The sequence below is a fragment of the Streptomyces sp. NBC_00846 genome (assembly GCF_045207325.1).
In the GTDB taxonomy this organism is placed as follows: Bacteria; Actinomycetota; Actinomycetes; order Streptomycetales; family Streptomycetaceae; genus Streptomyces.
In genome coordinates, this window is the sequence record NZ_CP108847.1 from 115,344 (window position 1) to 173,014 (window position 57,671).

Consider the following 57,671-nt stretch of genomic DNA (forward strand, 5'->3'; position numbering starts at 1 on the left):
CACCCGTGCCACCGCCTCGGGGCCGGTCCGCTCCAGCGTCCCGGGGTCGTCGATCCCGGCCGCGTGGACGACACCGCAGAGGGGCCACTGCCCGGGAATGCCGGCGATGACCTCGCCGAGGGCGTCCCGGTCGGCGACATCGCACGCGGCCACGGTGACCCGGGTGCCGAGCGCGGCCAGCTCCTCCACCAGACCGTCGGGCGCCACGCCGCGGCGGCTGGTCAGCACCAGGTGCGGGGCGCCGCGCCCGGCCAGCCAGCGGGCCACCGTCACGCCCAGCCCGCCGGTCCCGCCGGTGATCAGGACCGTGCCGCCGGGGCTCCACTCGGGAGCGGTCCGGCGTGCCGGAGTGGCCCGCACCAGCCGGCGCCCGTGGACGCCCTGCCCGCGCACCGCGACCTGGTCCTCGCCGTCCCGGCCGGCCAGGACACCGGTGAGCAGGGCGCCCGTCCGGTCGCCCCACTCGGCGGGCAGATCGACGAGACCGCCCCACCGGTCCGGAAGTTCCAGGGCGGCGACACGCCCCATTCCCCATACGGTCGCCTGCGAGGGGTCCGCGGGCCGGTCCGACGCGTCGACGCGGACCGCGCCCCGGGTCAGCACCCACAGCGGCGCGGCGAGATCACGCGACGCGTGCACCGAGGCCAGGACGTCCGCCCAGCCGTCGGCGACCAGCACGACTCCGGCGACGTCCGGCACGGAGGCCGCCTCGTCGACGGGCGCGTTCACCACTGTCGCGCCGGCGGCGCCCAGGGCGGCGGCGACGTTGTCGTCCGCGCGCCCGCACACCACCCAGGTGCCCGGAAGCGGGGCCGGAGCCGGTCTCGCGAGCCGCTTCCACACGATCTGGTAGCGCCACGAGTCCACGGCCGCCTGCTCCCGCCGCTGCCGCCGCCACGAGGTCAGCGCCGGCAGCGCGGACTCGAGGCCCGCCAGCTCCCGCAGGTCCCCCCGCTCCACCGCGTCCCAGAACGCCGAGTCCTCGTCATCGGCGCGGCCGAGCCCGGCGACCCCCGGCTCGGGCCAGTACCGGTCCCGCTGGAACGCGTAGGCCGGCAGGTCGACGACGCGTGCGCCCCAGCCCGCGAAGACCCCGGCCCAGTCGACCTCGACGCCGACCGTCCAGAGCCGTCCGACGGCGCCGATCGCGCAGGCGGTCTCGTCCCGGCCCTTGCGCAGCATCGGCACGAGCACGGCTTCCCCAGCGGTCTCGCGCGCCAGCCCGGACAGCACACCGTCCGGGCCCAGCTCCAGGCACCGTGTCACGCCCAGGGACTCCAGCGCCGCGACACCGTCGCCGAAGCGCACGGTCCGCCGCACCTGCTCCAGCCAGTACTCCGGACGCTGCATCAGCCCGGGTTCCGCCACGGCGCCGGTCAGGTTGGAGACCACCGGGATCCGGGCCGGGTTGAAGGAAAGCCCGTCCAGGACGGCCGCGAACGTGTCCAGCATCGGTTCCATCAGCGCGGAGTGGAACGCGTGCGACACCGACAGGACGGTGAACCGGCGTCCCTGCTCGGCGCATCGGGCGGCGTACCGCTCGATCGCCTCCACGTCGCCGGACAGGACCACGGAGGTGGGGCCGTTCACGGCGGCGACGTCGAGGCCGGAGTCGGCGACCTCGGCCTCGGTGGCCTGGACGGCGAGCATGCCGCCGCCCGCGGGCAGGGCCTGCATCAGCCGGCCGCGCTCGGCCACCAGCGTGCAGGCGTCGTCCAGGGACAGGACGCCGCCCACATGCGCGGCGGTGATCTCGCCCAGGGAATGGCCCAGCAGGACGTCCGGAACCACACCCCAGGACTCGGCCAGCCGGAACAGTGCGACCTCGACGGCGAACAGCCCCGCCTGCGCCCACACGGTGTGGTCGAGGTCGGCGCCGTCGCTCAGGACCTCGCGCAGCGGACGCTCCAGACGCGCGTCGAGCCGCGCGCACACCGCGTCGAACGCACCCGCGAACACCGGGAAGGCCGCGTACAGTTCGAGTCCCATGCCGGCACGCTGGGAGCCCTGGCCGGTGAACAGCATCGCCAGCCGGCCGGCGCTGACGACACCGGAGGCCGTCTGCTCGGCGCCGGGGCCCGTGAGCACCGCGCGGTGCTCCAGCGCGGCCCTCGTCGTCGCCGTGGACCAGCCGACGTCCACCGCGTCGAGGCCGGGGCGTCCGGCGGTGAACGCGCGCAGGTTCTGGACCTGTTCCCCGAGGCCTTCCGAGGTCTTCGCCGAGACCAGCCACGGCACCGTTCCCGGCCGCACCGCTCGCGCCGGTTCCGTGTCCTCGGCACCCTCGGGAGCCTGCTCCAGGATGACGTGCGCGTTGGTGCCGCTGATGCCGAACGAGGACACCGCCGCGCGGCGCGGACGATCCGACTCGGGCCAGGGACGCGCCTCCGTCAGCAGCTCCACCGCACCGGCCGACCAGTCCACCTGCGGCGACGGCTCGTCGACGTGCAGCGTGGCCGGCATCAGACCGTGCCGCAGCGCCATGACCATCTTGATCACACCCGCCGCGCCCGCGGCGGCCTGGGTGTGACCGACGTTCGACTTCACCGACCCCAGCCACAGCGGCTCATCGGCCTCGCCGCGCTCCTGGCCGTACGTCGACAGCAGCGCCTGCGCCTCGATCGGGTCCCCGAGCCGGGTCCCGGTGCCGTGCGCCTCCACCACGTCGACATCCGCGCCCGTCAGCCGGGCGTTGGCCAGCGCCTGCTCGATCACCCGCCGCTGGGAGGGACCGTTCGGGGCGGTCAGACCGTTCGACGCACCGTCCTGGTTGACCGCGGTACCCCGCACCAAGGCGAGCACACGGTGCCCGTTGCGCCGCGCGTCGGAGAGCCGTTCCACGACCAGGACCGCCGCGCCCTCGGACCAGCCCGTGCCGTCCGCCGCCGCGGCGAACGACTTGCAGCGCCCGTCCGACGCCAGCCCGCCCTGCTGCGCGAAGTCCACGAAGACCGCCGGCGTGGACAGCACCGTCACACCGCCGGCCACCGCCAGATCACACTCACGCGACCGCAGCGCCTGCGCCGCCAGATGAAGCGCGACCAGCGAGGACGAGCATGCCGTGTCCAGCGTCACCGCCGGACCCTCGAGCCCGAAGGTGTAGGCCACCCGGCCCGACAGCACGCTTCCCGCGTTGCCGGTGCCCAGGAAGGCTTCCACACCCTCCGGCACCACGCTCATGCTCGACGCGTAGTCGTGATACATCTGCCCCGCGTACACGCCGGTCGACGAACCGCGCAGCGACATCGGGTCCAGCCCCGCGGACTCGAACGCCTCCCACGCCGCCTCCAGCAGCAGCCGCTGCTGCGGATCCATCGCCAGCGCCTCACGCGGGGAGATGCCGAAGAGCCCCGCATCGAAATCACCGGCACCGGCGACGAAGCCGCCGGTCCCGGACACCCCGTCCCAGCTCACGTCCCAGCCGCGGTCGTCGGGGAAGTCCGTCACCCCGTCCCCGCCGGCCGTGACCAGATCCCACAGCCCCTCGGGGGACACCACACCGCCCGGCAGCCGGCACGACATGCCCACGATCGCGATCGGCTCGTGATCCGCCGACTCGATGCTCCGGAGCCGCTGCTTCGTGCTGTGCAGATCGGCCGTGACCCGCTTGAGATAGTCGCGCAGCTTCATCTCGTCTGACATCAGGGCCTCGTTGTGTGTCGTGGGCGGATCCGGAAACGCCGGCTAGTCATCGCCGAGCTCCCTGTCGATGAACGCGAACATCTCGTCGTCCGTCGCCTGGTCGAGCGCGTCGACCACCGAAGGGGCGGCGACCTGCCGCATACCGTCGTCGCCGTACTTGGAGATCATGGATTCCAGGCGCCGGACGAGCTTCGTGACAGCCGCCGCGTCCGCGGTCTGCGCGAGACCGGCCTCGATCTCCTGGAGCTTGTCGAAGAGCAGGGCCGTGGCGGCCATCTCCTGCCGGGGAAGCAGCTCCGCGGCGAGGAAATCGACAAGCTTCGCCGAGGTCGGGTAGTCGAACACCAGTGTCGCGGGCAGTCGGAGTCCGGTGGCGGCGTTGAGCCGGTTGCGGAGCTCCACCGCGGTGAGCGAGTCGAAGCCCAGGTCCTTGAAGGCCTGGCGTTCCCCGACGGCGTCCGCGGAGGCGTGCCCGAGGACATGGGCCACCTCCGTGAGCACCGTGTCCTGGAGCAGGCGGCTCTGATCGGCGGGCGACAGCGAGGCCAGCCTCTTCGGGAGCTGCGGCTCCCGCACGGCCGCCTGGCCGGCCCGCCGGACGGCGGCCGGGACGAGGCCGCGCAGCAGCGCGGGCACCGGGGTGGCGCCGTTCCAGGATCGGAGGGCGACGGTGTCGAGCAGCATCGCCACGATGTCGGCGCGGTCCGCGCCGAGGGCGGCGTCGAAGAGGGCCAGGCCCTGTTCGTCGGTCAGGCCGGGGCCGAGACGTCCGGTCCGGTCCTGGAGGTGTCCGGTCATTCCGCTCGCCTGTTCCCACAGGCCCCAGGCCAGGGACAGTCCGGGCAGTCCCTCCGCACGGCGGCGGATCGCGAGGGCGTCGAGGTAGGCGTTGGCGGCCGAGTAGTTGGCCTGGCCCGGGGTGCCGAAGGTCGCCGACGCCGAGGAGTAGAGGACGAACATGGCGAGGTCGGTGTCGCGGGTCAGCTTGTCGAGGTTGCTGGCGGCGGTGGCCTTGGCGCGCAGGACGGTGTCCAGGCGTTCCTGGGTCAGCGCGGTGATGACGCCGTCGTCGAGGATGCCGGCGGCGTGGACGACGCCGGTGAGCGGGGTCTCGGTGGGGATGGCGTCGAGGACGGTGGCGAGGGCGTCGCGGTCGGCGGCGTCGCAGGCCACGATGCGGGCGTGGGCGCCGAGTTCGGCGAGTTTCTCGATGAGGTCGGCTGCGCCGGGGGCGTCGGGGCCCTTGCGGGACAGCAGGAGCAGGTTGCGGACGCCGTGTTCGGTGGCGAGGTGGCGGGCGAGGAGGCCGCCGAGGGTTCCGGTGCCACCGGTGATCAGCACGGTGCCGTCACCGTCCAGCGGCACAGCGGTCGAGCCGGCGGCGGTACGGGCGAGACGGGGCACCAGCAGCGCACCGTCGCGGACCGCTACCTGCGGCTCGTCCACCCCGGCGAGCAGCGCCGGATCGAACGGATCGCCGGATGCCGGGTCGGTGTCGACGAGCACGATCCGGTCCGGATGCTCCGACTGCGCCGAGCGCACCAGACCCCACACCGCCGCACCCACCGGGTCCACACCGACGACAGACCCCGCGGGCACGGCACCCCGCGTCACCACCGACAGCCGTGCGTCATCGTTCTGTTCCGCGTCCAGCCACTCCTGGATACGGCGCATCGCGTCACCGGTGACCGCTTCCACCGGCCCGTCTCCCACGGAGAACACCGTCCACGCGGAGCCGTCCGCCCCGTCCTCGGCAGCCCCATCCGTCACCGCGGCCGGTGACGCGGGCACCCAGTCGACCGCGAAGAGGGCGTCGCCGCGGGCGGCGGCGACCGGCAACTGCTCACGGGAGACCAGGGAACGGACGATCGCCACGGGGGCACCCGTGCCGTCGGCCGCCTTGACGCACACTCCGTCACCCGCGGGGACGATCGCCACCCGGAGAGCCGTCGCCCCGACCGCGAACAGTTCCACACCCGACCAGGCGAACGGCAACCGCGGCCCGGAGGCCTCGGTGTCGCCCGCGACGAGACCGGAGGCATGCAACGCCGCGTCGAGCAGCGCCGGATGGATGCCGAACCCGTCGACCTGGCTCACGGCCTGCTCCGGCAGCACCACCTCGGCGTAGACCGCCGACTCGTCCCGCCACACCGCCTGCACGCCCTGGAACACCGGGCCGTACCCGAAGCCCGCGCCGGCCAGGACGTCGTAGAAGCCCTCGGCCTCGACGGATGTCGCGTCCTTCGGCGGCCAGACCGCCAGATCGAACCCCGGCGCCTCGGCACCCGATGCGGCGACCACACCGGAGGCGTGCAGGGTCCACGTCTCCGTGCCGTCGGGGCGCGCGTGCACCTGTACGGACCGCTCGTCGGACACGTCCGGCGCGTCCGGGGCCATGACCCGGACCTGGACCTGGACGCCGCCTGTGGCCGGGAGGACCAGCGGTGCCTGAAGGACCAGCTCGCGGATCAGTCCACAGCCCACCTCCCGGCCCGCCCGCAGCACCATCTCGACGAGCGCGGCCCCGGGAACCACGACCCGGTCCAGCACGGCGTGGTCGGCCAGCCACGGCTGCGAACCGACCGCCAGCCGGCCGGTCAGCACCATCCCGTCGCCCTCGGCGAGCGACACCGCCGCACCCAGCAGCGAGTGTCCGGCGCCCGCCAGACCGACGGCGCCCAGATCGCCGGGGGCCGTCTTCGGCTGCGGCCAGTACCGCTCGTGCTGGAACGCGTAGGTGGGCAGGTCGACCGTCCGGCCGCCGTACCCTGCGAACACGGCCGTCCAGTCGACGTCGGCACCGGAAGCCCACAGCCGGCTGACCGCGGTGAGCGCGGTGTCGGTCTCGTCGCGGTCCTTGCGCAGGACGGAGACGAACGCGGCGTCGCTGACGGTCTCCTGGGCCATGGCCGACAGGACGCCGTCCGGGCCGAGTTCCACGTACCGCGTCACGCCCATCGCTTCGAGCGCGGTGACACCGTCGGCGAACCGCACCGGCCGCCGGACCTGGTCCAGCCAGTACGCGGGCTCCTGCAGGGCACCCGGCTCGGCGACGGCTCCGGTGAGGTCGGAGACGACCGGGATCCGGGGCGGGCGGAACGTCAACCCGTCCAGGACGACGGCGAATTCCTTCAGCATCGGCTCCATCAGCGCGGAGTGGAAGGCGTGCGACACCGACAGGACGGTGCACCGCACGCCGCGCTCGGCGCATCGGGCGGCGTACCGCTCGATCGCGTCCGAGTCTCCGGACAGCACCACGGAGTTCGGGCCGTTGACGGCGGCGACGTCCAGGCCGGAGTCGGCGACGTCGGCCTCGGTGGCCTGGACGGCGAGCATGCCGCCGCCCGCGGGCAGCGCCTGCATCAGGCGGCCGCGTTCGGCGACCAGGGTGCAGGCGTCGTCGAGGTCGAGGATGCCCGCGACGTGCGCGGCGACGATCTCGCCCAGCGAGTGACCGAGCAGCACATCCGGGCTCACCCCCCACGACTCGACCAGCTGGAAGAGAGCGACTTCGAGAGCGAAGAGGCCCGCCTGCGCCCACGCCGTCCGGTCGAGGTCGGTGCCGTCGGCGAGGACCTCGCGCAGCGGGCGCTCCAGGCGCGCGTCGAGCCGCGCGCACACCGCGTCGAAGGCCTCCGCGAAGACGGGGAACGCCTCGTACAGCCCCAGGCCCATGCCCGCGCGCTGCGAGCCCTGCCCCGTGAACAGGAACGCGGTCTTGCCGTCGCCCGCGACACCCGTGGCGAGCGTCGTGTCCCCGGCGAGCACCGCGCGGTGCTCCAGCGTGGCCCTCGTCGTCGCCAGCGACCAGCCGACGTCCACCGGGTCCAACGCGGGACGCCCGGCCACGAAGGACCGCAGGCGTTCGATCTGGGGCAGCAAGGCATCCGCCGACTTCGCCGACACCGGCCACGGCACCGGAGCAGGGAGCCCGGAACGCGTCGGTACCGGGGCCGCCTCGACGGCCGGTGCGGCGGGCGGCGCCTCCAGGATGACGTGGGCGTTGGTGCCGCTGATGCCGAACGAGGACACCGCCGCGCGGCGCGGGCGGTCCGACTCGGGCCAGGCACGGGATTCCGTCAGCAGCTCCACCGCACCGGCCGACCAGTCCACCTGCGGGGACGGCTCGTCGACATGGAGCGTGGCCGGCATCAGACCGTGCCGCAGCGCCATGACCATCTTGATCACACCCGCCGCGCCCGCGGCGGCCTGGGTGTGCCCGATGTTCGACTTCACCGAGCCCAGCCAGAGCGGCTCGTCGCTCTCGCCGCGCTCCTGGCCGTACGTGGCCAGCAGGGCCCCTGCCTCGATCGGGTCACCCAGGCGGGTGCCCGTCCCGTGGGCCTCGACGACATCGACATCCGCCGCCGCCACCCGGGCGTTGGCGAGCGCCTGGCGAATCACCCGCTGCTGCGAGGGACCGTTCGGCGCGGTCAGACCGTTCGACGCGCCGTCCTGGTTCACCGCACTGCCCCGCACCACCGCCAGCACCTGGTGGCCGTTGCGCTGTGCGTCGGACAGCCGCTCCAGCACCAGGACCGCCGTGCCCTCGGACCAGCCCGTGCCGTCGGCCGCGGCGGCGAAGGACTTGCACCGGCCGTCGAAGGACAGTCCGCCCTGCCGGGCGAAGTCGACGAACACGGCGGGCGTGGACAGCACGGTCACACCGCCGGCCACCGCCAGCCCGCACTCGCCCGACCGCAGCGCCTGCGAAGCCAGGTGCAGTGCGACCAGCGAGGACGAACACGCCGTGTCGACGGTGACGGCCGGGCCCTCGAGCCCGAAGGTGTAGGCCACCCGGCCCGACAGCACGCTTCCCGCGTTGCCGGTGCCCAGGAAGGCTTCCACACCCTCCGGGACTACGCCCAGGCTCTGGGCGTAGTCGTGGTACATGATTCCGGCGTACACGCCGGTCGACGATCCGCGCAGCGACATCGGGTCCAGCCCCGCGGACTCGAACGCCTCCCAGACCCCTTCCAGCAGCAGGCGCTGCTGCGGGTCCATGGCCAGCGCCTCACGCGGCGAGATGCCGAAGAGGCCCGCGTCGAAGTCACCGGCACCGGCGAGGAAGCCACCGGATCCGGAGACCCCGCTCCAGGTCACGTCCCAGCCGCGGTCGTCGGGGAAGTCCGTCACCCCGTCCCCGCCGGCCGTGACCAGATCCCACAGCCCCTCGGGGGACACCACACCGCCCGGCAGCCGGCACGACATGCCCACGATCGCGATGGGTTCGTCCGCAGCCACCGGCCGTGTGGGCGCCACGGCGGCCGGTACGTCGGATCCCGACAGAAGACCGGCCAGGTGATCCGCGAGGACGTGGACACTCGGGTAGTCGAACGCCAGCGTTGCGGGCAGTCGGAGTCCGGTGGCGGCGTTGAGCCGGTTGCGGAGCTCCACCGCGGTGAGCGAGTCGAAGCCCAGGTCCTTGAAGGCCTGACGTTCCCCGACGGCGTCCGCGGAGGCGTGCCCGAGGACATGGGCCACCTCCGTGAGCACCGTGTCCTGGAGCAGCCTGCGCCGCTCGGCCGACGACAGACCGGCAAGCTGCCGCAGCAACGGCGACTCGCCGACCGCGGCCCGGGCCTGGCCCGCCCTGCGGACGACGGCGGCCGGGACGAGGCCGCGCAGCAGCGCGGGCACCGGGGTGGCGCCGTTCCAGGATCGGAGGGCGACGGTGTCGAGCAGCATCGCCACGATGTCGGCGCGGTCCGCGCCGAGGGCGGCGTCGAAGAGGGCCAGGCCCTGTTCGTCGGTCAGGCCGGGGCCGAGACGTCCGGTCCGGTCCTGGAGGTGTCCGGTCATTCCGCTCGCCTGTTCCCACAGGCCCCAGGCCAGGGACAGTCCGGGCAGTCCCTCTGCACGGCGGCGGATCGCGAGGGCGTCGAGGTAGGCGTTGGCGGCCGAGTAGTTGGCCTGTCCGGGGGTGCCGAAGGTCGCCGACGCCGAGGAGTAGAGCACGAACATGGCGAGATCGCTGCCACGGGTCAGCTTGTCGAGGTTGGTGGCGGCGGTGGCCTTGGCGCGCAGGACGGTGTCCAGGCGTTCCTGGGTCAGCGCGGTGACGATGCCGTCGTCGAGGATGCCGGCGGCGTGGACGACGCCGGTGAGCGGGGTCTCGGTGGGGATGGCGTCGAGGACGGTGGCGAGGGCGTCGCGGTCGGCGGCGTCGCAGGCCACGATGCGGGCGTGGGCGCCGAGTTCGGCGAGTTTCTCGATGAGGTCGGCTGCGCCGGGGGCGTCGGGGCCCTTGCGGGACAGCAGGAGCAGGTTGCGGACGCCGTGTTCGGTGGCGAGGTGGCGGGCGAGGAGGCCGCCGAGGGTTCCGGTGCCACCGGTGATCAGCACGGTGCCGTCACCGTCCAGCGGCACAGCGGTCGAGCCGGCGGCGGTACGGGCGAGACGGGGCACCAGCAGCGCACCGTCGCGGACCGCTACCTGCGGCTCGTCCACCCCGGCGAGCAGCGCCGGATCGAACGGATCGCCGGATGCCGGGTCGGTGTCGACGAGCACGATCCGGTCCGGATGCTCCGACTGCGCCGAGCGCACCAGACCCCACACCGCCGCACCCACCGGGTCCAAGCCCGCACCGGAGTGGGCCGGAACCGCGCCACGGGTCACGACGGCCAGTCGCGAATCCGCGGAATCGGCGTCGTCCAGCCACTCCTGGATCCGGCGCAGTACGTCGCCGACCACGTCGCCCACCGGCCCGGTCCGACTGGCCGTCAGCGTCGTCCACATCGAGGCATCCGTCGCTTCCTCCGCGGCAGCGGTGGTCGCGGACGGGGCAGGGACCCAGTCGACGGCGAACAACGGATCGCCACCGGGCGCGGTGGCAGGCAACTGCTCGGGCGAGACCGCGCGCGCCATCAGGGAACGCACCCGTACCACCGGCTGACCGGTTCCGTCGGCCGCCTGCACGGTGATGCCGTCGCCCTCGGGACGGATCGCCACCCGCAGGGTGGTCGCCCCGACCGCGAACAGCTCCACACCCGACCACGCGAACGGCAGCCGCGGCCCGGAGGCGTCGGCGTCACCGGGGAGCAGGCCCCACGGGTGCAACGCCGCATCGAGCAGCGCGGGGTGGATTCCCAGTCCCTCGGCGGACGTTGCGTTCGTGCCCGTGTCCGGCAGCACCACGTCGGCGTAGACACCCGACTCGTCGCGCCAGGCCGCCCGCACCCCCTGGAACACCGGGCCGTACTCGAATCCCGCTGCGACCAGGGCCTCGTAGAACCCGGCCAGGTCCACCGCGGTGGCATGCAGCGGCGGCCACACTTCATGACCGAATCCGGGCGGCGTCCCCGGTCCCTCGGCACTCAGGACGCCGGTGGCGTGCAGAGTCCAGCCGTCCGTGTCCTCGGCACGGGCGTACACCTGCACCGGATGCTCACCCGTCGCGTCCGGATCGTCGACCCGGACCTGGACCTGGACGCCTCCCGCCGCAGGCAGGACCAGCGGTGCCTGGAGGACCAGTTCCCTGACCACTCCGCAGCCGGCCTCGTGCCCGGCGTGCAGCGCCATCTCCAGCAGCGCGGTGCCGGGGACCACGATCCTGCCCAGCACCACGTGGTCGGCGAGCCAGGGCTGCGCGTCGACGGACAGAACACCGTGGTGCACCATGCCGTCCCCGCCGGCCAGGGACACCGCCGCACCCAGCAGCGCGTGCCCGGTGCCGGCAGAGCCGACTCCGCCCGGCGTCGACTGCGGCCAGAAGCGCTGCCGCTGGAAGGCGTAGGTGGGCAGGTCGACCACCTGACCGTGCCGGCCTTCGAGCACGGCCGCCCAGTCGATGTCGGTGCCAGAGGTCCACAGACGGCTGATCGCGGTGAGCGTGGTGTCGGTCTCGTCGCGGTCCTTGCGCAGGACGGGGACGAACTGGGCTTCGCTGACCGATTCCTGGGCCATGCCCGACAGTACGCCGTCCGGGCCGAGTTCGAGGTAGCGGGTGATGCCCATCGCTTCGAGGGCCGTGACGCCGTCGGCGAAACGCACCGGCCGGCGCACCTGGTTCAGCCAGTACTCCGGCTGCTGCATGGCACCGGGCTCGGCGACGGCTCCCGTGAGGTTCGAGACCACCGGGATGTGCGCGGGACGGAACGTGAGGCCGGCCAGGACGGTCGCGAACTCGTCCAGCATCGGTTCCATCAGCGCGGAGTGGAAGGCGTGCGACACCGACAGGACGGTGCACCGCACGCCGCGCTCGGCGCATCGGGCGGCGTAGCGCTCGATGGCCTCGGCGGTGCCGGACAGGACGACGGAGTTCGGGCCGTTGACGGCGGCGATGTCGAGGCCGGATTCGGCGACGTCGTCTTCGGTGGCCTGGACGGCGAGCATGCCGCCGCCCGGGGGCAGGGCCTGCATCAGGCGGCCGCGTTCGGCGACCAGGGTGCAGGCGTCGTCGAGGTCGAGGATGCCCGCGACGTGCGCGGCGCTGATCTCGCCCAGCGAGTGACCGAGGAGCACGTCCGGGCTCACCCCCCACGACTCGACGAGGCGGTACAGGGCGACTTCGAGGGCGAAGAGGCCGGCCTGTGCCCACATCGTGTGGTCGAGGTCGGTGCCGTCGGTCAGGACCTCCCGGAGCGGGCGCTCCAGCCGGACATCGAGCCGTGCGCACACCGCGTCGAACGCTTCCGCGAAGTCGGGGAACGCCTCGTACAGCCCCAGGCCCATACCGGCACGCTGCGAGCCCTGGCCGGTGAACAGGAACGCCAGTCGGCCGTCGCCGGCGACCCCGGCCGCGAGCACGTCCCCGTCGGACAGGACCACGCGGTGTTCCAGCGCGGCCCGGGTGGTCGCCAGCGACCAGCCGACGTCCAACGGGTCCAGCTCCGGCCGCCCCGCCACGAACGATGTCAGCCGCTCCACCTGCGCCCGCAACGCGGTCTCGGACTTCGCCGACACCGGCCACGGCACCGGCCACGGCACCGGCCCCGTTCCGCGAGCGGCCCCGGCACCGGCCCCGCGGGCCGGCTCCGGGTCCGGCGCCTGCTCAAGGACGACGTGCGCGTTGGTGCCACTGATGCCGAACGAGGACACCGCCGCGCGGCGCGGACGATGGGACTCCGGCCAGGGACGCGCCTCGGTCAGCAGTTCCACCGCGCCTGTCGACCAGTCCACCTGCGGGGACGGCTCGTCGACGTGCAGTGTGGCCGGGAGCACGCCGTGCCGCATGGCCATGATCATTTTGATGATGCCCGCGATACCGGCGGCGGCCTGGGTGTGGCCGATGTTGGACTTGATCGAGCCGAGCCAGAGCGGCTCGCCGGCCTCGCCGCGGTCTTGGCCGTAGGTGGCGAGCAGGGCCCCTGCTTCGATCGGGTCGCCGAGCCGGGTGCCGGTGCCGTGTGCCTCGACGACATCGACATCGGCACCGGTGAGCTGGGCGTTGGCGAGGGCCTGGCGGATCACGCGTTGTTGGGAGGGGCCGTTGGGGGCGGTGAGGCCGTTGGAGGCGCCGTCCTGGTTGACGGCGCTGCCGCGCACCACGGCGAGGATCTTGTGCCCGTTGCGCTCGGCATCGGACAGCCGCTCCACGAGCAGCAGACCCACACCCTCGGCCCAGCCGGTGCCGTCCGCCGCTCCCGCGAAGGACTTGCAGCGGCCGTCGGCGGCCAGACCGTCCTGCCGGTCGAACTCGGCGAACGCCGCGGGGCTCACCATCACCGTCACACCACCGGCAAGAGCCAGACCGCACTCGCCCGACCGCAGCGCCTGCGCGGCCAGATGCAGAGCCACCAGCGACGACGAACACGCCGTGTCCACCGTCAGCGCCGGGCCCTCCAGGCCGAACGCGTACGCCACCCGGCCGGAGATCACACTGTTCGCCGTGCCCGAGAGCAGATGCCCCTCGGACCCCGCGACACCGCTGTTGCCGTACCCCGACGACGAGGCTCCCGCGAACACTCCGACGCTGCGGCCCTTCAACGAGCGGGGGTTGACACCGGCCGACTCGAACGTCTCCCAGGCCGCCTCCAGCAGCAGCCGCTGCTGCGGATCCATCGCCAGCGCCTCACGCGGCGAGATCCCGAACAACGCGGCGTCGAACTCGTCCGCGTCATGGACGAACCCGCCCAGTCCGGCCACACCGTCCAGGCCGTCCACGGGCCAGCCACGGTCGGCCGGGAACGGAGTGATGCCGTCGGCCGCGGACTCGACCAGATCCCACAACTGCTCCGGAGAGTTCACTCCGCCCGGATACCGGCACGCCATGCCCACGATCGCGAGCGGCTCGTCCGGCGCAGAACCCGCGGAACGCGCCGGCAGTGCGGAATCCGGCTCCTCGTCCCCGACGAGCTGCGCCAGGAGGTGATCACCCAGAACCGTCGGACTCGGATAGTCGAACACCAGCGTCGCCGGCAGCGACAGCCCGGTGTGCTCGGCCAGCAGGTTCCGCAGTTCGACCGCCATCAGCGAGTCGAAGCCCAGATCGCGGAACGCCCGGCCCGCGTCCACCGCCTCCTCACCCGCATGACCCAGCACCTGAGCGGCCTGCGCCCGCACCAGATCCAGCACCATCCGGCGACGGTGCTCCACCGCGGCCCCCGTGAATCGCCGGGCCCACGGCGATCCGGACTCCCCGGAGCGCACCGGATCCGGAGCGCCTGCCGCCTCCGGAAGATCCGCCAGCAGCGCGCTGGCCCGCAGCGAGGTGAACGCCGGGGCGAACCGCGGCCAGTCCACATCGGCGACCGTCACACACGACTCACGGCCGTCCACCGCCGTGGCCAGGGCCTGAGTCGCCAGGCCCGGATCCATCGGCAGCAAGCCGCGTCGGCGCAGTGCCTGCTCCGCCTCGCCCTGGACCGCCATACCGGCTCCGGCCCAGGGGCCCCAGGCCACGGATGTGCCGGGAAGTCCGCGGTCATGGCGGTGCTGGACCCAGGCGTCGAGGAAGGCGTTGCCCGCCGCGTAGGCGGCCTGGCCACCACTGCCCCAGGTCGCGGCGATCGACGAGAAGACGACGAAGAGGTCGAGCGGCAGATCCGCGGTCAGTTCGTCCAGCAGGACCGTGCCTTCGGCCTTCGCCCGCACCACGTCCGCGAACGCCGCGGCGGTGGTCTGTTCCAGCCCTCCCGTGTCCCCGACGCCGGCCGCGTGGACGACGCCTGTCAGCGGCATATCGGTGGGGACACCGGCGATCACCGCGGCAAGGGCGTCCCGGTCGGTGACGTCGCAGGCGGCGACGGTGACCCGGGTGCCGAGCCGGGTGAGTTCCTCGGTCAGGCCGTCGGGGGCGATGCCGCCGCGGCTGGTCAGCACCAGATGCGGCACACCCCGGTCGGCGAGCCAGCGGGCGACCTCGGCGCCCAGCGCGCCGGTGCCACCGGTGACCAGCACGGTCCCCGACGGCTGCCAGCCCTCGCCGACCACGCCTGCCGGCAGCGCACGCGCCAGGCGGCGGCCGTACGTACCGGACCCACGGATCGCGATCTGGTCCTCGCCGCCACCGGCGGCCAGGACACCCGCGAGGCGGGCACCCGCCCGCGCGTCCAGGACCTCGGGCAGGTCGACGAGACCGCCCCAACGGTGCGGCAGCTCCAGGGCCGCGACCCGGCCCATGCCCCAGACCGCGGCAAGGCCGGGGCTCACCAGACGGTCCGAGCGGCCCACGGACACCGCGCCACGGGTCAGCACCCACAAGGGCGCATCCACCCCGGCCAGTGACTGCACCACGGCCAGCGCACCCACGACGTCGTCCGCGAGCAGTACCACCCCGGCCACGTCAGCCGGCAGCGACACCTCTTCGGCTTCCACCCCGACCACGGTCGCGCCCGCGGCGGAGAGCGCCGCGGACACGTCGGCGTCCTCGGAACCGATGATCGCCCAGGTGCCGGACAGCGTCGGCGGAACCGGATCGGCCAGCGGCTTCCACGTGACCCGGTAACGCCACGAATCGAGCGTCGAGCGTTCCCGGTGACGCCGCCGCCAGGCGGCGAGTGCCGGCAGGGCCGACTCCAGACCCGCCAGCTCGGACAGGTCCTCGCGTTCGACCGCGTCCCAGAACGCGGCATCGACCAGCTCACCGCCGGTGGGTGCGGCGACGGGCTCGGGCCAGTATCGCTGTCGCTGGAAGGGGTAGGTGGGCAGGTCGACCGTCCGGCCGCCCCAGCCGGCGAACACCGCCGTCCAGTCGATGTCGGTGCCGGTCGTCCACAGGCGGCTGATCGCGGTGAGGGTGGTGTCGGTGTCGTCGCGGTCCTTGCGCAGGACGGGGACGAACACGGCACCGGTGGCGGTGGCGGTGTCCTGGGCCATGCCCGACAGGACACCGTCGGGGCCGAGTTCGAGGTAGCGGGTCACGCCCATGGTCTGGAGGGTGGTGACGCCGTCGGCGAAGCGGACCGGCTGGCGCACCTGGTGCAGCCAGTACGTGGGCTGCTGCATGGCACCGGGTTCGGCCACGGCGCCGGTGAGGTTCGAGACGACCGGGGTATGTGCGGGGTGGAAGGTCAGCCCCTCCAGGACGGCCGCGAACTCGTCCAGCATCGGTTCCATCAGCGCCGAGTGGAAGGCGTGCGACACCGACAGGACGTTGAACAGCAGGCCACGGTCCGCGCACTCGGCGGCATACCGCTCGACAGCCTCGACCGCGCCCGACAGGACGACGGAGTTCGGGCCGTTGACGGCCGCGACGTCGAGACCGGAGTCTGCGACATCCGCCTCCGTCGCCTGGACAGCGAGCATGCCGCCACCCGCGGGCAGCGCCTGCATCAGCCGGCCCCGCTCGGCCACCAGCACGCACGCGTCGTCCAGGTCGAGGATCCCCGCAACGTGCGCGGCGCTGATCTCACCCAGCGAGTGCCCCAGCAGCACATCCGGGGTGACACCCCAGGACTCCACCAGCCGGAACAGCGCCACCTCAAGGGCGAACAGCCCCGCCTGCGCCCACACCGTCCGGTCGAGGTCGACGCCGTCGGTCAGAACCTCCCGCAGCGGGCGCTCCAGCCGGACGTCCATCCGCGCGCACACCGCGTCGAAGGCTTCGGCGAAGACGGGGAACGCCTCGTAGAGCCCCAGCCCCATGCCCGCCCGCTGCGAACCCTGCCCCGTGAACAGGAACGCGGTCTTTCCTGCGGTCACGACACTGGTGGCGAGTGTCGTGTCGCCGTGGAGCACCGCACGGTGCTCCAGTGCGGTCCGCGTGGTGGCGAGCGACCAGGCCACGTCGACCGGGTCCAGTTCGGGCTGTTCGGCGACGAAGGCTCGCAGGCTGTCGATCTGTGCGCGTAGGGCGGTGTCGGACTTGGCCGAGACGAGCCACGGCACCGGTCCGGGGCGCGTTGCCGACGGTTCGGCGACTGCCACCGGCTCGGGCGCGGGTGCCTGTTCGAGGATGATGTGGGCGTTGGTGCCGCTGATGCCGAACGAGGAGACCGCAGCGCGGCGCGGACGGTCCACCGCAGGCCACGCGCGCTGCTCGGTGAGCAGCTCCACCGCACCGGCGGTCCAGTCGACCTGGGTCGACGGTTCGTCGATGTGGAGGGTTGCGGGCATCAGGCCGTGGCGCAGGGCCATGACCATCTTGATGACGCCGGCGACGCCGGCGGCGGCCTGGGTGTGGGCGATGTTGGACTTGACCGAGCCGATCCACAAAGGCTCGTGACCGGCGCGGTCTTGGCCGTAGGTCGCCAGCAGCGCCTGGGCCTCGATCGGGTCGCCGAGCCGCGTGCCGGTGCCGTGGGCCTCGACCACGTCGATGTCCGCACCGGTCAGGTCGGCGTTGGCCAGCGCCTGGCTGATGACCCGCTGCTGCGAGGGCCCGTTCGGCGCCGACAGGCCGTTGCTGGCGCCGTCCTGGTTGACGGCGCTGCCCCGCACGACAGCGAGGATCTTGTGTCCCTTGCGTTGGGCGTCCGAGAGCCGCTCCACCAGCAGCAGGCCGACGCCTTCGCCCCAGCCCATGCCGTCGGAGGAATCGGCGAACGACTTGCACCGGCCGTCGGAGGCCAGCCCGCCCTGGCGGTCGAACTCGCCGAACACACTTGCGTCGGCCATGACGGTCACGCCGCCGGCGAGCGCCATGTCGCATTCACCGGTCCGCAGCGCCTGCGCCGCCAGGTGCAGGGCCACCAGGGACGACGAACACGCGGTGTCCACCGTCACCGCCGGGCCTTCGAGGCCGAAGGCGTAGGACACCCGGCCGGACATGACGCTGGTGGCGTTGCCGGTGAGCAGGTGTCCTTCGGCGCCTTGGGGGATCTGGGTTCCGGTGCCGTAGCCGGAGGTGGTGCCGCCGACGAACACGCCGGTCGCCGAGCCGCGCAGTCCGGCCGGGTCGAGGGCGGCGGACTCGAACGCTTCCCACGTGGTTTCCAGCAGCAGTCGTTGCTGGGGGTCCATGGCGAGGGCTTCGCGGGGGCTGATGCCGAACAGGTCGGCGTCGAACTCGTCGGCGTGGTCGAGGAACGCGCCCCGGCCGGCGATGCCCGCGGGCCAGCCACGGTCGGTGGGGAACGGCCCCACCGCGTCGCCCGCGTCGGCGACCAGGTCCCACAGGGACTGGGCCGAGGTCACCGAGCCGGGGAACCGGCAGGCCATGCCGACGATCGCAACCGGCTCATCCACGGCCACCGACACCGCCCGGGCCTGCGACGCTGTGCCGGGGGCGATGTCGGAGAGTTCGGTGAGCAGGAAGTCGGTCAGGACGAGGGGTGTGGGGTGGTCGAAGACGAGGGTGGCCGGCAGCCTGAGTCCGGTGACCGACTGGAGACGGTTGCGGACCTCGACTGCCATCAGGGAGTCGAATCCGAGGTCGCGGAAGGCCCGGCCGGCTTCCACGGACTCCCCGTCCGCGTGCCCGAGGACGGCCGCGGCGTGGGTGCGCACGACGTCCAGCACCACCTGCCGGCGCTGCGCGGCCGCTGTCCCTGCGAGTTGCCGGCGCAGACCGGCCGCACCGGCATTCTCGTCCGAGGCCTCCGGTGCGCTGACTGCTTCCGGCAGGTTGGCGAGGAGTCGGCTGGGGCGGATGGCGGTGAACGAGGCCCTAAAGGTGGGCCAGTCGATGTCGGCGACGGTCAGTCCCGACTCCCCAACGTCGACGGCTGCCGCGAGGGTGCGCATGGCGAGTTCGGGGTTCATCGGGGCCATGCCGCGTCGGCGCAGGAGCTGCTGGGTCTCACCCTGGACGGCCATACCGGCACCGTCCCAGGGACCCCAGGCCACGGACATGGCGGACAGGCCGCGTTCACGGCGCTCGGCCGCCCAGGCGTCGAGGAACGCGTTCGCCGCGGCGTAGGCGCCCTGACCCGCACCACCCCACACTGCGGCGCCGGAAGAGAAAACGACGAACAGGTCGAGCGGAAGATCCGCGGTCAGGGCCTCCAGGTGTGCGACCCCGTCGATCTTCGCGCCGATCACCGCCGCGGTCGTGTCCCGGTCGGCGGCCTCCAGAAGCTGCGCATCCCCGACACCGGCCGCATGCACCACACCCGTGAGCGGAACATCTGACGGAACACCGGCGATGACCTCGGCCAGCGTATCCCGGTCGGTCATGTCACAGGATGCGACCGTCACCCGTGCACCCAGTGCGGCGAGTTCCTCGACCAGACCGTCCGGGGCTACACCGCGACGGCTGGTCAGCACCAGATGCGGCACACCCCGACCCGCCAGCCACCGCGCAACCTCAGCGCCCAGCGCCCCGGTACCACCCGTGACCAGCACGGTTCCTGAGGGCTGCCATCCCTCGCCCGCCGCATCAGTCGCCGCTGCCCGGACCAAACGCCGGGCGTAGACACCGGAGCCACGCACAGCCGCCTGATCCTCACCAGCACCAGCACCGTCGGCGAGAATCGTGGCCAGGCGGCCGGACGCCTTCGCGTCCAGGGTCTCGGGCAGGTCGATCATGCCGCCCCAGCGCTGCGGGAACTCCAGCGCCGCGACCCGGCCCAGACCCCACACCGCGGCCTGCACCGGATCCAGCACCCGGTCCGACGCACCGACAGCGACCGCACCCCGCGTGAGCACCCACAACGGCGCGTCCACCCCGGCATCACCCAGCGCCTGCAACAGCACCGTCACCCGGGTGAGTTCATCCGCCACCACATCAGCAGTGCGGTCGGCCGAAGCCGCGCCAGCCGCCAGCACCACACCGCACACATCCGGCACGGCAGCGACCGCCCCGGCCAAGCCCGCACGGTCCACGACCTCATCCACCGACAGGCCCGCCACTACGGCACCCGCGCCGGTCAACGCCCCGGCCAAGTCCGCAGCACTGTCGCCCACCACCAGCCAGGTACCCGACAGCGCGGCGGTCGTCGGGAGACCGGTGAGCGGCCTCCAGGCGACCTGGTAGCGCCAGGTGTCGATCACGGACCGCTGCCGGCGCTCCCGGCGCCACGAGGCCAGCGCCGGAACCACCGACCCCAGCAACTGCGGGGCCTCCGACAGCTGGAGCGTGCCCGCGAGTTCATCGAGGTCACCACGCTCCACGGCATCCCAGAACCGCGACTCGACCGGGTCCACCACCCCGCCCGCAGCCTGAACCGGCAGCGACGGGACATCCAGCCAGTACCGCTCATGCTGGAACGCGTAGGTCGGCAAAGCGACATGGCGGCCGGTGAGCACCGCCCGCCAGTTGACGTCGACACCCGCCTTCCACGCCTCGCCGAGGCTGGTCAGCAGGCGGCGCATGCCGCCCTCACCGCGTCGCAGGGTGCCGAGTGCCGTGGCGTCGGCCCCGGTCGCGTCGATCGTCTCCTCGATGCCCACCGTGAGTACGGGGTGGGTGCTGATCTCGATGAACGTCCGCTGTCCCTGACCGAGAAGGGACCGGACGGCGCCTTCGAACTCGACCGTGGAGCAGAGGTTGTCGAACCAGTACCGGGCGTCCAGTCCGCCGTCGACCGTCTCGCCGGTCAGGGTGGAGATCATCGGAACCGTGCCGGCGACCGGAGTCAGCCCCGCCAGGTCGGTCAGGATCCGCTCCCGCAGTTCCTTCATCCGCGGCGAGTGGGACGCGTAGTTCACGGACACGCGCCGGGCGCGGATGTCCCGCCGTTCGCATACGGCGATGAGCTCGTCGAGGGCCTCGGCGTCGCCGGAGACGACGGTGGAGGAGGGGCCGTTCACCGCGGCCACCGACAGCCGGTCCGCCCAGGCCGACGACAGCAGGTCTTCCACCGTGTCCCGCCCGGCGGCCAGGGAGACCATGCCGTCCTTGCCGGCCACGCTCACCAGCACCCGCGCCCGCAGGGCCACCGCACGGGCGGCGTCGTCGAGCGACAACCGGCCCGTCACGCACGCCGCGGCGATCTCACCCTGCGAGTGACCCACGACCGCGGACGGAACGACTCCTGCCGCCCTCCATACCTCGGTCAGGGCGACCATCACCGCCCAGAGCGCAGGCTGGACCACGTCCACCCGGTCCAGGTCCTCTTCTCGCAGCAGAACGTCGGTCAGTGACCAGTCGACGTACGGGGCGAGCGCCGTCTCGCACTCGGCCATCCGCTCCCGGAAGACCGGCGAGGTGTCCCACAACTCCCGTGCCATGCCCACCCACTGGGAGCCCTGGCCCGGGTACACGAACACCACTCCGCCGCCGGAGCCCGCAACGGCGGACGTGACTCCGGCGGTCCCGACGACCGCAGCGGCTGTGGGCAGGGCGGCGAGCAGTTCGTCCAGGCTCTCGCCCACGACCACCGCGCGGTGTTCCAGCGCGGCCCGGGTCGTCGCCAGCGACCAGCCGACATCCGCCGGGTCCAGCTCCGGCCGCTCCTCGACGAACGACCCCAGCCGCTCCACCTGAGCCCGCAGCGCGGCCTCGGACTTCGCCGACACCACCCACGCCGACACACCCGAAACAGGCGCAACCGAAGCAGGCTCTGACTCGGACTGCTGCTCCGGCGCCTGCTCCAGGACCACATGGGCGTTGGTGCCGCTGATACCGAACGAGGACACCGCCGCACGCCGCGGACGCTCCACCTCGGGCCAGGCCCGGGACTCGGTCAGCAACTCCACCGCGCCGGCCGACCAGTCCACATGCTGCGACGGCTCGTCGACGTGCAGCGTCGCGGGCAGCACACCCTGCCGCAGTGCCATCACCATCTTGATCACACCCGCGACACCCGCGGCCGCCTGGGCGTGGCCGATGTTGGACTTGACCGAGCCCAGCCACAGCGGCTCGTCGGTCCCGCCCCGCTCCTGGCCGTACGTGGCCAGGAGCGCCTGCGCCTCGATCGGGTCACCCAGACGGGTGCCCGTCCCGTGCGCCTCCACGACATCCACGTCCGCACCCGTCAGCCGGGCATTCGCCAGCGCCTGACGGATCACCCGCTGCTGCGAGGGACCGTTCGGCGCCGACAGGCCGTTGGACGCACCGTCCTGGTTCACCGCGCTGCCCCGCACGACCGCCAGCACCTGGTGCCCGTTGCGGACGGCGTCCGACAGCCGCTCCACGAGCAGCAGACCCACGCCCTCGGACCAGCCCGTACCGTCGGCCGCCGAGGAGAACGCCTTGCAGCGACCGTCCGACGCGAGGCCGTCCTGCCGGTCGAACTCGGCGAACATACCCGGGGTGGCCATCACGGTCACGCCACCGGCCAGCGCCATGTCGCACTCGCCGGTGCGCAGCGCCTGAGCAGCCCAGTGCAGAGCCACCAGCGACGAGGAGCACGCCGTGTCCACCGTCACCGCGGGCCCTTCGAGACCGAAGGAGTAGGCGACACGACCCGAGATGACGCTCGGCGCATTGCCGGTCAGCAGGTGGCCGTCCGCCCCCTCCGGCATCTGCATGCCCACCCCGTAGGTGGAGGACGAAGACCCGACGAACACGCCGGTCGAGGTTCCCCGGACCCGCGCAGGCGCGATTCCGGCCGACTCGAGCGTCTCCCAGGCCGCCTCCAGCAGCAGCCGCTGCTGCGGGTCCATCGCCAGCGCCTCACGCGGCGAGATCCCGAACATCGCCGCGTCGAACTCGTCCGCGTCATGGACGAACCCGCCCACACCCCCGGCTGCCTCGGACGCACTCATCGGCCAGCCGCGATTGACCGGGAAGGGCGACATCCCGTCGGTCGCGCCGGCCACCAGCTCCCACAACTGCTCCGGCGAGGTCACACCGCCGGGATAGCGGCAGGCCATCCCCACGATCGCGATCGGCTCGTCGTTCCCGGTGGTGAGCGCGGGCCGCGTGACGTCCGGCTGTGTCTCCCACGCCCCGAAGAACTGCGACAGCAGATGATCGGTGAGAGCAATCGGCGTGGGGTAGTCGAACACCAGCGTCGCGGGCAGCCGAAGTCCGGTGGACGAGGTCAGCAGATTGCGCAGTTCCACCGCGGTCAGCGAGTCGAAGCCCAGGTCCTTGAACGCCTGACGCTCACCGACCGCGTCGGTCGAACCGTGGCCGAGGACCGTCGCGGCGCTGCCACGCACCAACTCCAGCAGGAGCTGGTGCCGTTGTCCCTCGGGGACGGACCGCAGCCGCTGGGCGAGTGCCAGACCGGCGACGGACTCCTGTGCGACCGCACGCCGCACCCGGCCCGACACCAGGCCGCGCAGCAGCGCGGGCACCTCACCGGCCGCACGCACGGCAGCAAGGTCCAGGTTGATCGGTATCAGGTGTGCTGTGGGGCGGTTGAGGGCGGTGTCGAAGAGGGCGAGTCCTTGTGCGGTGGACAGGGTGGTGCCTGCGGTGGTGGCGCGGGTCCGGTCGGTGTGGGCGAGTGCGCCGGTCATGGTGCTGGCTTGTTCCCACATGCCCCAGGCGAGGGAGAGGCCGGGCAGGCCGTGTGCGCGGCGGCGGGTGGCGAGGGCGTCGAGGTAGGCGTTGGCGGCGGCGTAGTTGGCCTGTCCGGGGGTGCCGAACGTTGCCGATGCGGAGGAGTAGAGGACGAACATGGCGAGGTCGGTGTCGCGGGTGAGTTCGTCGAGGTTGGTTGCGGCGGTGGCCTTGGCGCGCAGGACGGTGTCCAGGCGTTCCTGGGTCAGCGCGGTGACGATGCCGTCGTCGAGGATGCCGGCGGCGTGGACGACGCCGGTGAGCGGGGTCTCGGTGGGGATGGCGTCGAGGACGGTGGCGAGGGCGTCGCGGTCGGCGGCGTCGCACGCCACGATGCTTGCCTGCGCGCCGAGTTCGGCCAGTTCCTCGATGAGAGCGGCTGCGCCGGGGGCGTCGGGGCCCTGGCGGGACAGCAGGAGCAGGTTGCGGACGCCGTGTTCGGTGGCGAGGTGGCGGGCGAGGAGTCCGCCGAGGGTTCCGGTGCCGCCGGTGATCAGTACGGTGCCGTCGGGGTTGGGGCGGACGGGGAGGGAGAGGACGTTCTTGCCGGTGTGCTTGGCCTGGGCCATGTGCCGCCAGGCGGTGACCGCTTCACGCACGTCCCACACGGTCAACGGCAGCGGTGCGAGCACACCCGCCTCGAACAGGGCGACGACCTCGGTCAGGATGCGGCCCATACCCTCGGGACCCGCATCCGACAGGTCGAACGGGTAGTACGGGACGTCGAGGCCGGCCCGGATGTCGGTCTTGCCCATCTCGACGAACCGGCCGCCGGGGGCCAGCAGCCTCAGTGACGCGTCGACGTACTCGCCCGCAAGCGAGTTCAGCACGACGTCGACACCCCTGCCGCCGGTCGCGGTCCGGATCCGGTCTTCGAAGTCGAGGTCGCGGGAGGAGGCGATGCGTGAGGGGTCGACTCCGCCTGCGATGACGGTGGGCCACTTGGCGGGGCTGGCGGTGGCGTACACCTCCAGGCCCCAGTGACGGGCCAGTTGGACGGCGGCCATGCCGACACCACCGGCGGCCGCGTGGATCAGCACGGATTCACCGGCCTTGACCTGGGCCAGGTCTCGCAGTCCGTACCAGGCCGTCGCGAACACCAGCGGCACCGCTGCCGCCTGCGCCCACGTCCAGCCCGACGGAACCTTCACGAGCAGTTCCCGGCCCGCCACCGCCTCGTCGGCGAACCCACCGTCGAAGAACCCGAACACCCGGTCACCGACAGCAAGGTCGCCGACACCGGGACCGGTCTCCACGACGACACCGGCCGCCTCGGAGCCCATGACGCCAGGTTCCGGATACATGCCCAGTCCCAGGAGCACGTCCCGGAAGTTCACACCCGCCGCACGGATCTCGACCCGCACCTGGCCGGATTCCAGAGGCAGCGAGCCGGCTCCCTCAAGGTGGAGGGACTCCAGGGTCCCGTCGGTGCCGGGCAGAAGGCGCCAGTTGTGGTCCGGCAGTACCAGTCCGCTGCGTCCGGCGCGCATCAGGCGGGGCGCCAGCAGCGCACCCTGACGGATGGCGACCTGCGGCTCGTCGAGACCGGTGAGCAGGGCGAGGTCGAGCTGGTCGTCGGTGGCCGGGTCGGTGTCGACGAGCACGATGCGGTCCGGGTGCTCGGACTGCGCGGAGCGCACCAGACCCCATACCGCCGCACCCACCGGGTCCACGGCACGGCCAGGACCCGCGGGCATGGCTCCCCGGGTCACGACCGCCAGACGCGAACCGAACGTGCTCTCGTCCGCCAGCCACTCCTGCACACCACGCAGCACCTCGCCGAGGACCTGCTCCACCGGGCCGTCGCCGGCCGGCAGCACCGTCCACGCCGTCTCACCGGAAGCACCGCCGGGCGGGAGCGCGACCCACTCGACCGCGAAGAGCGCGTCGTCCGCCGCGTTCCCGGACGCCGACAACTGCTCCGCCGACACCGCACGCGACACCAGCGAACGGACCACCGCGACCGGCGCACCGGTCCCGTCCGCCGCCTGAACCGTGAAGCCTTCGCCCTCGGGACGGATCGCCACCCGCAGCGCGGTCGCCCCGACCGCGAACAACTCCACACCCGACCACGCGAACGGCAACCGCGGCCCACTCGCTTCAGCGTCGGCGCTCGGGACCAGCCCGGAGGGGTGCAGTGCCGCGTCGAAGAGGGCGGGGTGGATACCGAACCCGTCCACCGACTCCGCGATCGCCACCTCGGCGTAGACACCGGAAGCGTCCCGCCAGGCCGCCTGGACGCCCTGGAACGCCGGACCGTAACCGAAGCCCGCACCCGCCAGCGCCTCGTAGAACCCGTCGACGTCCACCGCCTCCGCACCCTGCGGAGGCCACACACTCAGCTCGAAACCCGCCCCCGAAGCAGCCTGCTCCGCCAGCGAACCGGACGCGTGCAGCGTCCATTCGTCCACGCCCTCGGCACGGGCATGGACATGCAGCGGCCGGTCGCCCGAAGCATCCGGGCCCTCGACCCGCACCTGAACCTGCACACCACCGGACTCCGGCAGCACCAGCGGAGCCCGCAGCACCAGCTCCCGCAACAGACCGCAGTCGACCTCCTGCCCCGCCCGCAGCACCATCTCCACCAACGCGGTCCCAGGCACCACCACATGCCCCGACACCACATGATCGGCCAGCCACGGCTGAGTATCCATGGAGAGACGGCCGGTGAGGAGCACGCTGTCCGCGTCGGCGAGGGCCACCACGGAGCCGAGCAGCGCGTGCTCGGCGCCCTGGATGCCCAGTGCGCCCGCGTCCGCGCCGAGTATGCCCGGCTGCGGCCAGTAGCGTTCGCGCTGGAAGGGGTAGGTGGGCAGGTCGACCGTCCGGCCGCCCCAGTCGGCGAACACGGCGCGCCAGTCGATGTCGGTGCCGGAGGCCCACAGGCGGCTGATCGCGGTGAGGGCGGTGTCGGTCTCGTCGCGGTCCTTGCGCAGGACGGGGACGAACTCGGCCTCGGTGACGGTGTCCTGGGCCATGCCGGACAGGACGCCGTCGGGGCCGAGTTCGAGGTAGCGGGTGACGCCCATGGTGTGGAGGGTGGCGACGCCGTCGGCGAAGCGGACGGGCTGGCGGACCTGGTTCAGCCAGTACTCCGGCTGCTGCATGGCACCCGGTTCGGCAACGGCTCCGGTCAGGTTCGAGACCACCGGGATGCGGGCGGCACGGTACGTCAGGCCGTTCAGGACGGTCGCGAACTCGTCCAGCATTGGTTGCATCAGGGCCGAGTGGAAGGCGTGCGACACCGACAGGACGTTGAACCGCAGGCCACGGACCGCGCAGTAGGCGGCGTAGCGCTCGATGGTCTCGGCGGTGCCGGACAGGACGACGGAGTTCGGGCCGTTGACGGCGGCGATGTCGAGGCCGGAGTCGGCGACGTCGTCTTCGGTGGCCTGGACGGCGAGCATGCCGCCGCCCGTGGGCAGGGCCTGCATCAGGCGGCCGCGTTCGGCGACCAGGGTGCAGGCGTCGTCGAGGTCGAGGATGCCCGCGACGTGGGCGGCGCTGATCTCACCGAGCGAGTGACCGAGCAGCACATCCGGGCTCACCCCCCACGACTCGACGAGCCGGTACAGGGCGACTTCGAGGGCGAAGAGGCCGGCCTGTGCCCACATCGTGTGGTCGAGGTCGGTGCCGTCGGTCAGGACCTCCCGGAGCGGGCGCTCCAGCCGGACGTCGAGCCGGGCGCAGACAGCATCAAAGGCTTCGGCGAAGACGGGGAACGCCTTGTAGAGCCCCAGGCCCATACCGGCACGCTGCGAGCCCTGGCCGGTGAACAGGAACGCGGTTCGGCCCTCGGTAGCGAGCCCGGAGGCCAGCAACGTGTCGCCGTGGAGCACCGCGCGGTGCTCCAGCGGAGCCCGAGTGGTGGCCAGTGACCAGCCGACGTCCACCGGATCCAGGGTGGGGCGCTGCGACGCAAAGGACCGCAGTCGTTCGGTCTGGGCACGCAGGGCGGTCTCGGACTTCGCCGACACCGCCCAGGGAATGAGTCTGGGTGGCGTCGCACGGACCGCCGTTACCTTGACGGTCTCCGCGGCGGAAGGCTGTTCGAGGATGACGTGGGCGTTGGTGCCGCTGATGCCGAACGAGGAGATGGCGGCACGGCGCGGCCGGTCCGACTCGGGCCACTGACGCTGTTCGGTGAGGAGTTCGACCGCGCCGGTGGTCCAGTCGACCTGGGGTGTGGGCTCGTCGACGTGGAGGGTGGCGGGCATCACGCCGTGGCGCATGGCCATGATCATTTTGATGATGCCGGCGACACCGGCGGCGGCCTGGGTGTGGCCGATGTTGGACTTGATGGATCCGAGCCAGAGCGGCTCGCCGGCCTCGCCGCGGTCTTGGCCGTAGGTGGCGAGCAGGGCCCCTGCTTCGATCGGGTCGCCGAGCCGGGTGCCGGTGCCGTGTGCCTCGACGACGTCGACATCGGCACCGGTGAGCTGGGCGTTGGCGAGGGCCTGGCGGATCACGCGTTGTTGGGAGGGGCCGTTGGGGGCGGTGAGGCCGTTGGAGGCGCCGTCCTGGTTGATGGCGCTGCCCTGGACGACTGCCAGAACGTGGTGGCCGTTGCGGCGGGCGTCGGACAGCCGTTCGACGAGGAGGAGGCCGACGCCTTCGGCCCAGCCGGTGCCGTCGGCGGCGGCGGCGAAGGACTTGCAGCGGCCGTCGGAGGCGAGGCCGTCCTGGCGGTCGAACTCGGCGAATGCGCCGGGGGTGACCATGACGGTGACGCCGCCGGCGAGGGCCATGTCGCATTCGCCGGTTCGCAGGGCCTGGGCGGCGAGGTGGAGGGCGACGAGGGAGGAGGAGCAGGCGGTGTCGATGGTGAGGGCCGGGCCTTCGAGGCCGAAGACGTAGGCGAGTCGGCCGGAGATGACGCTGCTGGCGGTTCCGGTGAGCAGGTGTCCCTCGGCGCCGGTGACTTGGGTGCCGTAGCCGGAGGGGGAGGCGCCGGCGAACACGCCGACGTTGTGGCCCTTCAGGGAGCGGGGGTTGATGCCTGCGGTTTCGAGGGTTTCCCACGCGGTTTCCAGCAGGAGGCGCTGCTGGGGGTCCATGGCGAGGGCTTCACGCGGTGAGATGCCGAACAGGGCGGCGTCGAACTCGTCGGCGTCGTGGACGAAACCGCCCACCGAAGCGCTTGAATCGAGCAGGGCGGTGGGCCAGCCGCGGTCGTCGGGGAACGGGGTGACGCCGTCCGCCCCGCCCGCTACCAGGTTCCACAGCTCCTCCGGGGAGGTGACGCCTCCGGGGTAGCGGCAGGCCATGCCCACGATCGCGACCGGTTCGTCGAGGATGGCACCCGCGACTGCGGGGGTGTTCTGTGCGGTGTCGCCTGCCAGGTGGGACAGGAGGTGGTCGGTGAGGGCGGTCGGGTTGGGGTGGTCGAAGACGAGGGTGGCGGGGAGCGTCAGGCCGGTCTCGGTGGTCAGCAGGTTGCGCAGTTCGACCGCCATCAGCGAGTCGAAGCCCAGATCGCGGAACGCCCGCCCGGGCTCGACCGCGTCCGCACCCGTGTGCCCGAGCACCGCGGCGGCCCGCTCACGCACCAGATCCAGCACGAATCGGGCCCGTTCCCCGGCAGGGACGTCCAGGAGTCGCTGCCGCAGTCCCTGCGCGGCACCACCGTCCGGCGTGCCTGCGAGCGCCTCCGCAGCTTCCGGAAGCTCGGAGAACAAGGCGCTGGGACGGGACGAGGTGAACGCCGGGGAGAACACCGACCAGTCAGTGTCGGTGACGGTCACGCAGGTTTCCTGGCCGTCCACCGCCGCTGCCAGGGCCCGGATCGAGAGGGCCGGGTCCATCGGCAGCAACCCGCGTCGGCGCAGTGCCTGTTCGGTCTCGTCCTGGACCGCCATGCCGGCTCCGGCCCAGGGGCCCCAGGCCACGGATGTGCCGGGGAGTCCGCGGTCGTGGCGGTGTTGGATCCAGGCGTCGAGGAAGGCGTTGCCGGCCGCGTAGGCGGCCTGGCCGCCGCTGCCCCAGGTCGCGGCGATCGAGGAAAACACCACGAACAGGTCGAGCGGCAGATCTGCGGTCAGCTCGTCGAGGTATCTCGTGCCGTCGACCTTGGCCCGCAGTACGGCGTCGAACGCTTCCGGGGTGGCTGCCTCAAGCCATTGCGGGACGTCGACCCCGGCCGCGTGGACGATGCCGGTCAGCGGCAGGTCGGCGGGCACGTCGGCGAGGACGGTGGCGAGGGCGTCGCGGTCGGCGACGTCGCAGGCCGTGACCGTGACCTGCGCCCCCAGCCCGGACAGCTCCTCGACCAGACCCTCGGGCGCGGCACCGCCGCGGCTGGTCAGCAGCAGATGCGGCACACCCCGGCCCGCGAGCCAGCGCGCGACCTCGGCACCCAGACCACCGGTGCCACCGGTGACGAGCACGGTCCCCGACGGCCGCCAGCCCTCACCGACCACCACGGCCGGCACCGCACGCGCCACACGACGGCCGTACACACCCGCCCCGCGGATCGCGACCTGATCCTCACCACCACCGGCCAGGATGCCGGCGAGGCGGGCACCCGCCCGCTCGTCCAGGACCTCGGGCAGGTCAACGAGACCGCCCCAGCGCTGCGGCAGCTCCAGCGCCGCGACCCGGCCCATGCCCCACACCGCCGCCAGGTCCGGATCAGTCAGCCGGTCCGAGCCGCCCACCGACACCGCGCCCCGGGTCAGCACCCACAACGGTGCGTTCACCCCGGCCAGTGCCTGGACCACGGACAGTGTCTCCACCCACCCCGACGGGGCCAGGACGACACCCGCCAGGTCGGGCAGTCCCGGCACCTCACCGGCCGGAACGCTGACCACCGTCGCACCCGCCGCCGACAGGGCCGCGGACACCGCCGGATCCTCGGCGCCGACAACCGCCCACACCCCCGACAGCACTCCCGCCTGCGGCAGGCCGTCGAGCGGCTTCCACATGACGCGGTAACGCCACGAGCCGAGCGTCGAACGCTCCCGGTGACGCCGCCGCCACTCCGCCAGAGCCGGCAGGGCCGACTCCAGACCGGCGAGCTCGGACAGGTCCTCGCGTTCCACCGCGTCCCAGAACGCGGCATCGACCAGATCCCCACCACCGCCCGCAGCGGCCACCGCCGACAGCTCCGGCCAGAACCGCTCCCGCTGGAAGGCATACGTCGGCAGATCCACCACCCGACCGCCCCAACCGGCGAACACCACAGACCAGCCGACCTCGACACCACAGGCCCACAGACGACCGGCCGCGGTCAGCGCACTGCCGGCCTCGTCCCGGTCCTTGCGCAGCACAGGGATGAACTCGGCGTCGCTGACGGTCTCCTGGGCCATGCCCGACAGCACACCGTCCGGACCCAGCTCCACATACCGCGTCACGCCCATCGCGTCGAGCGCCGCCACACCGTCCGCGAACCGCACCGCCTGCCGCACCTGACGCAGCCAGTACCCCGGGTCCTGCATGGCACCCCGCTCGGCCACCGCACCCGTCAGGTTCGAGACCACCGGGATCTGCGCCGGGTGGAAGGTCAAACCGGCAAGCACCGCCGCGAACTCGTCCAGCATCGGCTCCATCAGCGCCGAGTGGAACGCGTGCGACACCGACAGCACCCGGACCCGCAGGCCACGCTCCGCGCATGCGGCGGCATACCGCTCGACAGCCTCGACCGCGCCCGACAGGACGACGGAGTTCGGGCCGTTGACGGCCGCGACGTCCAGGCCGGAGCCGACGACCTCGGCCTCCGTCGCCCGGACAGCGAGCATGCCGCCACCCGCGGGCAGCGCCTGCATCAGCCGGCCCCGCTCCGCCACCAGCACACACGCATCGTCCAGGTCGAGGATCCCCGCGACATGCGCGGCGCTGATCTCACCCAGCGAGTGCCCCAGCAGCACATCCGGGGTGACACCCCAGGACTCCACCAGCCGGAACAGCGCCACCTCAAGGGCGAACAGCCCCGCCTGCGCCCAGCCGGTCCGGTCCAGGTCGACGCCGTCGGTCAGAACCTCCCGCAGCGGGCGCTCCAGCCGGACGTCCATCCGCGCGCACACCGCGTCGAACGCCTCCGCGAACACCGGGAACGCCTCGTACAGCCCCAGCCCCATACCCGCACGCTGCGAACCCTGCCCCGTGAACAGGAACGCGGTCTTTCCTGCGGCCACGACACTGGTGGCGAGTGTCGTGTCGCCGTGGAGCACCGCACGGTGCTCCAGTGCGGTCCGCGTGGTGGCGAGCGACCAGGCCACGTCGACCGGGTCCAGTTCGGGCTGTTCGGCGACGAAGGCTCGCAGGCTTGCGATCTGTGCGCGTAGGGCGGTGTCGGACTTGGCCGAGACGAGCCACGGCACCGGTCCGGGGCGCGTTGCCGACGGTTCGGCGACTGCCACCGGCTCGGGCGCGGGTGCCTGTTCGAGGATGATGTGGGCGTTGGTTCCGCTGATGCCGAACGAGGAGACCGCAGCGCGGCGCGGACGGTCCACCGCAGGCCACGCGCGCTGCTCGGTGAGGAGTTCGACCCCGCCGGCGGTCCAGTCGACCTGGGTCGACGGTTCGTCGATGTGGAGGGTTGCGGGCATCAGGCCGTGGCGCAGGGCCATGACCATCTTGATGACGCCGGCGACGCCGGCGGCGGCCTGGGTGTGGGCGATGTTGGACTTGACCGAGCCGATCCACAAAGGCTCGTGACCGGCGCGGTCTTGGCCGTAGGTCGCCAGCAGCGCCTGGGCCTCGATCGGGTCGCCGAGCCGCGTGCCGGTGCCATGGGCCTCGACCACGTCGATGTCCGCACCGGTCAGGTCGGCGTTGGCCAGCGCCTGGCTGATGACCCGCTGCTGCGAGGGCCCGTTCGGCGCCGACAGGCCGTTGCTGGCGCCGTCCTGGTTGACGGCGCTGCCCCGCACGACAGCGAGGATCTTGTGCCCGTTGCGTTGGGCGTCCGACAGTCGCTCCACCAGCAGCAGGCCGACGCCTTCGCCCCAGCCCATGCCGTCGGAGGAATCGGCGAACGACTTGCACCGGCCGTCGGAGGCCAGCCCGCCCTGACGGTCGAACTCGCCGAACACGCCGGGGTTGGCCATGACGGTCACGCCGCCGGCGAGCGCCATGTCGCACTCGCCCGTCCGCAGGGCCTGCGCCGCCAGGTGCAGGGCGACAAGCGACGACGAACACGCGGTGTCCACCGTCACCGCCGGGCCCTCCAGCCCGAAGGCGTAGGACACCCGTCCGGACATGACGCTGGTGGCGTTGCCGGTGAGCAGGTGTCCTTCGGCGCCTTGGGGGATCTGGGTTCCGGTGCCGTAGCCGGAGGTGGTGCCGCCGACGAACACGCCTGTGGCGGTGCCTGCGAGTGAGCGGGGATCAACTCCCGCCGCTTCGAAGGCCTCCCACGTGGTTTCCAGCAGCAGTCGTTGCTGGGGGTCCATGGCGAGGGCTTCTCGGGGGCTGATGCCGAACAGGTCGGCGTCGAACTCGTCGGCGTGGTCGAGGAACGCGCCCCGGCCGGCGATGCCCGCGGGCCAGCCACGGTCGGTGGGGAACGGCCCCACCGCGTCGCCCGCGTTTGCGACCAGGTCCCACAGGGACTGGGCCGAGGTCACCGAGCCGGGGAAGCGGCAGGCCATGCCGACGATGGCGATCGGCTCGTCGACGCCGCCGGCGGCTGCCACCGCCCGGGCCTGCGACGCTGTGCCGGGTGCGATGTCGGAGAGTTCGGTGAGGAGGAAGTCGGTCAGGACGAGGGGTGTGGGGTGGTCGAAGACGAGGGTGGCCGGCAGCCTGAGTCCGGTGACCGACTGGAGACGGTTGCGGACCTCGACTGCCATCAGGGAGTCGAATCCGAGGTCGCGGAAGGCCCGGCCGGCTTCCACGGACTCCCCGTCCGCGTGCCCGAGGACGGCCGCGGCGTGGGTGCGCACGACGTCCAGCACCACCTGCCGGCGCTGCGCGGCCGCTGTCCCTGCGAGCTGCTGCCGCAGGTCGGCTGCTCCGCCGTCCTCCTCGAACGATGACGACGTGTCCGGGGTGGTGGCTTCGGGGAGGTTGGCGAGGAGTCGGCTGGGGCGGATGGCGGTGAACGAGGCTGTGAACGTGGGCCAGTCGATGTCGGCGACGGTCAGTCCCGACTCCCCGGCGTCGACGGCTGCCGCGAGGGTGCGCATGGCGAGTTCGGGGTTCATCGGGGCCATGCCGCGTCGGCGCAGGAGCTGCTGGGTCTCACCCTGGACGGCCATACCGGCACCGTCCCAGGGGCCCCAGGCCACGGACGTGGCGGACAGGCCGCGTTCACGGCGCTCGGCCGCCCAGGCGTCGAGGAACGCGTTCGCCGCGGCGTAGGCGCCCTGACCCGCACCACCCCACACTGCGGCGCCGGAAGAGAAGACGACGAACAGGTCGAGCGGAAGGTGGGTGGTCAGGGCCTCCAGGTGTGCGACCCCGTCGATCTTCGCGCCGATCACCGCGGCCGTGGTGTCCCGGTCGGCGGCCTCCAGCATCTGCGTGTCTCCGACACCGGCCGCATGCACCACACCGGTGAGCGGAGCATCTGCCGGAACAGCGGCGATGACCTCGGCGAGCGCATCCCGGTCGGCGACATCGCACGCGGCCACGGTGACCCGGGACCCGAGCGCTGCCAGCTCCTCGACCAGGCCGTCCGGGGCGGTCCCTCGGCGGCTGGTCAGCACCAGATGCGGCACACCCCGACCCGCCAGCCACCGCGCAACCTCAGCGCCCAGCGCCCCGGTACCACCCGTGACCAGCACGGTTCCTGAGGGCTGCCATCCCTCGCCCGCCGCATCAGTCGCCGCTGCCCGGACCAAACGCCGGGCGTAGACACCGGAGCCACGCACGGCGGTCTGGTCCTCACCGTCACCGGTGGTCAGGACGGCCGCGAGGCGGCCGGACGCCTTCGTGTCCAGGGTCTCGGGCAGGTCGATCATGCCGCCCCAGCGCTGCGGGAACTCCAGCGCCGCGACCCGGCCCAGACCCCACACCGCGGCCTGCACCGGATCCAGCACCCGGTCCGACGCACCGACAGCGACCGCACCCCGCGTGAGCACCCACAACGGCGCGTCCACCCCGGCATCACCCAGCGCCTGCAACAGCACCGTCACCCGGGTGAGTTCATCCGCCACCACATCAGCAGTGCGGTCGGCCGTCCCCGCGCCAGCCGCCAGCACCACACCGCACACATCCGGCACGGCAGCGACCGCCCCGGCCAAGCCCGCACGGTCCACGACCTCATCCACCGACAGGCCCGCCACTACGGCACCCGCGCCGGTCAACGCCCCAGCCAAGTCCGCAGCACTGTCGCCCACCACCAGCCAGGTACCCGACAGCGCGGCGGTCGTCGGGAGACCGGTGAGCGGCCTCCAGGCGACCTGGTAGCGCCAGGTGTCGATCACGGACCGCTGCCGCCGCTCCCGGCGCCACGACGCCAGCGCCGGAACCACCGACCCCAGCAACTGCGGGGCCTCCGACAGCTGGAGCGTGCCCGCGAGTTCATCGAGGTCACCACGCTCCACGGCATCCCAGAACCGCGACTCGACCGGGTCCACCACCCCGCCCGCAGCCTGAACCGGCAACGACGGGACATCCAGCCAGTACCGCTCATGCTGGAACGCGTAGGTCGGCAAAGCGACATGGCGGCCGGTGAGCACCGCCCGCCAGTTGACGTCGACACCCGCCTTCCACGCCTCGCCGAGGGAGCTCAGGACACGGCGCACCCCGGCCTCGCCCCGTCGCAGGGTGCCCAGTGCGGTGGCCTCGGCCCCGGTCGCGTCGATGGTTTGCTCGATGCCCATGGTGAGCACGGGATGAGGGCTGATCTCGATGAACGTGCGCGTGCCCTGTTCCAGCAGGGTCCGGACAGCGCCTTCGAACTGGACCGTGGAGCAGAGATTGTCGAACCAGTACTGGGCGTCCAGTCCGTCTTCGATCGCCTCGCCGGTCAGGGTGGAGATCATGGGAATCGCGCCGGAGACCGGAGACAGCCCGGCCAGGTCGGTCAGGATCCGCTCCCGCAGTTGCCTCATCCGCGGTGAGTGGGCCGCGAAGTTTATCGCAACGCGGCGGGCGCGGATGCCCCGCTGTTCGCATACGGCGGCGAGCTCGTCGAGGGCCTCGGTGTCGCCGGAGACCACGGTGGAGGAGGGGCCGTTCACCGCGGCCACGAACAGACGGTCAGGCCAGGCCGAGACCAGGTCTTCGACGGTGTCCCGCCCCGCCGTCAGGGAGATCGCGCCGTCCTTGCCGGACACGGCCACCAGCGCCTGCGCCCGCAGGGCCACCGCACGTGCGGCATCGTCGAGCGACAACCTGCCCGTCACACACGCCGCGGCGATCTCACCCTGCGAATGACCCACCACCGCGGACGGCACCACACCCGCCGAACGCCACACCTCCGCCAGGGATACCATCACCGCCCACAGCACCGGCTGGACCACATCCACCCGGTCCAGGTCCCCGTCCCGCAACAACACATCGGTCAGCGACCAGTCGACGTACGGGGCGAGCGCCGTCTCGCACTCGGCCAGCCGCTCCCGGAACACCGGCGAGGCATCCCACAACTCCCGCGCCATGCCCACCCACTGCGAGCCCTGACCCGGGAAAACGAACACCACACCACCGGCACCCGTAACGGCCGACGTGGCCACGGACAGCCCGGCCAGCAACTCCTCCCGGCCCTCCCCCACGACCACCGCACGATGCTCCAACGCAGCCCGCGTCGTCGCCAGCGACCAGCCCACGTCCACCGGGTCCAGCTCCGGCCGCTCCGCGACGAACGAGGTCAGCCGCTCCACCTGCGCCCGCAACGCGGCCTCGGACTTCGCCGACACCACCCACGCCGACACACCCGGAACCGAAGCCGGGGAGACCGAACCGGTCGATACAGAGTTGGAAGATGTCGAACCGAGCGACACCGAACCAAGCGGCACCGAAGCCGGCTCGGCGGGCTCCGATTCCGACGCCGAATCGGACACGGGCTCCGACTCCGGTGCCTGCTCCAGAATCACGTGCGCGTTGGTACCGCTGATGCCGAACGAGGACACGCCCACGCGCCGCGGGCGGTCCGTCACGGGCCAGGGACGTGCCTCCGTCAGCAGTTCGACCGCACCGACCGACCAGTCGATCTCCGTCGACGGTTCATCGGCGTGCAGCGTCGCCGGCAGCACACCGTGTTGCATGGCCATGACCATCTTGATGACACCCGCGACACCTGCCGCGGACTGGGTGTGACCGATGTTCGACTTCACCGACCCGAGCCACAACGGACGGGACTCGTCGCGGTCCTGGCCGTAGGTCGCCAGCAGCGCCTGCGCCTCGATCGGGTCACCCAGCCGGGTGCCCGTCCCGTGCGCCTCCACCGCGTCGATGTCGGCGCCGGTGAGCCGGGCGTTGGCGAGGGCCTGGCGGATGACCCGCTGCTGCGACGGCCCGTTGGGTGCCGTCAGACCGTTCGACGCGCCGTCCTGGTTGATGGCGCTGCCGCGCACGACCGCCAGCACCTGGTGTCCGTTGCGCCGGGCGTCCGACAGTCGCTCCAGCAGCAGCAGGCCGACGCCTTCGCCCCAGCCCGTGCCGTCCGCGGCCTGCCCGAACGACTTGCAGCGTCCGTCGCCGGCGAGGCCGTCCTGACGGTCGAACTCGACGAACATGCCGGGGCCGACCATGACCGTGACACCGCCGGCCAGTGCCATGTCGCAGTCGCCCGCCCGCAGCGCGAGGCCTGCCAGGTGGAGGGCGACCAGCGAGGAGGAGCAGGCGGTGTCGATGGTGACGGCGGGGCCTTCGAGGCCGAAGGCGTAGGAGACGCGGCCAGACGCGACACTGGTCGCGTTCCCCGTGCCGCGGAACGCCTCGCCGGCACCGGGCAGAGGGGCGTCGCCGTAGCCGGAGGTGGCCGCTCCGGCGAAAACTCCGACACCGCGCCCCTTCAGCGAACGTGGGTCGACCCCGGCCGTCTCGAAGGTCTCCCAGGCGGTCTCCAGCAGGAGGCGCTGCTGCGGGTCCATGGCGACGGCCTCGCGCGGCGAGATGCCGAACAGGCCGGGGTCGAAGTCGGTGGCGTCGTGGACGAAGCCGCCCATGGCCGTCACGCCGGCCGGCAGGAGGGAGGACCAGCCGCGGTCGGAGGGGAACGGTGTGATGCCGTCCCCGCCGGTGCTGACCAGTCGCCACAGGTCGGAGGGAGAGCGTACGTCCCCGGGCAGACGGCAGCCCATCGCGATGATGGCGATCGGCTCGTTTTCCCGGTCCTGTGCCGCCTGCAGGCGCCTGCGCGTATGGCGGAGATCGGTCATTACGCGCTTCAGGTAATCGACGTACTTCTCTTCATTCTCCACCCGAATCCACCTTACTTCCGGGGCAGTGGGTAGAAATGTCAAGCCTGAACCCAACAGCCCTCTGCGACCCAGCAGCCCAGAGCTGCGGAGAACGGAGACCAGGATCAAATTAGGAGATCAAAGCACTGATACGGCAACCCCTAATCGACCCCTCAATGTCCCCGGGAGATGAATTCCCGGAGAACGCGGAACGAGCGGTGGAACGGGGGAGCGAAAAGGGGAACGGCGAAATGACGGAGCGTCGGAACGGCCGGACCTGGAAATGGTCGAACGGTGAAAGGTGAAGTGGGAGGGGGTCGGATCGAGGGAATGAGGGAATGCCGCGCGCGTGGAACGCCAAGGGTGGCATGTCGGACGGGTGGAATGCCGGACAGGTGGCGTGTCGGACGGGTGGGAATGTCGGAGGGACGGAATACCGGAGTGGTGCCGTGGTCGGGGTGGGTCAGGTGGATTCGCATTCCGGGTGACGGCTGTGGGACGGGTCCGTGGCCTCTCCACCGTTCTCCTGGGGTGCCGCCGGCTTGCCGCCGGCCCGGCCGGTCGAGAGGCGGACGGCCCGGATGAACAGCGTGACGCCGACGGCGATCATGACCAGTGCGACCGCCCAGGACCAGGGGTCGGGTGTGTAGAGGGCCAGGAACCAGACCTTCACGTCGACGTCGGCGAGCAGGAAGATCAGGGGCACCAGGCCCTGCGGGAAGAGCGCCAGGCTGCCGAACACCCAGGACAGGAGCGTGACCACTTCCTGGCGCCGGGTGAGCTGCGGCTTGACGCGCGTCGCCGCGCCCGCCGTTCCCGGGGTCGCGGGGCGTCCGGTCCGCATCAGGAGGAGCAGTTCGGGGCCGTGTGCGGTGAGCCGGTCGGCGGCGACCCGCCCCAGCCGGAGGGCGAGCAGGACACCGGTGGCCACACCGACCGGGGCGCCGAGCCAGCCGACGAGGGAGTTGTCGAGGACGGTGCCGAGGGTGACGACGCCGGCCGCCGGCACGGCGGGCAGGAGGGCGACGAAGAACAGCGCGTTGGAGGGCCCGGTCGTGTCGGCCCGGTCGAGGGGGCTGTCGGGCCGCTTGTGGGCGTCCGGGCCGGGCACGAGGGCCGTGACCGACGCGTACGACATCAGGCCGATACCGCCGCCGAGCAGGGCCGGGACGAGGGCGGCGACCCACGGCCAGGTCCAGGAGTACCCGCTCGCCGCGGTGCATACGACCGTCACCGCGACGGTCAGCGGGCCGAACAGCAGCAGGCACGCCCACTGCCGGCCGCGGACGTCGGCGCGCTGGCTGCCCGTGGTGAGGGTGAGCCACAGGCTCGTCCCGTCCTGGCTGTACAGGTTGTAGGCGGTCGCGACGACCATCACCGGAAGTGCCGGGCCCGCCCAGGGCAGCAGCAGGCCGGTGTCGAAGGTGAGCGGCAGCAGTGCCGTCCCCAGGGCCCAGGCCAGCGGCGTGACCGCCATGGTGACGCGCTGCGGGTCGCGCAGCCAGGTCCGCAGTTCCTTGCGGACCACGGCCCCGGTCGCGCCGGAGAGAGCGCCGCGCGCGGGGGCGGCCCGGCGTGCGCTCCCGCGGACGACGGAGCGGCCGTACCGGGCCTGGCCGAGGGTGCGGCTCCAGACGGCCAGCAGCAGAACGCACAGGGCGACGAGTCCGGCCAGGGCGCCGAGCGACTGCCACCAGTCGCCGCTGTCGGCGGCGTCGACGGCGGCCACGCCCCACCCGGACGGGACGGAACGGATCGCGGTCGACACGAAGCCGGAGAACCCGGTCTCGGTCACCCGGGACGCGACGACGGCCACCACGAGCATCCAGCCGGACTGGGTGAGCACCAGCATCGCCGCGAACAGCAGGCCGGTCACGAAGGCACCGAACCGGGAGCCGGCGACCGCCCCGAACAGGGCGTGGGTGACCCTCGACAGCAGGACCACGAACACCAGTTGCGCGGCGGCGGCCGGGACCGACACCAGGGCCGGTCCCAGGCCGGAGCGGATGCCGTGGACGACGAGGCCGAGGAACGCCAGGGCCGTCACCACGGTGGTGATGCCGACGAAGGCGGCCGCGAGCAGTCCGAGGGCGAGGCCGCGGCGGGGCAGCGGCAGCAGCGCGAAGTGGTCGTTGCGGAGGACTGCCGAGCCGCCCCACAGCGGACCGACCATCCAGCCGAGGGTCCAGATCAGGAACGTCACGGCGAGCAGGTCGGAGACCAGTCCCGGGGTGTCGAGCCGGACGAACGCCAGGGCGACGGTGGCCGCGGCGAACATCAGGCCCAGGATCGCGCCGGTGACCATCCAGACGGCCTTGCCGCCGGTCATGGAGTTGCGGATGAGCCGCAACTTCATCCGAATCAGGACGCCAGCCATGACAGGCCCTCTCCCGTCTTCGCCTCGGCCCCGACGAGACGGACGAAGGCCTCCTCGAGTGTGCTGTCGCCGCGTACCTCGTCCAGCGTCCCGGCGGCCACCACGTCGCCGCCGGCCATGACGGCGACCGTGTCGCAGAGCTGCTCGACCAGCGGCATGACATGGCTGGACAGGACGGCCGATCCGCCGGACGCGACGAAGCGCTGCAGGATCGTCTTGAGTGCCACGGCCGAGACCGGGTCGACCGCCTCGAACGGCTCGTCCAGCACCAGCAGCCGCGGCCGGTGCAGCAGCGCGGTGGCGAGTCCGATCTTCTTGCGCATTCCGGTGGAGTAGTCGACGACCAGGGTGCGTTCGGCCTCGGTGAGCTGCATGACCTCCAGCAGCTCGTCGACCCGCCGGGTGAGCTCGGCGGGTTCGATGCCGCGCAGCTGGCCGGTGAACGTCAGCAGTTCACGGCCGGTGAGCCGCTCCGGCATCGACAGGCCGTCGGGCAGCACACCCAGCAGTGTCTTGGCCCGGACCGGGTCGGACCAGACGTCGACGCCGAAGACCTCGCAGCGGCCGCCGTCCGGGCGCAGCAGGCCGACGGCCATGGACAGGGCCGTCGTCTTGCCGGCGCCGTTGGGTCCGACGAGGCCGAAGAAGGAACCCCGGGAGACGGTCAGATCGACTTGCCGGACGGCGACATTGTCACCGAACTCCTTGTGCAGGCCGGTCAGCCGCAGCGCGGGCGGCTCGCTGCCGGAGCCGAATTCCGGTTTCTCGGCGTGCTGCTCCGTCACGTGTTGTTTTCCTTCCTGTGGCAGCGGCACCGGCCGCGTGGGCTCGGTCGGGCCGGGTGCGGCGGGAATTGAGGGGGGTGAACAGACGCCGCCGCGGGTGGACCCTATACGGCACCACGCCCCTACCGAGTACCCCTAGAACTCCGCGCGCGGAGGGGGATGTTCCTGGTCGCGCACCCGTCGGCCGCCTCCCGGGGCCGCCAGCCGCACGGTCCCCGCCGCGTGCGGCCCCGCCCCCGCCGGGGGCGTCCGGCCCCGCCACGGTTCGCCGGCCGTGTCCCGGAGAGTCCCGCAAGGCACATAGGGGCTGGTCAGCCTCCCCATAGGGGTTGGTGCGCCGACAGGGCGTGGTTAATCTCGGGTGCCGACCCGGATCACGGCAGCGGCATCCATGGCGCATTCAGAGGTGGTTGGAGTTTCCATGCCTGAAATCTCTGCCGAAACGCAGGAAGCGGTGGCAGTGGTCGGGCTGGCCTGCCGGCTCCCCGGCGCCCCCACCCCGGACGCATTCTGGCGGCTTCTGCGCAACGGCATGGACGCGGTCGGCGAAATTCCCGCGCACCGCTGGGACTTCTCCGACGACGACCCGAATGCGGCTCGCGCCGTGCGCCGCGGCGGTTTCCTGGACCGTGTCGACGAATTCGATCCCCGGTTCTTCGGAATCTCGCCGCGCGAGGCCGCGGCGATGGACCCGCAGCAGCGCCTGATGCTGGAATTGAGCTGGGAGGCCCTGGAGGACGCCCGCATCGTTCCCGGGCGGCTGACAGGCGGCCGGACCGGTGTGTTCGTCGGCGTCATGGGCAACGACTACGCCACCCTCGGCCACCGGGCCGGCCTCGGCGCCGTGGGCCGCCACTCGCTGACCGGTGTGCAGCGCGGCATCATCGCCAACCGGGTCTCCTACGCCGTCGGCCTGCGCGGCCCGAGCATGACCGTCGACGCCGGGCAGGCCTCGTCGCTGGTGGCCGTCCACGTGGCCTGCGAGAGCCTGCGCCGCGGCGAGTCGACGCTCGCGCTCGCCGGCGGTGTCCACCTCAACATCGCCGCCGAGAGCGCCGTGGCCGCCGCGGCCTTCGGCGCCCTGTCGCCCGACGGCCGCTGCCACACCTTCGACGCCCGCGCCAACGGCTACGTACGCGGCGAGGGCGGCGTCGTCGTCGCACTGAAGACCCTGACGCAGGCCGTCGCCGACGGCGACGAGATCTACTGCGTCATCCGCGGCGGCGCCGTCAACAACGACGGCGGCGGCAGCGGCCTGACCGTGCCCGACGCCGACGCCCAGGCCGAGGTCCTGCGCGACGCCTACCGGGCGGCGGGCGTCGGACCCGAGCAGGTCCAGTACGTCGAACTGCACGGCACCGGAACGGCGGCCGGAGACCCCGTCGAGGCGCACGCCCTCGGGACCGTGCTGGGCGGGGGACGGCCGGCCGACGGCCGGCTGCGGGTGGGATCGGCCAAGACCAACATCGGGCACCTGGAAGGCGCCGCCGGCGCCGTCGGGCTGCTCAAGGTCGCACTGTCCCTGCGCAACGGCGAACTCGCGCCCAGCCTCAACTTCGTCACCCCGAACCCCGCGATCCCCCTCGACGACCTCGGGCTGACCGTCCAGACCGAGCTGGCGCCCTGGCCCGCCGACGAGCCGTCCCGTGTCGCCGGTGTGAGCTCCTTCGGCATGGGCGGCACCAACTGCCACCTGGTGCTCACCGGATGGGAGCCCTCCGAGCCCGATGTCGCCGGACGGCCCGACGACCCGGGCACCCCCGTGGCCTGGCCGCTGTCCGCCCGGACCGGCGAAGCCCTGCGCGACCAGGCACGCCGGCTGTCGGAGCACCTGGCGGACCACCCCGGCCCGCACCCCGCCGACATCGGGTTCTCCCTGGCCACCACCCGCTCCGCGTTCGACCGGCGCGCGGTCGTCGTCGGCCGGGACCTGCCGGAACTCCTCGCCCGCCTCGACAGCCTCGCCCACGACCGCCCCGACCCGGGTGTGATGACCGGCGACGCCGAACCCGGCGGCCTGGCCCTGCTGTTCACCGGCCAGGGGGCGCAGCGCCCCGGCATGGGGAAGGAACTCCACCAGGCGTTCCCGGTGTTCGCCGAAGCCTTCGACGCGGTGTGCGAGCGACTCGACCCGCGGCTGGGCCGCCCGCTGCGCGAGGTGCTCACCGACGGCACCGACCTGGATCACACGATGTGGGCGCAGGCGGGCCTCTTCGCCCTCGAAGTCGCCCTGTTCCGGCTGGTGGAGTCGTGGGGCGTCACCCCCGGCGTGCTGCTGGGCCACTCGCTCGGCGAGATCGTCGCCGCACACGTGGCGGGCATCCTGGACCTGGACGACGCCTGCACCCTGGTGGCCGAGCGAGGCCGCCTGATGCAGGCCCTTCCCGCGGGCGGCGGCATGCTCGCCGTCCAGGCCACCGAGGCCGAGGTCGCCGACTCCGGCCTCGACATCGCCGCCGTCAACGGCCCGCGCGCGGTCGTGCTGTGCGGCGACGCCGAGGCGATCGGCCGCTACGCCGCCGAGTGCGCGGCGCGCGGCTGGAAGTCCACCGTCCTGCACGTGTCGCACGCCTTCCACTCGGCCCTGATGGAGCCGATGCTGGACGAGTTCGGCGCGGTGCTCACCGGACTGACGTACCGGCCGGCGACCATCCCCGTCGTGTCCAACCTGACCGGCCGGACGGCCGAACCGGGCCTCATGCAGGAGCCCGCGTACTGGCTGCGCCAGGTCCGCGACACCGTCCGCTTCGCCGACGGCGTCGCCGCCACCGCCGCACTGGGCGTCACCCGCTACCTCGAACTCGGCCCCGACGGCGTACTCGCCGGCATGGCGGCCACCTGCCGCACCGACGGCCCCGTGCTGACGGCGGCCCTGCGCAAGGGCCGCGACGAGGCCGAGACGCTGCTCCGCGCCGTCGGACGCATGCACACGGCCGGCGTGGACCTGGACTGGACGGCCCTGCTCGCCGCCCACCGGCCCCGCCCGGTCGCCCTGCCCACCTACTCCTTCCAGCGGCGCCGGTACTGGCTCGACGACCTCCCCGCCCGCGCCCTGCCCGCCACCTGCCCGCGGACGCAGGAGCCGGAACTCCCCGGAGCCCGCCCGCAGGCACAGGAGCCCGAGCCGGAGCGCCCCGCCGACGGAGCCGGAACCCGTGCCGTGCTCCGGCTGATCCAGGAGAACGCCGCCGCCGTCCTCGGCCACGACGGCCCCGACGACGTCGACGCCCGCCAGACCTTCCACGACCTCGGATTCGACTCGCTCGGCTCCGTCGAACTGAGGGACCGGCTCGCCACAGCGCTCACCCTGCCGCTGCCGGACTCGCTGTTGTTCGACCACCCGACACCGGACCGGCTCGCCGCACACCTCCGGGACCGGCTGCGGGGAGGCACCGACCCCGCACCGCCCGCCGCACCGGCCGCACCCGGCAAGACCGCCGACCCCGCCGAGCCGATCGCCATCGTCGCGATGAGCTGCCGCTACGCCGCCGGGATCGCGACCCCGGAAGCGCTGTGGCAGTTCCTGCTCGACGGCGGTGACGCCGTCACCGGCTTCCCCGACGACCGGGGCTGGAACGCCGAGGACATCTACCGGGACGCCGCCCGCAACCCCCACGGCACCCTGCGGCCCGCCGGCGCGTTCCTCGAAGGCGCCGGCGACTTCGACGCCGCCTTCTTCGGCATCTCGCCGCGCGAAGCCCTCGCCATGGACCCCCAGCAGCGGCTGCTCCTGGAAACCGCCTGGGAAGCGGTCGAGCGCCTCGGAACCGATCCCGAATCCCTCCGGGGCAGCCGGACCGGCGTCTTCGTCGGCGCCACCGCCCAGGACTACGGCCCGCGCATGCACGAGGCGCCCCCGGAGCTGGAAGGGCACCTGCTGACCGGCGGCACACCGAGCGTCGCCTCCGGCCGCATCGCGTACGTACTCGGCCTGGAGGGCCCGGCCGTCACCGTCGACACCGCCTGCTCCTCCTCCCTCGTGGCCCTGCACCTCGCCGCGCAGGCCCTGCGCGCCGGCGAATGCGACATGGCGCTCGCCGGCGGCGTCACCCTGATGGCCACCCCGGGCATGTTCACCGAGTTCAGCCGCCAGCAGGGCCTGGCCCCGGACGGCCGCTGCAAGCCGTTCGCCGCGGCCGCAGACGGCACCGGCTGGGGCGAGGGCGCCGGCCTGCTGATCCTCGAACGCCTCTCCGACGCCCGGCGCCTCGGCCACGACGTCCTCGCGGTCGTCCGCGGCAGCGCCGTCAACCAGGACGGGGCCTCCAACAGCCTCAGCGCGCCCAACGGCCCCTCCCAGGAACGGGTCGTCCGGCAGGCCCTCGCCAACGCCCGGCTCACCCCGGCCGACGTGGACGCCGTCGAGGCCCACGGCACCGGCACCGGCCTCGGCGACCCGATCGAGGCACAGGCACTGCTGGCGACCTACGGCCAGGAACGCGGCGAGACCGGCGAGCCGCTGCTGCTCGGCTCCGTGAAGTCGAACATCGGGCACACCCAGGCCGCCGCGGGCGTCGCCGGCGTCATCAAGATGGTGCTCGCCATGCGGCACGGCGTCCTGCCCCGCACCCTGCACATCGACGAACCCACCCCCCGGGTCGACTGGTCCGCGGGCGAGCTGCGGCTGCTGACCGAGACGACACCCTGGCCGGAGCTCGACCGCCCCCGCCGCGCGGCGGTGTCGTCGTTCGGCATCAGCGGCACCAACGCCCACCTGATCCTCGAAGGCCACCCGCAGCCCCCCGCCGCCGAACCCGGCGACCAGCCGCCCGCCGTCCCCGTGCTGATCTCCGCACACCAGGACGCCGCCCTGCGCGCCCAGGCGCACCGGCTCGCCGACGTCCTGCGCAGCCGGACCGACCTCGACCTCGCCGCCCTCGGCCACACCCTCGCCACCGGCCGCGCCGCGTTCGACCGGCGGGCCGCCGTCGTCGCCGCCGACCGGGACGGCCTCCTCGCGGGACTCGACGCGCTGGCGGGCCGGCTCCCCGCACCCGGCGTCACCGAGGGAACCGCCGGCCGCCTGGACGGCACCGTGTTCGTCTTCCCCGGCCAGGGCTCCCAGTGGGCCGGCATGGCCGCCTCCCTGCTGAACACCAGCGACGCCTTCCGCGACGAGATCCACGCCTGCTCGGCTGCCTTCGCACCGTACGCCGACTGGTCCCTCGTCGACGTCCTCCGCGGCGCCGACGGAGCACCGCCGCTGGACCGGGACGACGTCGTCCAGCCCGCCCTCTTCGCCGTCATGGTGTCGCTGGCCGCCCTGTGGCGCTCGGCAGGCGTCGAACCGGCCGCGGTCGTCGGCCACTCCCAGGGCGAGATCGCCGCCGCCTACGTCGCCGGCGGCCTCACCCTCCCCGACGCCGCCCGGATCGTCGCCCTCCGCAGCCGCTGCGTCCGCACCCTCGCCGGCACCGGCGGCATGGTGTCCGTGCCGCTGCCCGCCGCCGACGTCCGGACCCGCCTGGCCCGCCTGGACGGCCGGATCGGCATCGCCGCCCTCAACGGCCCCTCCGCCACCGTCGTCTCCGGCGACGCCGACGCACTCGACGCGCTCCTCGCCGCATACGAGGCCGAAGGGATCAGGGCCCGCCGCCTCCCCGTCGACTACGCCTCCCACTCACCCCACGTCGACGCCTTCCACGACGAACTCCTCGACGCGCTCGCCACCCTCACCCCGCGCACCGGCGACGTACCGTTCTACTCCACCGTCACCGGCGAACCTCTCGACACCGCGCACCTGGACGCCGCCTACTGGTTCCGCAACCTGCGCGAAACCGTGCGCTTCGAGCCGGCCGTGCGCGCCCTGCGCGCCGCCGGGCACGACGTGTTCCTCGAAACCAGCGCCCACCCGGTGCTCACCGCGGCCGTCGCCGACACCCTCGACGACATGGGCCGCCCCGGCGCCGCACTCGCGACCCTCCGCCGCGACCACGGCGACCACGCCCACTTCGTCGCCGCCATGGCGACCGCCTGGACCCACGGCGTCCGGCCCGACTGGACGACCGTGCTCCCCGCACCCGCCCGCAAGGTGCCGCTGCCCACCTACCCCTTCCAGCGCGAACGCTTCTGGCTCGCACCCGCCACGCCCACCGCCGGGGCCGACGCCCTCGGCCTGGACGGCGCCGACCACCCGCTGCTCGGCGCCGTGGTCGACATCGCCGAGGACGGCACCCTCGTCCTCACCGGCCGCCTGTCGACGGCGGGCCGGCCGTGGCTGGCCGACCACACGATCCTCGGCAGGACGGTGCTGCCCGGCAGCGCCCTCGTCGACCTCGCCCTGTACGCGGGCCGCCGCTGCGGCCACCCGCGCGTCGACGAACTCACCCTGCAGACACCGCTGATCGTCCCCGACGACGAGCCGCTCCAGCTGCAGATCATCGTGCAGCCGCCCGACGACACCGGCCGGCGGCCGATCACCGTGCACTCCCGTCAGGCCACCGGCGCCGACCTGGTCCCGTGGACCTGGCACGCCACCGGCACCGTCCACACCGCCGACCCCGCCCGGCCGCCCCGCCCGGCCCCGGCCGCCTGGCCGCCCCCCGGCGCGACGGCCGTCCCGCTCGACGGCGCCTACCCCCGGCTCGCCGCACTCGGCTACGCCTACGGCCCGGCGTTCCAGGGACTGCGCGCCTGCTGGCGGCATGGCGAGGAGATCTACGCCGAAGCCGCCCTGCCCGATCCCGATCCGCAGCACACCGTCGGATTCGAACTCCACCCGGCCCTCCTCGACGCCGCCCTGCACGCTCTGCTGCCCCTCGACGGCAGCCCGGCCGGCACCCGGCTCGCCTTCGGCTTCGGCGGCGTCCAGCTCCACGCCACGGGCGCGAGCGCCGTGCGGGTCCACATCGGCGCCCCGGACCGCGACGGCGCGGTCACCGTCGAACTGACCGACCCCTCCGGCGGCGCCGTCGCCACGATCGAGGCCCTCGTGCTGCGCCCGGTCGATCCGGACCAGCTCGCGACCGCGACGACCGGCACCGACCCGCTCTGGCGCCTGGAATGGGTGACGCTCCACGACACCACCACCGCCGGGCCCGTCGACTGGGCCCTCGTCGGCGAACCGCGTTCCGGAGCGGGCGGCGTGGGGCTCCCCGGTGAACTGCCGGCCGAATCCGCGGACTCGGCGCTCCCCGGCACACCGGCCACCCGGCCCGGGGCCTTTGCCAGGCACTACGCCGACCTCGACGCGTTGCAGGCGGCCCTCACCGCCGGCGCAACCGCACCGGAAGCGGTCGCCGTACACCTCGTCGGAGCCCACCGCGCCGCGGAAGCCGCCGACCCCGTCGCCGACGCCCACCGCGCCGCCCTCGACACGCTGACGCTGCTCCGGACCTGGCTCGCCGACCAGCGCCTGACCGGCACCCGCCTCGTCCTGCTCACCCACGGCGCCGTCGCCACCCGAGGCGACGAGCACGTCCACGACCTGGCCGTCGCGACCGCCCGCGGTCTCGTCCGCACCGCCCAGGCCGAACACCCCGGACGGTTCGTCCTCGTCGACATCGACGACGACACCCTCCTCGACCGGGCGCCCGCCGCGGCCCTCCACCACAACGAGCCCCAACTCGCCCTCCGCGGCGACCGGGTTCTGGCCGAGCGGCTCGCCCGCGTCACCACCACGGCCGGGGCAAGCCCCGTCGACGCCGACGGCACGGTCCTGATCACCGGCGGCACCGGCGACATCGGCCGGCTCATCGCCCGGCACCTGGTCACCGCACACGGCGCCCGCCACCTCGTGCTCGCCAGCCGCAGCGGCGCCGACGCCGACGGAGCCGCCGAACTCATCGCCGAACTCACCGCGACCGGCGCCCACGTCACCGCCGTCGCCTGCGACGCCGCCGACCCGCAGGCGCTCCGCGCACTCCTCGCCGGTATCCCCGCCGCACACCCGCTGCGCGTGGTCGTCCACGCCGCCGGTGTCGTCGACGACGCCCCGATCCACACGCTCACCTCCCACCAGCTCACCACGGTGCTCCGTCCCAAGGCCGACGCCGCCTGGCATCTGCACCGGCTCACCGCGGACCTCGATCTCACGGCGTTCGTCCTCGTCTCCTCGCTCGCCAGCACCATCGGCACCCCCGGACAGGGCAGTTACGGCGCGGCCAACGTCTTCCTCGACGCCCTCGCCCAGCACCGGCATGCCCGCGGCCTGCCCGCGCTGTCACTGCTGTCGGGCTTGTGGGACGACACCGGCATGGGCGGCCGCCTCGGCGACGCCGACCGGGCCCGGCTGACACGCACCGGACTCGCCCCCATGAGCCCCGAGCAGGCGCTCGCCCTCTTCGACGCGGCACTGCCCGGCGGAGAGCCGCTGCTCGCACCCGCCCGGCTCAGCCTCCCCGAACTGCGCGCCGCCGCCCTGACGGACCCCGACACCGTCGCCGCCCCGCTGCGCGCCCTGGTGGGCGAGCCGCGCCGCCCCGCCGCCGCCCCCGAGGCGCTGACCGGCCTCGGCCTCGACCTGGCCGCGCTGCCGGAGGCGGACCGGCACCGCACCGTGCTCGACCTCGTCCGCGCGCACGCCGCCGCGGTGCTCGGCCGCGCCGGCACCGGTGAGGTGGACGCCGCCCAGGCGTTCAAGAGCCTCGGCTTCGACTCGCTCATCGCGGTGGAGTTCCGCAACCGGCTCAACACCGCCACCGGTCTCCGCCTGCCGAGCACCATCGCCTTCGACCACCCCACGCCCCACGCCCTCGCCGAGCAGCTCGTCGCCCGGCTGCTGCGGCGGCCCGCGGAATCCGCCGGCACGGCCACGCCCACGGCGACCCATGTCGGCGAACCCGTCGCCGTCGTCGCCATGGCCTGCCGGTACCCCGGCGGTGTCACCTCTCCCGAAGACCTCTGGCGGCTCGTCACCGACCGGAGCGACGTCATCTCCGGCCTGCCCGACAACCGCGGCTGGGACACGGACGGCCTCTACCACCCCGACCCCGACGAGCCCGGCCGCTCCTACACCGCCGAAGGCGGATTCCTCCTCGACGCCGACCAGTTCGACCCGGCGTTCTTCGGCATCTCGCCCCGCGAGGCCCAGGCCATGGACCCGCAGCAGCGGGTGCTGCTGGAAACCGCGTGGGAGGCGTTCGAACGCGCCGGCATCGACCCGACGACCCTGCGCGGCAGCCGCACCGGAGTCTTCGCCGGCGCCGCCACCCAGGAGTACGGTCCACGGCTCGACCAGCCGCTGGAAGGATCCGAGGGCTACCGGCTGAGCGGCGGCCTGGGCAGCGTGACATCCGGCCGGGTCGCCTACGCCCTCGGCCTGGAAGGCCCCGCCGTCACGATCGACACCGCGTGCTCGTCGTCGCTGGTGGCGACCCACCTGGCGGTGCAGGCCCTCAACAACGGCGACTGCGACCTCGCCCTGGCCGGCGGTGTGACGGTGATGGCCGGCCCCGGCCTGTTCGTCGAGTTCAGCCGCCAGCGCGCCCTGTCCCAGGACGGCCGCTGCCGGGCCTTCGGCGCGGGGGCCGACGGCTTCGGCCTCGGCGAAGGCGCCGGGCTCGTGCTGCTGGAGCGGCTGTCGGACGCGGAGCGCAACGGGCACCAGGTGCTGGCGGTGGTGCGGGGCAGTGCGATCAACCAGGACGGTGCGTCGAACGGTCTGACGGCGCCGAACGGTCCCTCGCAGCAGCGGGTGATCCGTCAGGCGCTGGCGAATGCCCGGCTGACGGGCGCGGACGTGGATGTCGTGGAGGCGCACGGGACGGGCACCCGGCTGGGTGACCCGATCGAGGCGCAGGCGCTGCTGGCGACCTACGGCCAGGACCGTGACGAGGCCGGCGAGCCGCTGTGGCTGGGGTCGGTGAAGTCGAACATCGGCCACCCCCAGGCGGCTGCGGGTGTCGCGGGTGTGATCAAGATGGTCATGGCGATGCGGCACGGCGTCCTGCCGGCCACGCTGCACGCCGACGAGCCGTCGCCCGAGGTGGACTGGTCGGCGGGCGCGGTCGAACTGCTGACGGAGGCACGTCCCTGGGCCGGTGCGGACCGTCCGCGGCGTGCGGGTGTGTCGTCGTTCGGGATCAGCGGTACGAACGCGCACGTGATTCTGGAGCAGGCCCCGCAGCCGGAGGCTTCGGTTGCAGAGACCTCTGTTCCGGGTGTGTCGGCGTGGGTGGTGTCGGCGAAGTCCGAGGCCGCGTTGCGGGCGCAGGTGGAGCGGTTGACCTCGTTCGTCGCGGAGCGGCCGGAGCTGGACCCGGTGGACGTGGGCTGGTCGCTGGCGACGACGCGGGCTGCGTTGGAGCATCGTGCGGTGGTCGTGGGGGAGGGCCGGGAGGAGTTGCTGGCCGGGCTGTCCGTGGCCGCGTCGGCTACCGCCGTGTCCGGTGGTGTGGTGTTCGTTTTCCCGGGTCAGGGCTCGCAGTGGGTGGGCATGGCGCGGGAGTTGTGGGATGCCTCGCCGGTGTTCCGGGAGCGGCTGAAGGAGTGCGGGACCGCACTGGCTCCGTTTGTGGACTGGTCGTTGACCGATGTGTTGTTGCGGGACGGTGATGTGGACCGGGTGGATGTGGTCCAGCCGGTGCTGTGGGCGGTGATGGTGTCCCTGGCGGAGGTGTGGCGTTCGGCGGGTGTGGTGCCGTCCGCGGTGGTGGGTCATTCGCAGGGTGAGATCGCTGCGGCGTGTGTGGCGGGCTGGTTGTCGCTGGACGATGCGGCGCGGGTGGTGGCCTTGCGGTCGCAGGCTTTGGTGGCGGTGGCCGGTGGTGGGGGCATGGTGTCCGTGGCTGCCGGCCGGGAAGCGGTCGAGGGCCTGATGCCGGGCATGGTGTCGGTGGCCGCGGTGAACGGTCCGTCGTCCATTGTCGTCTCCGGCGACGCAGAGTCCCTCGGCTCCTTCATGGCCGAGTGCGAACGCCAGGGCATCCGCACGCGCCGCGTTCCGGTGGACTACGCGTCGCACTCGCCGGAGATGGACCGGCTCCGGGAGCGGATCCTGGCCGACCTGGCCGGGCTGACTCCGGCCACCGGCACGGTTCCGATGCTGTCCACCCTGACCGGCGAGACCGTCGACGGCGGTCTGGACGCCCGGTACTGGTTCGACAACCTGCGCTCCACTGTGGAGTTCGAGACCGCGGTCCGTGCCCTCCTCGGACAGGGGATGCGCACGTTCGTCGAGGTCAGCGCCCACCCCGTACTCACGGTGGGCGTCGAGGAGACGATCGACGCGACCGGGGCGGACGCCGTGGTGCTCGGTACCCTGCGACGCGGTGAGGGTGGCATGCGCCGCCTGCTGACCAGCCTCGGCGAGGCGTGGAAGGCGGGTGTCGACGTCAACTGGCGGGCGGTGCTCACCGGCCGGCATGTCGCTTTGCCGACCTACGCGTTCCAGCATGAGCGGTACTGGCTGGATGTCCCGTCGTTGCCGGTTCAGGCTGCGGGCGGGGTGGTGGACCCGGTCGAGTCGCGGTTCTGGGATGCCGTGGAGCGTGGTGACCTCGATGAACTCGCGGGCACGCTCCAGCTGTCGGAGGCCCCGCAGTTGCTGGGGTCGGTGGTTCCGGCGCTGGCGTCGTGGCGCCGGGAGCGGCGGCAGCGGTCCGTGATCGACACCTGGCGCTACCAGGTCACCTGGAAGCCGCTCACCGGTCTCCCGACGACCGCCACCCTGTCCGGCACCTGGCTCGTCGTCCTGCCCGAGGACACCGCCGCCCATGGCGAAACGGCCGACTCCGTGGTGACCGCGCTCCACCGCGCCGGCGCCGACGTGGTCACGTTCACGGTCGGGGCCCGTGACACCGATCCCGCCGAACTCGCCGCCCGGATCAGCGAAGTCTCCGGCCCGGACACGGCCGGTGTGCTCAACCTCGCCGCACTCGCCGACGAGGGCCTTCCCACCGCCCCGCTGCCGGCCGGCAGCGCCACCACCCTGACCCTGATGCGGGCCCTCGCTGTCGCCGGCCTCGACACGACGGTGTGGACCGCCACCCGCGCGGCCGTCTCCACCGGCCGGTCCGACCGGCTGGACGCACCCGTCCAGGCACAGGTGTGGGGCCTCGGCCGGGTTGTCGCACTGGAGCATCCGCGTCTGTGGGGAGGGCTGGTCGACCTGCCCGCCGCCGTCGACGCGCGGACCGGCGGCCGACTCGCCGCCCTCCTGGCCGGCGGCACCGGCGAGGATCAGGTCGCGCTGCGCCCCTCCGGCGCCTACGGCCGCAGACTGCGGCGCACGCCGCTGGGCGAGCGGACCGCCGAGCGGTGGCAGCCGGGCGGCACCGTGCTGGTCACCGGCGCCGACGGTCCACTGGGTGCCCATGCCGCGCGCTGGGCCGCCGGCCGGGCCCCGGCACGGCTGCTGCTCGTCAGCGACAACGGACTCGACGACCGGGGCGCGGCGGACCTCGCCGCCGAGCTGTCGGGCACCGGCGTCCCGGTGTCGGTCCTCGCCTGCCGCGTCACCGATCCGCACGCCGTCCAGGACATGCTGGCCGCGATCCCGGCGGAAGAGCCGCTCTCCGCCGTGGTGTTCACCGCGGCCGTGCCGTCCACCGGCCCGGTCGACGGGACCGCCCCCGAAGCGTTCGGCTACGCGCTCACGGGCAGGGTCCTGGGCGCGACCACCGTGCATCACGCCCTCGGCGACACCCCGCTGGACGCGTTCGTCCTCTTCTCCTCGGTCGCCGGGACCTGGGGCGGCGCCGGACAGGGCGCCTACGCGGCCGCCAACGCCTACCTGGACGCGCTCGCCGAGTTCCGCAGGGACCGCGGCCTGCCGGCGACCTGTGTCTCCTGGGGACCCTGGGACGACGGCGCACAGGTGCCCGACGGGCACGGCCTCGAAGACCTGTACAGGCGGGGTCTGGCCGCGATGGAGCCCGGGACGGCGCGGGCAGCGCTCGACCGGGCCGTCGACCACGGCGACGGGTGTGTCGTGGTGGCCGACATCATCTGGCCCGCGTTCGTCGCGGCGTTCACCTCGGCGCGGCCCAGCCGGCTGCTCGCGGACCTGCCGGACCTGCAGCCCGCGCCCGGCCCGTCGCACCGGCACGACGAGCCCGACACCGCCGGACGTGTCGCCTCCCTCACCGCCGCCGAACGCGAGCAGGAGATGCTCACCGTGGTCCGCGCGCAGGTCGCCGCGGTCCTCGGCCACGTCGGCCCCGACGGCGTCGACCCGGACCTGCCGTTCAAGGATCTCGGCTTCGACTCGCTGACGGCCGTCGAGCTCGGCAAGCGGCTGCGGGCGGCGAGCGGCGTGGCGGTGTCCGCCACCGCCGTCTTCGACCACCCCAGCGTGCGGATCCTGGCCGGTCACCTGGCCCGCGGCCTCGGTGGCCCCGCCGCCCCCGCGGCCGTGGCCGCGACAGCGGCCGACGACGACCCCGTCGTCATCGTCGGCATGAGCTGCCGGTTCCCGGGCGGGGCAACGGACCCGGCCGCCCTGTGGCGGCTGCTGTGCGACGGCGGCGACGCCATCACCGAATTCCCCGCCGACCGGGGCTGGGACATCGACACGTTGTTCGACCCCGACCCGGAGCGTCAGGGCACGACCTACACGCGCCACGGCGGATTCCTGCCCGACGCCGGGGACTTCGACGCCGAACTGTTCGGCATCTCCCCGCGCGAGGCGCTCGCCATGGACCCGCAGCAGCGACTGCTGCTTGAAGCGTCCTGGGAGGCGCTCGAGGACGCGGGCGTCGACCCGGCCGTGATCAAGGGCGTCCCCGGCGGCGTCTTCATGGGCGTCACCTCCTCCGGCTACGGCCGCGCCGCCCGACTGCCGGACAGCGTCGAGGGGCACCTCCTCACCGGTACCGCCACCAGCGTCGCCTCCGGCCGCCTGGCCTACACCTTCGGGCTGGAGGGCCCGGCGATCACCGTCGACACCGCCTGCTCGTCCTCCCTCGTCGCCCTGCACCTGGCCGCCCAGGCGCTGCGCAACGGCGAGTGCTCCGTCGCCCTGGCCGGCGGCGTCACCGTGATGGCCACCCCCGACGCGTTCGTCGAGTTCAGCCGCCAGCGCGGGCTGGCAGCCGACGGTCGCTGCAAGCCGTTCTCGGCGGCCTCCGACGGCACGAGCTGGTCCGAGGGCGCGGGCGTCCTGGTGCTGGAGCGCCTCTCGGACGCGCGGCGTCACGGGCACCGGATCTGGGCCGCGCTGCGCGGGAGCGCCGTCAACCAGGACGGCGCCTCGAACGGCCTCACCGCCCCCAACGGGCCCGCGCAGCAGCGGGTGGTCCAGCAGGCTCTGGCCAACGCCCGGCTCGCCCCGGCCGACGTGGACGCCGTCGAGGCGCACGGCACGGGTACCGCCCTCGGCGACCCGATCGAGGCGCAGGCGCTGCTGGCCACCTACGGCCAGGGCCGCGGCGACGCCGAACCGCTGTGGCTCGGCTCGCTCAAGTCGAACATCGGCCACACCCAGGCGGCCGCCGGTGTCGCCGGCGTGATCAAGATGGTGCTGGCCATGCGGCACGGTGTGCTGCCCCGCACCCTGCACCTCCACGAGCCGACCGGCCACGTCGACTGGTCCGCCGGCGCCGTCTCGCCCCTCACCGAGAACCGGGCCTGGCCCGAAGCGGGCCGGCCCCGCCGGGCCGGTGTGTCGTCGTTCGGTGTCAGCGGCACCAACGCCCACGTCATCCTGGAACAGGCCCCGCCGACCCCCGTCCCCGACCGCGCCCCCGTCCCCGCCGCGGCGCCCTCCCCCGAACCGGTGGTGCCGTGGCTGGTGTCGGCCGCCGGCCCTGCCGCACTGCGCGCACAGGCCGCCCGGCTCCGCGCATTCGCCGCCGCCGACGGCAGCCCGCACACCGTCCACGACATCGCCCACTCCCTGGCCGTCACCCGTGCCGGCCTGGCACACCGGGCCGCCGTGATCGCCGGCGACCGGGACACCCTGCTCGCGGGCCTCGACGCGATCGCCGAGGACCGCCCCCACCACGCCGTCGTCACCGGCGCCACCGGGCACGGCCGCCTCGCGATGCTGTTCTCCGGCCAGGGCTCGCAGCGCCCCGGCACCGGCCGCGAGCTCTACCAGGCGTTCCCCGTGTTCGCCGACGCCCTCGACGCCGTCTGCGCCCGCGTCGACCCCCACCTCGGCCACCCGCTGCGCGCGGTGATGTTCGCCGAACCCGGCACCGACGAGGCGGCCCTCCTCGACCGCACCGCCTACACCCAGACAGCCCTGTTCGCCCTGGAGGTCGCGCTCTTCCGGCTCCTGGAGTCCTGGGGCATCCGCCCCGACCACCTCCTCGGCCACTCCGTCGGCGAACTCGCGGCCGCGCACGTCGCCGACGTCCTCTCGCTCGACGACGCCTGCGAACTCGTCGCCGCCCGAGCCCTGCTGATGGCCGACCTGCCGCCCGGCGGCGCCATGCTCGCCGTCGCCGCCACCGAGGCCGAAGCGGTCGAGGCCCTCGGCACCTACGAGGGACGCGTCGACATCGCGGCACTCAACGGCCCGTCCGCCCTGGTGATGTCGGGCGACGAGGACGCCATCGCCGAACTGGCCGCCCGCTGGACCCTCTCCGGCCGCAAGGCCACCCGGCTGCGCGTCTCGCACGCCTTCCACTCCCAGCGGATGAACCCGATGCTCGAACGGTTCGCCGCGGTCGCCTCCACCGTGACCTTCCGGCCGCCCGCGATCCCGATCGTGTCGAACCTGACCGGCGCCCCCCTCCCCGTCGAGGAGTTCTGTTCACCCGCCTACTGGGTGCGGCACGTACGGCACGCCGTCCGGTTCGCCGACGGCGTGAGCTGGCTCGCCGACCACGGAACCACCCGGTTCCTCGAGATCGGCCCCAGCACCGTACTCAGCGCGATGGCCCAGCACACCCTCGCCGAACGCGACGACGCCGCCACGACGACGATCGCCCCCGCGCTGCGCGACGACCGGCCCGAAGCCGCCACCCTGTTGCACACCGTCGCCGCCGGATGGACCCGCGGCGCCGGCGTCGACTGGGCCACCGTCCTCACCGGCCGGGGCGGCACCCGCGTCGACCTCCCCGCCTACGCCTTCCAGCGGGAGCGGTACTGGCTGCGTCCGGCCGCGGCGGGCGGCGACGCGGGCGTGGCCGGCGGACTGAACACCGGCCACGCCGTCCTCGCCGCCGCGGTCCCGCTCGCCGACGACGGCGGCCTGGTCCTCACCGGCAGCCTGTCGCTGTCCGCCCAGCCCTGGCTCGACGACCACCAGGTCCTCGGCGCCGCGATCCTGCCCGGCACCGGATTCGTCGAACTGGCCCTGCGCGCCGCCCGGGAGGCGGGCTGCGGCGAGATCCGCGAACTGACCCTCCAGGCCCCCCTCGTCGTCCCGCCCGTCGGCCGGATCCGGATCCAGGTCCGGGTGAGCCCCCCGTCCGGCGCCGACGACCGCGAGGTGTCGATCCACTCCCAGCCCGAGGACGGCGACGGCACCTGGCTCCGCCACGCCTCCGGGCTCCTCGCCCCTGAGGCCGAAGCCGAAGCCGCCCGCTTCGACCTGTCCGCCTGGCCGCCGCCCGGCGCCGAACCGGTCGACCTCGACGGCTACTACGACACCACCCTGGCCAGCGCCGGCTACCACTACGGACCGGTCTTCCGCGGCCTGCGCCGCGCCTGGCGCGGCACCGACGCCGTCTACGCCGACATCGTCCTGCCACCGGCGGCCGCACCCGACACCGACGCGTTCGACCTGCACCCCGCCCTCCTCGACGCGGCCATGCACGCCACGACCATCGGAGGCTTCCTCGACGACACCGGCGCCACCCCGCTGCCCTTCCTGTGGTCCGGCGTGACGCTGCAGGCCACCGGCGCGACGGCACTGCGCGTGCGCCTGGCTGCCGCCGGACCGGACGCCCTGTCCATCCAGGCGGCCGACAGCACCGGCCGCCCCGTCGCCGAGGTCCGGTCACTGACCCTGCGCCCGGTGCGCCCCCAGC

At 73.2% G+C, this 57,671-nt stretch carries 5 protein-coding genes (2 of these 5 cut by a window edge); 1 reads left to right on the plus strand and 4 read right to left on the minus strand.

From position 1 onward, the window contains the following. The 4 genes from OG936_RS38370 to OG936_RS38385 all read right to left on the minus strand — a co-directional run. Window positions 1–3,642 carry the beginning of a type I polyketide synthase gene (locus OG936_RS38370; protein WP_406500822.1) on the minus strand. Its footprint begins 15,210 nt before the window's first position, so the window shows 3,642 of its 18,852 coding nt (coding positions 1–3,642); the start codon lies at window positions 3,640–3,642; its stop codon lies off the left edge, out of view. A 42-nt stretch (window positions 3,643–3,684) separates the two neighbouring features. Beyond that, window positions 3,685–37,668, minus strand: a complete 33,984-nt coding sequence (locus OG936_RS38375; RefSeq protein ID WP_331755243.1) for a type I polyketide synthase — start codon at window positions 37,666–37,668, stop codon at window positions 3,685–3,687. Window positions 37,669–38,110: 442 nt separating this feature from the next. Next, entirely contained in the window at window positions 38,111–40,024 is a 1,914-nt protein-coding gene (locus tag OG936_RS38380; RefSeq protein ID WP_331755244.1) for a hypothetical protein, read from the minus strand. Further along, entirely contained in the window at window positions 40,009–40,809 is an 801-nt protein-coding gene (locus OG936_RS38385) for an ABC transporter ATP-binding protein (RefSeq protein WP_266753724.1), read from the minus strand. The genes OG936_RS38380 and OG936_RS38385 overlap by 16 nt, the downstream gene beginning before the upstream one ends. Before the next feature lie 421 nt (window positions 40,810–41,230). On the opposite strand from OG936_RS38385, the gene OG936_RS38390 reads away from it, so the two are divergent. Continuing rightward, window positions 41,231–57,671, plus strand: the beginning of a protein-coding gene (locus tag OG936_RS38390) for a type I polyketide synthase (RefSeq protein WP_331755245.1). It continues 16,652 nt past the right edge of the window; the window shows 16,441 of its 33,093 coding nt (coding positions 1–16,441); it begins with the start codon at window positions 41,231–41,233; its stop codon lies off the right edge, out of view.

Coding starts and splice junctions, on each gene's coding strand:
- OG936_RS38380 (WP_331755244.1), bottom strand. CDS start 40,024: ATGGCTGGCGTCCTGATTCGGATGAAGTTGCGGCTCATCCGCAACTCC.